The sequence below is a fragment of the Herbaspirillum lusitanum genome (assembly GCF_026127345.1).
Taxonomy (GTDB): Bacteria; Pseudomonadota; Gammaproteobacteria; order Burkholderiales; family Burkholderiaceae_D; genus Herbaspirillum; species Herbaspirillum lusitanum.
This window is the reverse complement of the sequence record NZ_QXFG01000008.1, coordinates 57,672-115,342: the sequence shown is the minus strand read 5'-3', so window position 1 is coordinate 115,342 and position 57,671 is coordinate 57,672. Positions and strand designations below refer to the sequence as shown.

Genomic DNA, 57,671 nt, shown 5'->3' with positions numbered 1-57,671 from the left:
GGCGTGACGGTGCGCAAATTCTTCGAACTGATTGCGGAGAACAAACAGCAGGAGGCGCGCGACATTTACCAGGGCGACATGGCCCGCACCCAAGCCGCCTATTACGTATTGGTCGACAAGATGGTCGACTACCAGGCGCACGAAATGGAAAACGACGTCCTCAACGCAGCCGAACAGGCGCGTAACGCCAAGATCCAGATGGCCATCCTGTCGGCTTGCGCGGTGCTGCTGTCGATCGTCACCGGCGTGTTCATCACCCGCACGATCACGCGACCGATCAACCGCGCCGTCGACCTGGCGGAAGCGGTGGCGCAAGGCAATCTGACGCATCATCTGGAAATCGACAGCAAGGATGAAATCGGCCGCTTGCTTGTGGCCCTCAAATTCATGATCGAAAACCTGCATGGCATTGTCGCCAAAGTGCGCAAAGGCACGGATACCATTGCCGAAGCTTCTCGCGAGGTCGCCAGCGGCAACATGGACCTGTCCACGCGCACCGAGCAACAGGCGAGCTCGCTGGAAGAAACCGCCTCGGCGATGGAACAATTGACCTCCGCGGTCAGGCAGAACGCCGACAATGCACGTCAGGCCAACCAGCTTGCATCCAACGCGTCCGCCGTCGCGATCAAGGGCGGCGATGCCGTCGGCCAGGTGGTCGACACCATGACCGCCATCAACACGTCGTCGCGCAAGATCGTCGATATCATCGGCGTGATCGACGGCATCGCCTTCCAGACCAACATCCTCGCCCTCAACGCCGCAGTGGAAGCCGCGCGCGCCGGGGAACACGGCCGCGGCTTCGCCGTGGTCGCCAGCGAAGTGCGCAACCTGGCGCAGCGCAGCGCCGTCGCCGCCAAGGAAATCAAGACGCTGATCGATCACTCCGTCAACCAGGTCGGCAACGGCAGCAAGATGGTCGAACAAGCCGGTCAAACCATCCAGGACGTCGTCAACAGCATCCGTCACGTCACGGACATCGTTGCAGAAATCAGTTCTTCCAGCCAGGAACAGAGCGACGGCATCGAACAGATCAATCAGGCCATTACGCAAATGGATCAAGTCACCCAGGAAAATGCTGCACTGGTCGAACAAAGCGCGGCCGCAGCGCAAGCGTTGCAAGACCAGACCGGCCAACTGACCGACATGGTCAGCACCTTCACGCTCCACGGCGACCAGCTGCCGGCTACGGCAACCGCGCCCGGCGGCGGATCGCGCCGCTCCGTCGATATCACGGCGAAGCCGTCGCGGCTGGGCGCCGTCAAAACGCCGGAGCTCGCGTTCACCGCATCAACGTAAGGAAACCGCCTCAACAGGAAGAAGCAAACGGGGCGCAGCCACATGGACAGTTTGCGACTGCAATTGAAATGGCAGTCGCAGCTGCAGCGCTCCAGCGATCAAGCTGCTTGCCGCAAAATGCCGCGCGTTGGCCCGCCTCATGCCGAAAACCACGAGGCACGGTCGCGACGGTTGGAATGGAGCAGCAATTTCCCCAACAATATTTCTCCTAGCCCCGACCATGTCAAACAACTATCCTGAACACCTCGCGCTGGAACGTTTCTCCTTCCTCCCCGACCGCGAACCTGCGGCTGCCGATGCCGCCGCGCTGTCGTCGTGGTACATCGCACAGTTCATCGAGGCGCACCGCAACCTCGGCCATCGCATGGCTCGTCTCGACCCACTCGCCATCGCCGCACCCGACGTTACGCCGACACCACGGGAACTGACGCCGGAATTCTACGGCCTCGCCCCGGCCATGGCGCGCCCGTCGGGCAGCACGGTATTTCCGGCGGCTTCGACGGTGCAACAACTCGACCGTCAATTGAAAGAAGTCTACTGCGGCGCCTTTGCACTGGACTGCAGCGGCATACGCGACGAATCGCGGCGAGCCTGGCTGTTCTCCCGGATGGAAGCCTCTTCGTCGACCCTGCCTTCCGCCGCGCAGCGCCAGACGATTTTGCGCCGACTGCTCACGGCGGAAGTGTGGGAGCGCCACCTTGCCGCCACCGCGCCGCATGCCAAACGTTTCTCGATGGAAGGCTGCGAAAGCCTGTTGCCGCTGATGGACATGCTGATCGAGAACGCCGCGCAACATGGCGTACAGCAAATGTTCCTCGGGCTGCCTCATCGCGGCAGGTTGAACATGCTGGTCAATCTGATGGATTTCCCGGTGCAGCATATCCTCGCCTGCCTCAACCACGATTCTCCCGAGGCGATCAGCCAGAACGACCTTCCCTTCCATCTCGGCGGGAGCGCCTTGAAACAGACCAGCAAGGGCGAGGTCAGCGTTTTCCTGGCGCACAACCCTTCACACCTGCAAAGCGTCTATCCGGTCGTCAGCGGCATGGCGCGCGCCTTCCAGGACGACAATCCGGAATCCGGATGCGTGCCGGTCATGGTGCATGGCGACGCCGCGTTCGCCGGTCAGGGCATCGTCATGGAAACCCTGAACCTGACCCGCGCCCAAGGCTATACGCTGGGCGGCACAGTCCATATCATCGTCAACAACCAAATCGCCTTCACCACGTCCAACGCCATGGATGTGGCTGGCAATCTCTACTGCACCGATATCGGCCGCCTGGTCGATGCGCCGGTGATCCGCGTCAATGCCGATCATCCCGACGACCTTGTCCGCGCTGCCGCCATCGCCTTTGAATACCGCATGAAGTATGGCGCCGACGTCATCATCGACCTGATCGGCTATCGCCGCCTCGGACATTCCGAACATGACATCCCGGCCCTTACCCATCCGCGTCTGCAGGCAGCGATCGCACGCCATCCGCCGGTCACCGAGCTCTACCATGCGTGCCTGGCCCGCGAAGCCGCAAGGACGAGCACATCAATCTCTCTCGACAGCTTGCGCACCGACATATTGCGGAGCGTGCTGACGAGTTCGCCGCACGGCAAGGCTGCCATGCAGATGCTACCGGCGATCGACGACAACGCCGCAAGTCTCTTTTCCCAACCGCCGTCGCTTGAGCGCTTGCAAACACTGGCGGCAATCATCACCACGCCGCCGGAAGACTTCAAGGCGCACAACGTCATTCGGCAACTGATCCAGAAATGGCAAGCCGGCGCTGCCGACGCGCGCAATCCGGTCGACTGGTGCTTCGCGGAAAACCTCGCCTGCGCCTCGCTGCTGGGCGACGGCGTCGACATACGCCTGTCCGGCCTCGACGTCGGCCACGGCACCTTCATGCATCGCCATGCCCGCTGGTTTGCGCAGGACGATATCGGCCACCACGCGGGCGAGGCGTTCATCCCGCTCGACCATATCGGCGCCGGCCAGGGCCGTTTCGATATTGTCAATTCGCCGCTGACCGAAGAAGCCGTGCTCGGATTCGAATATGGCTACAGCGTTCAGGCGCAACGCCGGCTGACCATCTGGGAGGCGCAGTTCGGCGACTTCGTCAATGGCGCCCAGGTGATCGTCGACCAGTACATCGCGCCCGGTGAACACAAATGGGGATATCGCTCGGGCCTGACCATGCTGCTGCCGCATGGCCAGGAAGGCGCGGGGCCGGAACATTCGACCGCTTACCTGGGACGCTTCCTGCAACTCTGCGCAGACCGCAACATGCGCATCGCGTTTCCGTCGACCTCGGCGCAGTGGTTCCATCTGCTGCGCCAGCAAGCCGTGGCGGAGGACCCCAAACCCTTGGTCGTGATGTCGCCCAAGTCGCACCTCTATGGCAACCCGCGGTCCCATTCGTCGCTGCAAGAAATGACCGAAGGCGGATTCAAGCCGCTGCTGGCCGATCGTGACGTCACCGACTCCACTGCAGTGGAACGCGTCATTCTGTGCAGCGGCAAGTTCTTCTACGACATCGACGCGGCCCGAAACGAAGCGCACGACGCCCGCACCGCGGTCATCCGTATCGAACAGCTGTACCCGTTCCCGCAGGACGCGCTGGCCGAGGCGCTGGCAGCTTTTCCTCATTTGTCCGAAGTGGTCTGGGCGCAAGAAGAAGACAAAAATCAGGGAGCGTGGCGCTTCGTGCGCGATGCCCTGGAAGAAAGTCTGCCAACGGGCATCGCCTTGCGCAACGTGTGCCGTACCGCTACGGCTGCGGGAGCGCACTCGTCATTGAGGCGCCACCAGCAAGAACAGCGCCGGCTGGTGGCCGAAGCGCTGGGAGGGAAGCAACAGGCCTAGAAGAAACGGCAGCGACGGCCGGATATCAGGCCATCGCTGCGGCAACTGACATGCAGATCAGAACTGTTCCCAGTCGTCGTCGGAAGTCGGCGAAAGCTTGGGCGCAGTCTTCGGTGTCGCGGGCTTGGCCAACGCCGGACGGACGCCGACGGAAGGTGCCGGCGCTGGCGCGGCCGCGCCAACCGCTGCAGTTTTCTTCACAGTCGTCAATTTTTCTGCCGCTCGCTGCGTCGGCACGGCGGATCCATGCAGCGGCCCGGCCGCCGTGTGGGCTTCCATCCGGAAAATACTGACCGCCTCGGCCAGCGTCACCGCCTGCGTCTGCAGCGACTGCGCCGCAGCGGCGGCTTCTTCCACCAGCGCGGCATTCTGCTGCGTCACTTCATCCATCTGCGCAATGGCGCGGTTGACCTGTGCAATACCGTCGCTCTGTTCACGGCTGGCCGAACTGATCTCGCCGACAATGTCGGTGACGCGCCGCACGCTGCCGACGACTTCGCCCATCGTTAAGCCGGCTTGCTCGACCAGGCGGCTGCCCGATTCCACCTTGTCGACCGAATCGGTAATCAGTTGCTTGATCTCTTTCGCCGCCGCGGCCGAACGTTGCGCCAGGCTGCGTACTTCCGATGCCACCACGGCAAAGCCACGGCCCTGCTCACCGGCGCGGGCTGCCTCCACTGCGGCGTTCAGGGCAAGGATGTTGGTCTGGAACGCGATACCGTCGATCACGCTGATGATGTCGACGATCTTCTTGGACGAGTCGTTGATCGCGGTCATGGTGTCGACCACCTGCGCCACTACCTCACCGCCCTTGACTGCCGTCTCGGACGCCGAATGCGCCAGCTGGTTGGCCTGCTGGGCGTTCTCCGCATTCTGCTTGACGGTGCCCGTCAATTGCTCCATCGACGCGGCGGTCTCTTCGAGCGAGCTGGCCTGGGTCTCGGTACGCGACGACAGGTCGAGATTGCCGGCGGCGATTTCCTGCGCGCCGGTATTGATGATGTCGGTGCTGCTGCGCACACGCGCCACAGTGCTCAGCAGACCTTGCTGCATGCTGCGGATGGAAGCGAACAGGCGGCCGATTTCATTACGGCCCGGTTCGCTGATCTTCATCGTCAGGTCGCCGCCGGCAACCTGGTCGAGCAAAGCCACCGCGCGGTTGAGCGGCGTCAGCACGATGCCGCGCAACAGGAAGTGCACCCCCAGAACAAGGATCAGCGCCGCAACCAGGCCGGCAGCCACCAGCCACACCACCATGTGGTATTCCCGGTCGCGCTGGGCGACGATGTCTTCGGAGATATCCTTGGTCAGCTTCTGGAATTTCTCCAGCTGCGTTGAAAAGTTGGCGCCTCGCGACGTGATGTCGCGGCTGTTGATCTCGACATAAGCGTTGGTGTCATTGGCGCGCAAGGCGTCGGCGGCCTTGTTGAGCACGTCCGAAAGCTGCCTGCCGGCATTGACCAGATCCGCCTTGAGCTTGTCGTCCTGGCCCTTGAACGGCGCCGCCTTGTCGAACTCGTCGAGCAACTTGAGGGTGCGATCGTAGCTGGCCTGCGCACTCTTCAACGCGGAATTCTTGACCTCCTGGTCGTTCTGCTCCTTCAACGCGCTATAGCCGCGCGTCAGTGCGGCACGGGTGCGCGTGGTGTCCTTGTAGGCGTCGTTGATGGTCAGCGCGCGCGAGGCGACGTCGTGCACCGTCACGGTAGATTCATTGGCGCGGCCCAGCGCAAACACGCCGACGGCGGCGCCGAACACGATCATGGCGGCAAACAGCGCCAGTGCGCTCATCAGACTGAAACGAACGGTGATGTTCCGCATTCTTCACTCCCATTGATATTCTAGTTTTCGATGCACGCAGACGTGCCCTGCGCAATCTTAGAGCAAGGACAAACGCCGGAGTCGATTTATGCACGTTTTTTTGAGCAACATCAAAATGCGACATTGCCGGATCGACAATTTTCCTGCGCCAATGCAAAATCCCCCGCTCGGCATGACCGGCGAGGGATTTCCCAAAGTGAAGCGCAGCGTCTCAAGGCAACGCGATGATTTCCACCCAATTCGGATTGCTGCCCAAGCCATAGTGCCGCAAAGGCGTCAGCGCCCCGGTTTTCGGGTTGATGGCATAGCTGGTCAGGCCGTTCGATTTTTGTCCCGCCGCGAGCAGGTACTTGCCTTGCGGATCGATGTTGAATCCGCGCGGCTGGGTCTCGGTGGCGAAGTTGCCGATGGTGGTCAGTTCGCCGGTGCCGGCGTTGACACGGTAAGCAGTCAATGTACTGGACGTGCGTTCGGAGGCATAAAGGAAGCGGCCGTCCGGCGTCAGGTGGATATCGGCAGCAGCTGGCGCACCGCCCTTGAATCCCGGCGGCACGGCCGAGACGCTGCCCTTCAGCTTCAGCGTACCTTGCGCGGCATCATAGGAATAGGTGCTTACCGTGCCGTCGAGCTCGTTGGTGGCAAACACATAGCGCAGGTTCGGATGAAACACAAAGTGACGCGGACCGGCGCCGGCTTTCGTCGCGACGGATGGCGGCGTATTGGGCGTCAGCTTGCCGGTCGCAGCGTCGAATTTGAATTGCAGGATGACGTCGCTGCCGAGGTTGGAGGCGAAGACGAATCTGTTCTTCGGATCGCTGCCGACGGCGTGGGCATTCTTGCCCGTGTTGATGACGGTGGCCGGCTCCTGCACCAGGCCGGCGGAGCTGATCGGATTGACCGAAATCTTGTGTCCGGTATAGGACGCGGCAAACAGGAAACGACCGGTCTTGTCGGTCGCCAGGTTCGCCATGTTGTCGGCCAGCGGCGCCGTGGACAACGCCTTCAGTTTTCCGCTCTGCTGATCGACCGCAAAGGTGGTGACCGAATACGGCTGCGAGCGCAAAGAGGCGTACAGGCGACGATGATCGGGACTGAACGCCAGCGGCATCACCGTGCCGCCGGCCGGTACTTGTTCAACCAGGTCCAGGCTGCCATCCTTGTTCAGTTGCAAGACCGAGATGTCCTTGCTGTCGGCATTGGACACGTACACCATCGTTGCTGCGTTGGCGCCGATGCCTAGCGCACAGCCCAGCATGACTGCGCCGGCCCTTCGTGCATATGTTGCAAATTCCATAACTTCCTCCCGTTGATGAAAAATGCTCCCGCTATCGAAGACGCGGGAGCTTGTAGTTTTTTGTGTTTGCCGTTCGAAGAAAGCCGAATGAATCAGGTGATCGGCGCCGGGTTGAACAGCGTCAGCGCGTTGTGCAGCTTCCACTTCTCGGCCCAGGTCTGCTTGCGGCCGCTGGCGACATCCAGCATCAGCTGGAACAGCTCCCAGCCGACGTCGGCAATCGTCGCTTCGCCGCTGGCGATGCGGCCGGCGTTGACGTCCATCAGGTCGTGCCAGCGGCGCGCCAGGTCATTGCGCGTGGCGACCTTGATCACCGGCACGGCGGCCAGGCCATATGGCGTGCCGCGGCCGGTGGTGAAGATGTGCAGGTTCATGCCGGCCGCCAGTTGCAAGGTGCCGCAGACGAAATCGCTGGCCGGCGTGGCGGCGTAGATCAAACCCTTCTGCTTCAACTTGTCGCCGGGAGCCAGCACACCCGAGATCGGGCTGCTGCCGGACTTGACGATAGAGCCCATGGCCTTCTCGACGATATTGGCGAGGCCGCCCTTCTTGTTGCCCGGCGTGGTGTTGGCGCTGCGGTCGACGCCGCCTTTCTGCAGGTAATTGTCGTACCAGTCCATCTCGCGGATCATGGCCTGCGCGACCTCTTCGTTGACGGCGCGCGAGGTCAGCTGATCGATGCCGTCGCGTACTTCGGTGACTTCCGAAAACATCACCGCGGCGCCCGCGCGCACCAGCAGGTCGGTGGCAAAACCGACTACCGGATTGGCTGTCACGCCCGAGAACGCATCGCTGCCGCCGCACTGGACGCCGACCACCAGATCGGAGGCCGGGCACGTCACGCGACGACGCTTGTCGAGTTCCTGCAGGCGCGCTTCGGCCATCTTCAGGATGGAATCGATCATCGAGTTGAAGCCGACGTGCTCCGCATCCTGCAGGCAAACCACGTAAGCTTCGCCTTCCTTGTGGATGGGGATGATGCTTTCCGGCAGCAGGCGATTCGGCTGCAGTTTTTCGCAACCAAGGCTGACCACCATGGCCTGGCCGCCGAAGTTCGGATTGAGGCTGATGTTGCGCAATGTGCGGATCGGGATGTCGGCGTTGGGCGCATCGATGGCGACGCCGCAGCCGTAGGTGTGTTCCAGCGCCACCACGTCTTCGACATTGGGATACTTCGGCAGCAGCTCCTGGCGGATGCGCCTGACCGCATGCTCGACCACGCCGGCAACGCATTGCACGGTGGTGGTGATCGCCAGCAGGTTGCGCGTGCCGACCGAACCGTCGGCGTTGCGATAGCCCTCGAAGGTATAGCCTTCCAGCGGCACCGATGCCAGCGCGGGCGCCTTGCGCGTGGCGATCGGCAGGTTGTCGAGCTCGCGTGCCGGGGGCAGCGTCACCACCGACTCTTCGATCCAGCTGCCCCTGGCGATATCGCGCGCGGCGTAGCCGATGGCGACGTCGTAGCGGATGATCGCCGCGCCCTGCGGAATATCGCGCAGGGCGATCTTGTGGCCTTGCGGCACCTGGCTGATCAGCGTGAGGCCATCCGGGAACACGGTGCCGGCCGGCAGGCCGCGGTCGTTGACGACGATGGCGACGTTGTCGTTCTCGTGCATCAGGATGTAGCGTGGAATATTGGTGTTGCTGGCTTGGGTGGCTGTTTCGGCGCTCATGGCGAATCCATTGACAACATGCTGCGGGTTAAACAACGCTGCCGGGACGCAGAGGGTCCCGGCAGCGTGGGTTTTGTCGATCTCAGAGAGGCTTCAGTTCGACGCGCTTGATTTCCTTGACGATCACCAGGTAGCTGATCACCGTCACCAGCGCATTGGCGCCGACGAAAATCAGGGCGCCGCTGAACGAACCGGTTTCCTTCAGGATATAGCCGATCACGATCGGCGTGGTGATGCCGGCGATATTGCCGAAGGTGTTGAACAGGCCGCCCGACAGGCCGACGATTTCCTTCGGTGCGGTATCGGCCACCACGGCCCAGCCCAGTGCGCCGACACCCTTGCCGAAGAAGGCCACGGCCATGATGCCCACCACCATCCACTGCGCATCGACGTAGTTGCACAGGATCATCGTGGTCGACAGCAGCATGCCGCCGACAATCGGAATCTTGCGCGACATGGTGACGCTGTTGCCGCGCTTGATCAGGCGATCCGAAATCAGGCCGCCGACGACGCCGCCGATGAAGCCGCACACCGCCGGAATCGAAGCCACGAAACCCGCCTTCAGAATCGACATGCCGCGCTCCTGCACCAGGTACACCGGGAACCAGGTCAGGAAGAAATACGTGATCGTGTTGATGCAGTACTGGCCGATGTACACGCCCAGCAGCATGCGATTGCTCAGCAGTTGCTTGATGTAACCCCACTTGGCCTTGCCGGCATCACCGCTTGCGGCAGCGCCTGCGGTCGCTTTCGTCGTCTTTGCCTGATCCATGTCCACCAGTCCGCCGCCCTGCTCGATGTGCTGCAGCTCGGCCTGGTTGATCATCGGATGATCTTTCGGGCTGTGGATGACGCGGATCCAGAGGAAGGTCAGCAGGATACCGAATGCGCCCATCACCGTGAACACATGGTGCCAACCGTAAACGTGCGTGATCCAGCCCATCAGCGGCGTGAACAGCACGGCGGCGAAATACTGCGCCGAGTTGAAAATCGCCGACGCCGTACCGCGCTCCGCAGTCGGGAACCACGACGCCACGATGCGGCCGTTGGCCGGGAACGACGGCGCTTCCGCCAGGCCGACCATGAAGCGCAGCAGGAACAGCAGCACCACCGCAGCGGCCGTGCCGAACCAGGTGACGCCGCCTTGCAGCAGCGTGAAGAAGGACCACAGGAAAATGCTCAGCGCATAGATCTTCTTGGAACCGAAACGGTCCAGCAGCCAGCCGCCCGGCAACTGCGCAAGCACGTAAGCCCAACTGAACGCGGAGAAAATGTAGCCCATCATCACCGGATCGAGACCGAGTTCGGACTTCATCGAGGTGCCGGCGATCGACAGCGTGGCGCGATCGGCGTAATTGACCGTCGTCACGATGAACAGCATGAACAGAATCAGATAGCGAACATGACTCGGCTTGATATTTTCTTTGGCGCTTGCGCTGATGGCTGCGCCCACTTGATTGACACTCACTGATTGTCTCCTGACCGGAATTGCGCCGAGGCCCGGAGGAAACAGCAAATGATGAAGCGGGATGCGGCGAAAGCGCGATCTCCTGCTCATATTTGACGTTGTCCGACGAAGCGGCAGCGGCAGTGTTTATTATTGAAAGAGCTGCAAGAGGACTTTGTTATCAGTCATCATACAACATAAAGTAAAGTATAAACACGCGCTTTTGGTTTGGCAATGGAATTATTATCGCCCTCCTGAAAACCTCTGCAATCCGCTACGGTATTGAACTTATTCGATTACACCAGTCGCGTAAAAGTCTAAAAACCTCTGATCGCAGTGCCGCCTCCTCCCCGATTTCTGTCCCGCCACCGCTCTCTCCAGCCGCGAAATCAGCATAGTTGTATGACAATTTACCGGAAGACAAAACCATGCGCCCACAAAAAAGCCACCCTTGTAAAAGGATGGCTTCCGGAGCAGGAAAAGAATCCGGCTCGCAATCGGCAGCGTCTTATTTCGGCAGCAGCTGACCGCGGATTTCACCGCCCGGATGTGCAGCGGTATGGACGTTCACGTACAGTCCGCCGGCCAGATAGGCGGCATATTGCTCGTCGGTGAATTTGGCGCCGGCCGGAACGGTCCAGCCGTTATCGCCGTCCCTGGTCAGGCCGACCAGCACCGGACCGTTGGCGCCGGCGGCGCCGGTATGGATGTGCGCCATCTTGCCTTCGATGCCGCTGGTGGTGATCTTGCCGCTCACGCTCTTGTCGGCGGCAACGCTGATGCTGCCGGTGCCGCTGGCGGTGGAAGTATTGGCGGGGACTTCGCTGGCTCCCTTGAGGTCGACGCTGACGGTTTGTGCGATGGCGGCGCTGCTGAACGACAGAACTGCAACCAATGCAAGGGCGATGCGGCTGGCGGTGACGTTGATCATGCTTGATTCTCCTTGGTGTTATGGACTTTGTGAGGAAACAGCTCGCGCAGTGTAGAACACAAACGTGAGCATTGCAGCGCCACCGCCGTTTTTCAAACCTTCTGCAACGCCGCCTTTACCCGCTCCGGCGTGAACGGCACCGTGCGCAAGCGGATGCCGGCCGCATCCCACACCGCATTGGCCAGCGCCGCCGTTACCGGCGACGCCGCCGCTTCCCCGCCGCCCAATGGCGGCATGGTGGGACGGTCGATCAGCTCGATGCGCAACTCCGGCACCGCCGGGAACACCAGGATGGGATAGCTGGCCCAGTCGACGTTCTGCACCCGGCGCGTGTCGAAGCGGATCTCTTCATACAGGCTGCGCGAAATGGTTTGCAGGATGCTGCCCTCGATCTGCGCGCGCAAGCCGTCGGGGTTGATGATCAGTCCGCAATCATGCGCGCAGGCCACACGCAGCACGCGGATCTCGCCGCTGGCGCGGTCGACCTCGACCTCCATCGCCATGGCGACATAGGTTTCGTTGTGCTTGTAATGCGAATAGGCGATGCCGCGTCCGCGCTTGTTGGTCTTGTTGCCGAGGCCGGCACTGGCTGCGCGCGCTTGCCAGCCGAACAGCGCCGCCGTGCGTTTCAGCACTTCCGCGCCGCGTGCATCCTTGAGCGATTGCAGGCGGAACGCCAGCGGATCCATGCCCGCCTGCGCCGCCAGCTCGTCGGTGAAACATTCCACCGCATAGATGTTGGCAATCTTGCCCGGCGCGCGGATGTTGGCCGGACGCAGCGGCGCGCTGTCGTGCCAGTGCACGCCGACCGCGACGTTGGCGACCTCGTACGGCGGATCGCCGTTCTGTGAAATCAAGCCGGTTGAAATTCCCTTCGGCTGCGGCATGCCTGCCGTCTGCGGCGCCAGCAAGGGCACCGTCGGCAGGCTGGCGGTGGCGCGCGGCAGCCACATCTCGGTGCGCCACGCGGCGATCGACTTGTCGGGGTTCAGGGCGCCTTCCAGCGTCAACGCCTGCGGCGGCCCCTTCGGATCGAAGCCGTGTTCATCCTGGCGCGACCATTGCACCCGCACCGGCTTGCCCAGCGCCTTCGACATCAGCGCCGCATCGGCGGCGGCGTCGTCGTGGCCGTTCATGCCGTAGCAGCCGGCGCCGTCGACGTACACCAGGCGCACCGCGTCATTGGGCATGCCCAGCATCTGTGCGTAAGCAGGACGATAACGATGCGTTCCCTGCGAGGCGGTGTAGATGGTTGCCTGCTTTGCGCCCACGTCGGCCACCGCGCACGAGGGGCCGATCGAGCCGTGCGTCTGTATCGGCCAGTAATAACTCGCGCTGATTTTTTCCCCTGCGCCTTGCAAGGCGGCGACCGCATCGCCCTTCCTGACCAGCGTTTCTTCGGCGTCGAAGGGACCGTTGCGCAGCCATTGCTCGACCTTGTCGTGGCCCATCAGTTTGTCGCTGTCGCTCCAGACTACCTTCAGCGCAGCGGCTGCCTGGATCGCATCCCATTCGTCGGGCGCGGCGACGGCGAGGAAATCTCCCAGCCGCACCACCTTCACACCGGGGAATTGCCTTACCGACGACTGATCGACCGAGACGATATTCGCCCCCTCGGCGGCGGGACGGATCACGCGTCCGTGCAGCATGCCCGGCAGCTTCACGTCATGCACATAGGTATGCGTGCCGGTCACCTTGGCAGGCACGTCAGGACGCAGCAAAGGCTTGCCGACCACACGGTAGCTTTGCGGATTGTTCAGCGGCGCCTTGGCATCGACCTTGAGATCGAAACGCTTGCCGCCGACCAGCTCGGCGAAACTCAATCCCGTACCTGCTGCGCCGGCTTTCGGTCGCACCATCCCGTCCTGCACCATCAGCTCGGCGGCAGGCTTCTGCAAACGTGCCGCCGCCATGGCGATCAGCGCCTCGCGCGCGGTCGCCGCCGCCTGACGGATCTGTACGCCGCCGCGCATGACGCCGCTGCTGCCGGCGGTCGGTCCCTGGTCGGGCGTGAGTGCGGTGTCGCCTTCGATCATGTCTATCTTGTCGACGCCGATGCCGAGTTCTTCCGCCGCCATTTGCCGGATAGCGATGCGCAGTCCCTGGCCGAGATCGACCTTGCCCGAGAACAAGGTCACCGTGCCGTCCTGGTGGATGGCGATGTAGCCGTCCACCGCGCCGGCGTCGAGCGTCTTTTCGAGCGTCTTGTCGAGCAGCGCATGAGCCTGCGCATTGCCGGCCTTGTCGCGCAAGACCTGCTCGGTAGCGAGCCCCGTCACGGGAGCAGCCAGCGTCACCACCAGCGCGCCGCCGGCTTTGAGCAGCGCGCGCCGGCTCATTTGAATGTCGAAAGAGGCGAGGGGAATAAAAGGTGCGTTCATGCCGGCGTCCTCCCCGAAGCACGCATCACCGCGCGCAGGATGCGCACGTGGGTGCCGCAGCGACACAGGTTGGCCGACAGCGCATCCTTGATTTCGGCTTCGCTCGGCTTGGGGTTCGATGCCAGCAAAGCGGCGCTGGTCATCACCATGCCGTTGGCGCAGTAGCCGCATTGCGCTGCCTGTTCAGCGATGAAGGCGGCCTGCACCGGATGCGGTTTATCGGGCGTACCGAGGCCTTCGATGGTGGTGATGGATTTGCCCGCCACCGCCGACAACGGCGTCACGCAACTGCGCAGCGGGGTCTGGTCGAGCAGCACGGTACAGGCGCCGCATTGACCCAGTCCGCAGCCGAACTTCGGACCTGTCAGGCCGATGTTGTTGCGCAGCGCGTAAAGCAGGGGTTGGTCGGGATCGCGGACATCCACGGAACGGGCCGTGCCGTTGACGGTGAAGTTGATGGTAGGCATGACGCTCTCCGGGTCATTGAAGCTGGCTATTAAAAATCTACGAGGATTTCCAAATCACTTGCAACCGAGGTATCGAGGCATGGTGCGCGATGGATTCTAGCATGGCGACATTCGCAGCAGAATGGGCTTTTCCGGCGATTTGGGATTCCCTGCCAGGGCAAGCGGCTGGAAGACAGTACGTCCGCTTCGGCAAGACCGCCAAGGCGCCGATGCTGTGGATCTACATCGAGAACGACCAATACTTCAACCCGGCCCACAGCAAGGCATGGCACGCCGCCTTCGTGAAGGCAGGGGGTTTTCATGAAGACATTGCAACCATTCCCTGTGCTCGTGGGGCTGCTGCTGGCAAGCTGCGCAGCGCTTCCGCTGCACGCGCAAACTCAGCCTGCCGCCGACGGCGCGACTCACTGGGGACATCAAGCGGAACCACGCCGGTCGCAACCGGCGGCTGAGATCAGGAGATCACCGGTTCCGTCCGCTCGGCGCCAACTGCCGATTCGGCCGACGCAACGCTGCGCGTGTGACGGATCTCCGCGCGGATCTGCTGCGGATGCTTGAGCAGGTTGAGGATGGGGCATGTCTTTTCCACCGCCTCGAACAAGGCGTCCACGTCTTCCTTCGCAGCCGGCGACACCAGGTGCACGGTGTAGCCGATGTCGTGCGGATAGATCGGAATGTCTTCGTAACCCGGGCGACCGCCGCGCGGATCGATCTTGCCGCTCACCTCCACCGCCAGCGATTCAACCGGCACCTGACGATGCGCCGCCTGAATCAAAAAGATATGCGTCACGCAAGAACCCAGTACGCCCAGTTGCAACTCGGGCGAACTGGGGCCGAGGTTGTAGCCGGCGAAATCCGGCGGGCTGTCGCTGATCACCTGATGGTCGCGGATGCGGATGCGGCGCACCCCGCTGCGGCCTTCGGCGCTGACCGTGGCTTGCAGCGCAACGGGTGCGGCCGTGCCGGCATCGATAAGCGCTTCGCGCGCCAGCACGGCGCTGCGTTTTTCGGAGAGATAATGGTTGAGCGTGGTCATGGCGGTTTCTTTCCTGGGTTAGTGTGAGGGATCAAAATACGGAACCAAGTTTCCGTCCGCCATTTGCCCGCGACAACGAAGCATTCCGCATATTCATATGCGCCCGCAAGGCGCTCCGCATCTGCGATAGCAACGCATCCCGCGGCAAAGTCCGCAGCCTCCGCCAAGCCTGCATCCGCCCTGTCCGATCGGCGTTGCTTCAAGCGCCCAACGTATAAATAAACGCATTCTTATTCTTTGGGCGCACCGCCCGTCCTCATTAGTATTTGCCTGTTTTGTCAGCGGCTCGTCAGCGCCAGGGTCTTGTCTTGCCCGCGCCGAACTTTTACACGCAGCCCGCTCCGGTCAACCCAGTGGAGTCCCAACAATGAAGAAAAATATCCTCTCGCCAGATGCTCTTTCCGTTCCATCCTGGTCGCGCCGCGACGTGCTGCGTGCCGGTGCTGCTGCTGCCGTGGTCGGCGCGGGTGCCGCCATCGCCACGCCCAACGCCTGGTCGGCGCCGCCACGCAAACTGACCTTCGCCTGGAGCGCGATCTCATTCTGCCTGTCGCCGGTGGTGGTGGCGCAGGAACGCGGCTACTTCGAAAAGAACGGTCTCGATGTCGAGCTGCTGAACTGGGGCGGCTCCACCGATCAACTGCTGGAAGCGCTGGCGACCGGCAAGGCCGACGTCGGCGTCGGTCTGATCCACCGCTGGCTCAAGCCGCTGGAAGCGGGCTTCGACGTCAAGATCATCGGCAGCGCGCACGGCGGCTGCCTGCGCCTGGTCGGCGCCAATCAGGCCGGCGTGAAGGACATCAACAGCCTCAAGGGCAAGGTCATCGGCGTGTCCGACCAGAACAGCCCGGCCAAGAATTTCTTCGCCATCCATCTCGCCAAGAAAGGTTTCAACGTCGAGAAGGACGTCGAATGGCGCGTCTATCCGGCCGACCTGCTCGACGTCGCGGTCAAGAAGGGCGAGATCCAGGCGATTGCCGACGGCGACCCGAACATCTTCCTGATCGAGAAACGAAACAAGGGCGTATTCACCGAAATCGGCAACAGCGCCGTCGGCGAATACAAGGACAAGATCTGCTGCATCCTGGGCGCGCGCGGCGACCTGGTGCGCAACGACAAGCCGGCGGCGGCGGCCGTGGTGCGTTCAATTGTGCAGGCCTCGGAATACGTCGCAGAAAACCCCAACGAAGCCGCCAAGATCTACGCCAAGTATTCGCCCAAGGTGCCGGTCGAAGACCTGCGCGCGCTGCTGAGCAGCCTGACCTATCACCATCATCCGACCGGCAAATCGCTGCGCGATGAAGTGGAATACTTCGCACGCGATTTCCACACCGCCGGCGTGCTGAAGAAATCCACCGATCCGGTACGCCTGGCCAATCACGTCACGCTCGACGTGCTCGGCTGATCCATCGTCGTTCCCCTTACCGGAGATCACCATGACCACCACCACGACCAACGATGTCCTGCTCAGGGCCGGCCAGGCCGGTCTGTTCGAGGGCGTGCGCGCCGTCGGCATCTGGCGCACCGGCCTGCTGGCGGCCGTCGCCTGGCTGCTGCTGGGCGCGATTACGCTGCGCTGGCCCAACAAGGAAGTCGGTTTCAGCGACTGGGCTTTCACTGATGAATTCGGCTACGCCACCATCGCGGTGGGCGTGGTGCTGGCGGTGCTGGCGCTGGCCGGCGACCGCGCCGGCCGTATTGTCCATCTGCTGCGTCCGGCCGGCCAATGGCTGGTGGCGGCGCCGCTGTTGCTGGGCGTGTGGGAAATCCTGACCGCCAAGCTGGGCGTGCTGCCGTCCCCCTTCTTCGCGCCGCCGCAAAGCCTGATCGAGGTGTATAGCGAAGACTGGAGCCGCCTCGGCATCAGCACCGCCTATTCGCTGCGCTTGCTGGTGCACGGCTTCGCCGCCGGCGGCCTGGTCGGATTTCTGGTGGGCGCGACGATAGGCTGGTCGCGCGTGGCCGGTTACTGGGTGCATCCGGTGCTGCGCTTCCTCGGTCCGGTGCCGGCGTCCGCGCTGCTGCCGCTGGCGTTCTTCTTCGCGCCGTCGAGCTACGCCGCTGCGGTGTTCCTGATCGCGCTGGCGACGGCCTTCCCGGTGGCGGTGCTGACCTGGTCGGGCGTGGCCTCGGTCAACAAGAGTTACTACGACGTGGCGCGCACGCTGGGCGCGTCCGAATGGTTCCTGATCCTGCGCGTGGCGATCCCGGCGGCGCTGCCGCAAGTGTTCGTCGGCCTGTTCATGGGATTGGGCGCCGCGTTCTCGGTGCTGGTCACGGCCGAAATGATGGGCGTCAAGGCCGGCCTCGGCTGGTACCTGCAATGGTCGCAAGGATGGGCCGCCTACAGCAATATGTACGCTGCACTGATCCTCATGGCGATCCTGTGCTCCAGCCTGATCACGCTGCTCTTCAAGGTGCGCGACCGCGCGCTGTCGTGGCAGAAAGGAACCGTCAAATGGTAAACGCCGCCATCGAGCAGCATTCACAAACAGATGCACCTGCAAAAACCGGCGCGCACATCGATATCCAGCACGTCAGCCACTGGTTCAAGTTGCCCAATGGCGTGCTGCAGGTGCTCGACGATATTTCACTGACTGTCGCTCCCGGCGAATTCGTCGCCCTGCTCGGCCCGAGCGGCTGCGGCAAGTCCACCTTGCTGCGCCTGGTCGCGGGACTGGAGCCGGCCACCACCGGCCAGGTGACGCAGGATGACACGAAGATCACGCGTCCCGATCCCTCGCGCATCGTGGTGTTCCAGGATCCGACACTGTACCCGTGGCGCAAGGTGTGGGACAACGTCGCGCTCGGTTTGCAGGCGCGCGGCCTGCTCAAGGAGCAACGCTACCGCGTCGACGACGCCCTCGCGCTGGTGGGCCTGACCGAGTTCGCCGACGCCTTCCCGCATCAGCTGTCGGGCGGCATGGCGCAACGTGTGGCGCTGGCGCGCGCACTGGTCAACGATCCGCAGTTGCTGGTGCTGGACGAGCCGCTGGGCAAGCTCGACTCGCTCACGCGCCTGCAGATGCAGAGCGAGCTGGTGTCGCTGTGGCAGCGCAACGGCTTCTCGGCGCTGCTGGTCACGCATGATGTCGAAGAAGCCTTGTTCCTGGCCAATCGGGTCATCATCTTCAGCGACCGTCCGGCGCGCATCCGCGCCGAGATCAAGGTCGACCTGCCCTACCCGCGCCATCGCGGCGATGCGCGGCTGGCCGAGTTGCGCCACGAAGCACTGCGCCACCTGGGACTGGATGCCAGCTGGTGAATCTGTTGTCCTTGTCCGACTGGATCAACCTGCTGCTCGGCGCGATCCAGGTATTGCAAGACGGTTTCCTGCACGCGCTGGCGGCGCTCGGGCTGGCGCAAACCAGCCACGGCCAGCCGGCCTGGCCGTTCGCCGAACGCCTCAGCGGCGACGTCCTGCTGATCGATCGCAGCATCGCCCGGCAGTTGCTGAGCGCGCTTGGCTTCTCTTTCGCGGCATTGCTGGCGCTGGTAATTGCGCTGGCGTGGCGACGCGGCCGCGTGGTGATGCTGCTGGCGACGGTCGCCCTCGTCTTCTTCACGCCGTGGCCCGATCGCCATCTGCTGCTGGCGCCGGCCGAACCGACCAGTTTCCATACTTCTCCCACCGGTTTCAGCGCCGCCGCCATCGTCCATGGCCGGCAAGTGTATGAACAGCGCTGCGCCAGTTGCCACGCCATCGACGGCAAGGGCGACACGCCGCTGGCGCTGTCCTTGCCGGTGTCGCCGCCCAATCTTGCCAGCGGCTTGCTGTGGCGCCGCGCCGACGGCGAACTGTTCTGGAAGATCGCCTACGGCGCACGCGACCGCCACGGCGCCGCGACCATGCCGGGCTTCACGCGCCAGCTCACCGACAACGACGTCTGGGCATTGATCGATTTCATGAAAGCCAACGCCGCCGGCGCCAGCATCCGCGCCATCGGTGCATGGGACCAGCCGGTCGCGTTGCCGGCAGGAGCCGCCGATTGCGGCAAGCAAGCCACGCAAACAGGCGGGCAACGCGTGCGCGTCATCCTGGCCTCGGCGCAACAATCCGCAGCGCTACCGTTCGACGACCCACGCCTGCGCAGCGTGGTCCTCGCCGACGGTGCGTTGAAGCTGCCTGCGCCGCAAGCAGGTGCACCTGCCATCGACTGTCTGAGCCGCTCAAAGGACGCCTGGCAGGCGCTGTCCATCATCACCGGCATCGACAGCGACCAGCTCGCCGGCACGCAATTGCTGACCGACCGCGACGGCTGGCTGCGCGCACGCAAGCTGCCGGCCGACAGCAACGGCGCCTGGTCCGAATCCGATATCTTGTGCCGCGCCCCGGCCGAAATGGCGGCAGGAAAATCCAACAAACCCGGCGGTCTTGACAGCCTGATCGCGGCGATGGACGCAGAACCGGTGCGCTTCGTCAAAGGTGGTTTCGTGCATGCGACACCCTGACTGACCAAAGAAGAAAACTGCATATCGTCGTGAGAAATGCGTCGTTCGCAATTGCAGAGGCGGTTGCTACACTTTCCGCCGATTCTCCTACCGACCAGAAAGCACGCCGTGTTCCCATCCAGCCTGACCAAGAAAATCCTTTTCACCGCTGCGCTCGCCTTCAGCGCCAACGTCTTCGCCGCCGATGCGCCCTTGCGTGTGGGCGCCTCGCCCGGCCCGTTCAGCGACTTCTTGCAGGAAGCCGCCAAGATCGCCAACGCGCAAGGTTTTCCGGTCAAGGTGATCGAGTTCACCGAACCGACCCAGATCAACGAAGCGACCCAGGCCGGCGATATCGATCTGAACAATTTCCAGCACGTGCCGTACATGCAAAAGCAGAATGAATCGCGCGGCTACAAGATCGTCTCGATCAAGCCGACCTATGTCGCCCCGGCCGGCATTTACTCGGCCAGGCACAAGTCGCTGGCGACCTTCCCCCAGGGCGCCAAGATCGGTATCCCGAACGATCCGGCCAATGAAGCACGCGCCCTGTTCCTGCTGCAAAAGGCCGGCCTGATCAAACTGAAGGCCGACGCCAACACCAACGCCGGCGTCGCCGACATCGCGGAAAATCCGAAGAAGCTCAATATCGTGCTGCTGGACGAAGTGCAATTGCCGCGCGTGCTGGTCGACATCGATGCCGGCGTCATCACGCTCAACAAAGGCGTGCTGGCCGGACTGAATCCAAAGGACGCACTGCTGCTGGAAGACAAAACCTCGCAATGGGCCATCATCTGGGCCGCCCGCGCCGACCGCAAGGACGACCCGCGCATCGCCCGTTTCATCAAGATCTTCGAATCAGAGCAGATCAAGCAATTCATCATCAAGAAATTCAACGGCACGGTGATTCCGGCCTGGTGAGGTGAAACGAACGTTCCTGGCGTTCACAGGCAATCCGATTTCAGCCAGAGAAATGCCATTGTTGAGATCGACGCCGCTAGAGTACTTCCTCGCTCCGCTGCCTGGCTTCTTCTCTCGCATCTTCCATTTGCCGCCGAGCGTCAACCCTCGCTCGCAGATGCGCCACATATGCCTGGTGACTGATCGGGGCGATCGTCATCAACTCTTTCAGATTGGCCGTACTTTCATCATGTCGCTGATGCATGGTTACTCCTGATCAAAGGTTTAGTCTTTTTACCATACATGAATGACTATGTGTCCACGCGTCCACACTCTCTGTCCAGGTGGCCTAAGAGATCACGAAGTCTCAACATCGCCCGCCAGGATCGCACGAAGCTGCTCTTCAAATACGTCCGGGGGCTGGCCGCCCGAGATCAGGTAGCGATCATTTACGATGACCGCCGGTACGCTGCTGATGCCGCGCTGGGTCCAAAACGTTTCCTCTTCCTTCACTTCCTGCGCAAACCGGTCCGATGCCAGTATTTCGCTTGCCTCAACGGTATCCAGGCCGGCTTGACTGGCGAGTTCTGCCAACACATTCCGGTCGGCGATGTTCTTGCCGTCGGTGAAGTAAGCTTCGAGCAGGATCAGTTTCAGCGCTGCTTGTGCATTCTTCTCCTTTGCCCAGGCAAGCAGGCGATGGGCGTCGAAGGTGTTGTAGACGCGGCTGGTGTCATCGCGGTTCATGGTGAAACCGACCGAGGCCGCTCTGGCCCGGATTTGTTCACGGTTGGTGCGGGCCTGGTCGGCGCTGATGCCGTATTTTTCGGTGATGTGTTCAAGTTGCTCCTGCCCGGCTGCGGGCATGCCGGGATTAAGCTCGAAGGGGTGGACGGTGAAGTCGACGTGCGTCTCCGGCCCGAGGCGTTCGAGCGCGGTATTGAGACCCGCCAGCCCGATCGCGCACCAGGGACATACGACGTCGGAAACGAAATCGATCTTCAAAGCCTTGTTCATGGGAATACCTCATGGCATGGCACCTGTGGCCAGGTGGCGTTAATGGATGGAAATATTGTAAGCCGGATGCGCAAACGACACCTGGTGAGGTCCAAATGCAGCCAATGCGGATATTGACAGTATTGAGCAGACCGCCCGCACGGCTTTGACGGGGGTCGAGAGCTCAGGGAGGCAACGGGGCATGATGGGCATCGAAATGTCCGACTCCAGACTGATGCGCGTCCGGACCGAACATCGCATCGAACGACGCAATGCACTGACTGGCGATGGCGCCGGATCTGTCGAGCATGGCGCGCTCGGACGCTTGCACGGCCAGGCGCCAGTCAGCAGCATGAATCAGATTTTCCGCCAGTTCGGCGGCATCGAGCATCGCAAGGTTTACTCCGGTCCCCAGCGGCGGCATCACATGTGCCGCATCGCCGACCAGGGTCAAGCCGGATTGATGCTGCCAACGGCATTGCGCGGGCAGCGTCACGATGGGACGAATGGCGGCAATGTGGTCCGCGTCCCGCAATAACGACGTCAGCGACGGCGCCCACCCGGAAAAGCGCGCGAGCAGTTCATCCTTGCCGAGATTGGTGAGGGTCTTGTCGGGCCGGTCGCCGTCTTCCGCCCGTGTGCGGAAGGCGGCGTAGACGCGCAACCGCCCCTTGCCATTGCGCTGCCCGATGATGCCGGCCTGGTCGCGCAATGCGAACATCGTGCCATGGCCGACCAGCTCCGCCGCCGCGGGGCGCGCCTGGTCGACATCGTCAAACCACAGTTCGACGAAAGTGACGCCGGTGTAAGCCGGGAAGATATCCGTCAATACCGTCCGGACTTTGGACCATGCGCCATCCGCACCGATCACCAGATCGAACGGTCCGACGGAACCACTCTCCAGCTGCAGCGTCACGCGGCCGTCAGGCAACACGGTCAAGGCGCGAATCTGCGCCGCCCAATGAACGACATTGCCGCCCAACGGTTCGAGAAGAAGCTGACGAAGCACATCCCGGTCGATTTCCGGACGATCGCCCTCCCCCTCTGCCGGAGCGAATTCACGCATGACCGCGCCGCTCGCGCCGTCAATGATGCGCAACCCCTGGTCTTCATGGCGCGCTACCGCCATGAACTGCGCAAACAGCCCCGCTTTCTTCAGTGCAAGCTGACCGTCTTCAGGATGCAGATCCAACGACCCGCCCTGGTCGCGCGAGGCGGCTGAGGCGTCGGACTCAAACACCTCGCATTGCCAACCATGGCGATGAAAGACGTTGGCCGCAGTCAAACCCGCCGGGCCGGCGCCGATGATGGCGATGGAAGGCTGTTGTCGCATCTTCAAAGCTCCCGTATATTGATAGGAGCCTATTTATATTGTAAATAGGCTCCTATGTAAAGGTGTTTCATGAACAGACCGAAAGCCTGGCATCCGCATGAGATGCCTACCTTGCTGATCAATCGATTGTCCCGCGCATTGCTGAAACCGGTCGACGACCGGTTGCGGGAAGTCGGCATCAGCACCTCCCAGCTACCTGTGCTGGTGGCGCTCAAGGATGGCAGCAAACGCACGCAGAAGGAGTTGGCCGAGCTGGCAGGTGTGGAGCAGCCCAGCATGGCGCAATTGTTGGGACGCATGGAGCGCGACAACCTGATCGTGCGCGAAGCGTCTCCGACCGACCGACGCAGCAGCCTCGTTTCTCTTACTGAGCACGCACACCAGTTGCTCGAACCGGGACGTGTAGTGCTGAGGGAGATTGATCAGGATGTCTGCGCGGTCCTGAGCAGGGAAGAAAAGGAACTACTGGTCGGCTTGCTGCAACGCCTGATCAAAAACCTTGCCGCCGAAGGCAACACGTTGGCCTGACCACCGGCCTATGCCGCTCTGGCAAACCAGCCGTGAATCAACCCGCATTGATAAAACTGCACGGGCGTGTCGAATCCGCCGGATGCAATTATCCCGGCGACGATTTCCGGCGCCAGAATGGCAACGCCGCGACGGTATGCCGCTCGCATCTGCTCCAGCTTTTCCTGACCGAGATCGGCGCCGGCCATGGTGCGCATCCAGACTTCCAGCAGCGCGCCGTAGTGCGGCGCATCCGTATCGGAAGTCAGATCCGAATTGATCAGGATGCCGTTCGAACATAGCCGCTGGCGGATGCCGCGGAAGAATCCGGCGCGCTCATCCTGTTGCAGAATGAAGTGCGACACCAGCAGCGAGGTGGCGGCGTCGAAGGGTTCGCCCTGCGGCAATGAATCCAGGTAGCCCTCGTGAAACGTACAGCGGGAAGCAATGCCCTGCTCCTGCTCCTGCTCCTGCTCCTGCGCCTTGCGACGAAAAACCTCGAGCATCGGTCCCGACGGTTCGACGGCGGTGAAGCGCCAGGCCGGGAATTTTTCCGCCAACGCCAGTATCTCCGCGCCGGTGCCGGCGCCCACGCAAAGAATGCGGGCATCCGCAGGCAACTCCGCCAGGATTGCGGTCGCCAGCAAATGCAGTGCAACGCGGAACGGCGCCAGCCTGGCCCACTGGCTGTCATAGGCCGAGGCCGCCTGCTGGTTGAAGGTGGCCTGGAGTTTTTCGTCATTCATGGCTTGCCCGCTTTCTTTCGCTTCTTCTCGAATCGTTGATGGAAATCCGCGCTCAGCATTGCCAGGGTCACTTCGCCGAAACGCGACACCAGCAGTTCCTCGGCTTCTTCAAAGGTCTTGTTCAAGGCGGTGTTGACCGCCTGTTCCACAAGACAGGCCGGCGCTTCGCTCCTGCTGCCGATGGCCAGCAACGAGGGACTTCCGAGCGCGACATAGACGTCGCGCAAGGTGATTTGCGCCAGGTCGCAAGTCAGCGTCCAACCGCCGCCGTGGCCCTTTTCCGAGCTGACATAGCCTTGTTCCCGCAAGCCGGCCATGATGCGCCGGATAACCACCGGATTGGTGTCCATCGCCTTTGCCAGCGATTCTGAAGTCATGGGGGTCGGATGTTCGGCGAGGTGCAGCAGCACGTGCAGCACGCCGGATAATCGGCTGTCTTTTTTCATGTAACTTAATTTATTACATGAAATGACGAACGTCAATACTTTTCAGGGAAGATGGCTCGCCCTCTTACTCCGCCGGATAACGCCGTGGCCGCAGGCCTGCCTGGAACCAGTTCACCAGCGACACCGTGTCGTAGATCGGAATGCCGAAGGTCTGCTGGATATCGGCCGTGAACGGCGCGAGGTTGGTGCACTCGGACACGATCGCGCCGATGGAGGGATTCTCGCGCAGCATGCGCGCGACCAGGTCGAGCACTTCCTGGCGCAGCACTGCATACGGAACGCCGTCGTCGCCTTCTCGGATCGAGCGCACGAACTCGGAGTTCTGCGGCATGCCGTACACCGGCGTGTCGGCGGCGATGCCGACCGCTTCCAGGTATCTGCCGTTGAGCACGTCGCCGTTGTAGGTGAGGATGCCGACTTTCTTGTTGGATGGAATGATCCGCTGCACCATCGGCACTTGCAACAGACTGCTGGTGGCAACCGGCACGCCGCAGAAGTCGACCAGTTCCTGCTGGTAGATCGACAGGAAGCCGCAGGTCGTGGTGATGCCGTCGACGCCGGCATCGACCAGTTCCTTCGCGGCCTTCTTGAACGGCTCCAGCAGGCTGACGTTGTGCAGGTCGGTCATCCTGGACGGGACGGCGTCTTCGACGATGCGGTATTGCACCGGAAAATTCCAGGTGCCGGCATGGCCGATGTCGCCGAGGTAGCGGCGGAAATGCGTCTTCACCATCAGGATGCCGACGCTGACGCCGTAATAGGTTTTCTTGGGGGCGCTCATGTGTTTTCTCCGTTTTTCTTTATTGCGCCGGGTCCTGCAGGTAGTCGTCCATGTCGACTTCGAGCAGACTGTTGAAGATGTTGGTCGCTACCATGGTGCCGCCGAAACCGATCAGGTTGACGATGGCGCTGTCGTCGTAGCGCTGCTTCAGGCGCGTCCAGATGGCGTCGTCGAGTTGCTTGGCGCGGCCGCCGATGCGGCTGCCGAGATCGATCAGCAACTGCTCGTCGTCGGTCGGGTTGAAGTCTTTCGGCGAGATCCCTTCAGCTGCCAGCGCCTTGCGGAAAAAGGTCGAGCACAGCAGGCAATCCGACGCTGACGAGATGGCGTGTGCATAGACGTTGAAGGCGCGCTTGCCGAGCAGCTTGATCAGCTCGGCCTTGATCAGGTAGGAGCCGTGATAAGCCTGGTGCGCCGCCAGCGAATGCAGGATGGTGCCCTTCATGTTGGTGACCTGGCCGACACGCGCGATTTCGTCGTCATAGGATTGCTGGCGTTGCGGGTCGAGCGCATCGCGCTGCACGAGGTTGATTCTTGCCATGGAGTGTCCTTGTGGATGAGGCATCAGAAAAGTCAGGAAAAGAAGCGTTGCGGCCGGAAGCTTGCCAGCTCGGGCCGCACGGTGTTGTTGAGGATTTCCTCGGCGACTGCTTCACCCAGGAAAGGCGCCAGCGTCACGCCGCTGTGCGTGACCACGCTGTAATATCCCTTGGTGCCGGGCGACGGTCCGACCGCAGGAAATTGGTCCGCCGGAATCGCACGCACGCCCACGCGTAAGGCTTCGGCATCGACGTGGCGCAGCAGCGGCAATACCTCGCGCGCTGCGGCGAGCAACCCGGTCACTTCCGGCGAACAGCGATCGAGTTCAGCGTCGGCCGTCACCTCAAGATCGTTGCGGCAGATCAGCAGGCGCCCGGCGCCGTCGGGACGGATATGCACGCGCGGCGAAAAGATCACGCGCTGCACGCCATGCGCCAGCGGCGGTGTGAACAGCATCAGGCCCGCCGACGGCGCCAGCGGAATGCGCAAGTCAAGCGGCAACGCCGACTGGTCGGCCCAGCGGCCGGTGGCGTTGACGACCACGTCGGCATCGTGCGTCGCGCCATCGGCGGTAGCGACGCCGGTTACGCGACTGCCTTGGCGACGAATTGCCGTCACCGCAAGATGTTGAAATACTTGTGCGCCAAGACGCTTCGCTTCGGTCAATAGCGCGTGGCTGTAGACGACCGGATCGACCCATCCGTCGTCGGGGAAAAAAGCCACCGGCGCATCGCCGACGGCGCCAAGGTTGATGTCCGGCTCCAGCGCATGCAGGGCGGCGTGATCGAGCCACTCGGCGGTGTAGCGCCACGATTGCAGCAGCGCCACCTTGGCGCGGTAGGCCTCGGGCGCGATGCTTTCCCATTCGACGGTGCCGCCGCCGTGCCACCACGGCGCGTCGCCGAAGCATTCGCGCAAGGCGGCATGCGCACGCATGCCGGCGACGTTGAGATCGTGATAGGCGCGCGGCGCCTTGTTGTGAGAATTGACCCACGCGAAACTGCTGCCGCTGGTGCCGCCGCCGATGCGGCCGGCGTCGATGACGGTGACGGGCGCACCTGCGCGCGCCAGATGATAAGCGACGGAAGCGCCGATCACGCCGGCGCCGATGACGATATGCATAGTTGGATTGGACGGTCGTCGGGAACTGCAATTGCCTGGACTATGCGCAATGTACCCGGTGGATTTCCCGATGATGAAAACAAGGTTTCCACTATAGCGCCAGCCCAGCCGGCGCCCAACAATCAATAGCGAGTTTGCAAATTACAAAACCGCATGTGCAACGTGCATTGCTTATTGCGTTATTTATGGATGGCTATTGCATTGCAGATTCGGAAGCATCAGGGTGCGACTTGGCACGGCGGGCCTTGCGGCGTTCGCCATGCTTCAGAACCGCGGCGCGTTCTTCGTTGGTGAGTTCAAGCATGTCGAGATACACGCGTTCGACCGCCTGCTCATACGACAGCGTGGTGTCGAGCGCCATCTTTTCGGTCAGCAGCGCGCTGGATTTTGTGAGGTTGCCGTCGCAGACGTCGCGGATGAAATTGAGCTTGCGCTGGAAGTCCGACACCGGCACTTCTTCACGCAGTTTGTGACCGTAGCGCAGCCAGAGGATGACCGCGCCGAACAAACCCGCGCCTGTACCGACCAAAAGGGATGTCATGTAATTCTCCAGCCGAGTAGTTAATCGTTGTTATGACTCGTCACGCAAAACACCCGCAACCATGAGCATTGCCGGAATTCATTTTTGCGGTTTTGCTTGGATTCCCCCCAAGACTTTTTGTCCGCCGCGATGTTGCGATGATTATTTTTTGCGTCGGACAGCCGACATTAAGCGACATTTTTGAGCGCTTCACAACAAATCTTTACAACATACCAAGGCATATTTCGACAGTGTTTCCGCAGTGAATTTTTTGTCAGTTTTCTGTCAGCGGAGCGAGCTCTTTTTCGAGTCCCAGGCGCGCAATCAGACGCCTCGCATCGAACGGTGCCTTGACCTTGATATCGTTATCGAAATAACAATAAACATCCCGGCTCTTACGCGCTTTCGGCTGGCTCGCGGAGGCGCATTGTGCGTCCTTCGGCTGCCCTCCTTTGCTCCAGGCCTCAATGCGCCGGGCCCAGCGCTCCAGCGCCGGCTTGGTGTAGCCGCTGGCGTACAATTCCTTGTCGCCGTGCAGGCGCAGGTACATGAAATCGGCGGTGACGTCTTCCAGATAAGGCCACTTGCCGGCGGTGTCGGCCACCACCAGCGCGACGTTATATTTGCGCAGCAGCGCGATGAAACCTTCGTCAATAAAACTCTCGTGGCGAATCTCCATGGCGTGGCGCATTGTGCGCTTCTTATCGATCTCGAGCAGGCTGCGTTCCTTCATGCGCGGTTCACACTGCTGCGCCAGTTCCAGCGCTGCCTCCGTGTCGTGCGGCAGCAGGCTGAGGAAGTGCTCCACCAGTTCGGCATCGTAACGAAAACTCGGCGGGAATTGCCACAGGAACGGGCCCAGTTTTTCCTTGAGGTTGAACACGCCGGAGGCGAACACATTGGCAAGCGGCCCCTCGATGTCGCGCAGGCGCTGGATGTGGGTGATGAAACGGTTTCCCTTGATGCTGAACATGAAGCCCGGCGGCGTCGCGTCATACCAGGCGGCGTAGCTCTGCGGCCGCTGCAAGGCGTAGAAGGAGCCGTTGAGTTCGATCGACGGCAAGACGCGCGATGCGAATTGCAGTTCGTCGGCCTGCGCCAGGTCTTCAGGATAAAAGCCGCCGCGCCACGGCGCATAGCGCCAGCCGGAAATGCCGATACGGATCTTTGCCATGTCTGCCGCTCCACGATGAAAAGGAATGACCTGTCAGTGCAGACATGTGCGGGATTTCAGAGTTCACCCGATGCGCGTTTATGAGATATCGTCTGACGGCGGCAAACCGCACGTCGAGGATCAAGGTTGAGGTCTTCAAAGGCGAGATGGCGGATGACGAGACATTGCATAATGATCTTTCCGGAGATGAAGAATATGATGCTCGGGTGAGCATATGACACAAGGCGCCCTGGCACAGGACCAGAAGCACCGGCAGCGTCAGGCCGAAGTGATGGTCATCGGCAGCAAGTCAGCAAGTCAGCAATCGCGAGCGCTGAGGCCGGCGCTGAAACGACCGAACGAAAAAACAAGCAAGCAAAACCCGATCAAACAAGGAGACACATCCATGACCTATCATGCATCCAATACCCGTTACGAAACCATGCAATACCGCCAGTGCGGCCGCAGCGGCCTCAAATTGCCGCTGCTGTCGCTGGGCATGTGGCACAACTTCGGCGACACCACGCCGCTGGCGACGCAGCGCGAAATGCTGCGCACCGCCTTCGATCTGGGCATCACGCATTTCGACCTGGCCAACAATTACGGGCCGCCGTACGGCAGTGCGGAAGCCAATTTCGGCCATCTCTTCAAACAGGATTTCCAGCCCTATCGCGATGAACTGATCATCTCGACCAAGGCTGGCTGGGACATGTGGCCCGGTCCCTACGGCCAGGGCGGCGGCTCGCGCAAATACGTGCTGGCCAGCCTGGACCAGAGCTTGAAGCGCATGAACCTGGACTACGTCGATATCTTCTACTCGCACCGCTTCGACCCCGAGACGCCGCTGGAAGAGACCATGGGCGCGCTGGCGACTGCCGTGCAACAAGGCAAGGCGCTGTATGTCGGCGTATCATCGTATTCGCCCGAGAAAACCAGGGAAACCGCCGAACTGCTCAAGCAATGGAAGGTGCCCTGCCTGATCCATCAACCGTCGTACAACATGTTCAACCGCTGGATCGAGCAAGGCCTGCTCGATGAACTGGAACGCCAAGGCATGGGCTGCATCACCTTCACGGCGCTGGCGCAGGGCCTGCTGAGCGACAAGTACCTCAACGGCATTCCGGACGATGCGCGCATCAACCGCGCCGGCGGCGGTTCGCTCAAGAGCGATCACCTGAGCGAAGAAAACCTGCAGCGCGTGCGTGCGCTCAATGACATCGCCAAGGCGCGCGGCCAAACGCTGGCGCAGATGGCGCTGGCCTGGGTGCTGCGCGATCCGCGCGTGACGACCACACTGATCGGCGCCAGCAGCAGCAAGCAGATCCGCGAGAATGTCGCAGCGCTGGACAAGCTGAGCTTCAGCGCCGGCGAACTGGCCGCCATCGACAAGCAGGCGCAGGACGGTCACCTCAATTTGTGGGAAGTGTCGTCGCGCCACAAGTAATCTTCCGCACTGATTTTTGTGCAGGTAAAAAGAGTCCCTCGCTATTCCGCATGGCGAGGGGCCCTTTTCATTTCACGGCAAGAAAGTGAATCAGCCTTTGTTCAAGGCAGTCTCGACCGATGCCGACAAAGACGTGGTCGGACGGCCGATCAGCGCCGACAACTGCCGGCCATCGTCGAACAAGGCGCCCTTCGCTGCCGCCGCATCCGAGTCCGACAGCAGGACGGCGATCACTTCCGGCAAACCGAAGCCGAGCAGCGCAGTCTTGTAGTCGGCTTCCGGGATGTTGCGATATTCCACCGGTTTGCCCGACTGGCGCGCTGCTTCCGCCGCCAGCTCGCTCAGCGTGTAGGCGCCATCGCCGGCCAGCTCATACGTCTTGCCTGCATGACCGCTGCCGCTCAACACGGCCGCTGCTGCTTCGGCATAGTCGCTGCGCGCAGCCGAGGAGATGCGGCCGTCGCCGGCGCTGCCGACGATGGCGCCGTTGGCCACTGCCGTGGGCAGGCCGGCGGTGTAGTTCTCGTGGTACCAGCCGTTGCGCAGGATGGTCGCCGGCACGCCGCTATCCTTGATAGCCTGTTCGGTTTGCTTGTGTTCGGCAGCCAGGCCGAGCGTGGAGCTGTCGGCGCGCAGCACGCTGGTGTAGGCCAGCAACTTGACGTTGGCGCGCTTGGCGGCGTCGATGACGGCGCGATGCTGCGCCAGGCGCGAACCTATTTCGCTGGAAGAAATCAGCAGGACTTTTTCTGCGCCCTGCAGCGCGGCGTCGAGACTGGCCGCGTCGGTGTAGTCAGCGCGGCGCACTTGCACGCCGAGCGCGGCCAGGTCGGCGGCTTTTTCCGGGCTGCGCACGGCGGCGACGATATTGGCTGCGGGGACGGTTTTCAACAACGCTGCAATGACGAGACGGCCCAATTGGCCGGTGGCTCCGGTGACGACGATCATGACAATTTCCTGTGAGGTGAAGTGAAGAAATTGCAGCTTATCGGACACACTAACTTTTAGTAAGTACGCACAAAAAGGTTAGTGTAAAATAGTCGCCATGAATGCACGAGACCCCCTCACCGGCCACGTATCGCTGAAGGACCGCATGCAGCGCGGCGAGTTGTTTGCCGCCGATTGTCCGTCGCGCAGCGTATTGAAGCACCTCACCAGCCGCTGGGGCGTGCTGTTGCTGGTCGCCCTGCTGGGCGGCACGCATCGCTTCAGCGACCTGCGCCGCAAGGTCGGCGGCGTCAGCGAAAAGATGCTGGCGCAGACGCTGCAGGAACTGGAAGGCGACGGCCTGGTGATTCGCAAGTCGTATGACGTGGTGCCGCCGCACGTCGACTACACGCTGTCGCCGCTGGGGCAGGAAGCGGCGCAGCGCATCGAAACGCTGACCGACTGGATCGAGATGAGTTTGCCGCGCTTCATGGCGGCGAGGCAGGAAAAAGAAGAGGAAGCAACAAAACGAGCGGGAAAGTAAGGGATGAGAACTTAAGAATAAGAACCGTCCGGAAAATAAAAAAGGCCCAGCTGAATGCGGGCCTTGCTTATTTATTTTATTACTTTTGCTGCTGTTCAAACTGGGGTGGCTGACGGGGCTCGAACCCGCGACAACAGGAATCACAATCCTGGACTCTACCAACTGAGCTACAGCCACCACTGCATGACCAAGACCTGAATTACTGCCTTGAGTCAGTGAAGCAAAAGATTATACAAAACTGTACGGCTTCTGGCAAATGAAATAGTCACCGCCATGCAATTTGCCGGAATCCCCGGGCGGCGGTGCTAATTCGTCGCGATCTGGCGTACTTCTGCTTCCATCTTCAACAGATTCGCCAGCGCCGTCGATAAGGTGCTTACGCCGGCGGTGGTGTAAGCCAGCAGATTGCCGCCATCAGTGTGGCGCATCAGCGCCTTCGCCTGCAGCAAGCGGCTCAATTGCCGCGTCACCGCTTCGCCGGTATCGATGATGACCGGCGCGGCGCATCCGCCATGCCGTGCCGCCGACTCGATCAGCTCGCGCGCGAACGGATAATGCGTGCAGCCCAGCACCAGCGTATCGGCACCCTGTGCAATCAGCGGCATGACATAGCGATCCACCAGCGCCGCAGTGGCCGGCGATTGCAACTCGCCCTTCTCGATCTGATCGACCAGGCCGACGCAGGCTTGCGAAATGAACTGCACCTTGCCGACGGTGGCGATCTGCTCGCGCAAGGCGATGAAGCGCGCGCTCGCCAAGGTGCTGCGCGTGGCCAGTACGCCGACCACGCCGCTCTTGCTGTGCAAGGCTGCCGGCTTGAGGCCGGGCTCGATGCCGACCACGGTCAGTTCAGGCCACTGCACACGGATCGCCTGGATGGCCGCCGCGGTCGCGGTATTGCACGCCACCACCAAGGCCTTGATGCCCTGCCCGATCAGGAAGCCGGCAATCGCCAGCGAGCGCTCGACGATCTGCTGCTCGTCCTTGTCGCCGTAGGGCGCGTAACCGGAGTCGGCAAAGTACAGCAGATGCTCCTGCGGCAAGGCCGCGCGCACGTGGCGCAGCACCGACAAGCCGCCGATGCCGGAATCGAAAATGCCGATGGGCGCGTCACAATGCGTGTGAAGGTCCATCGGCATCGGCATCGGTGTTGCCGGTGAAGCTGCAGCGGTCATCGGCGAGCGACTCCCGCTTGCGGCTTCGGGGCACGCATCATCATGCAGTCGTGACCGCAATCTTGCTCAGCGCAGTGTTGGTCGCGATCTTTTCCTTCCACTCGGCAGGACCGGTGTTGTGCACCGAGATACCGTTGGAATCGACCGCCACCGTCACCGGCATGTCCTTGACGTCGAACTCGTAGATCGCTTCCATGCCCAGGTCGGCAAAACCCAGCACCTTGGCCGACTTGATCGCCTTCGACACCAGGTAGGCCGAACCGCCGACCGCCATCAGGTAGGCCGACTTGTGCTTCTTGATCGCCTCGATGGCGGCCGGGCCGCGTTCCGACTTGCCGATCATGGAGATCAGGCCGGTCTGCTCCAGCATCATGTCGGTGAACTTGTCCATGCGCGTTGCGGTAGTCGGACCGGCAGGACCAACCACTTCGTCGCGCACGGGATCGACCGGACCGACGTAATAGATCACGCGGTTGGTGAAGTCGACCGGCAGCTTCTCGCCCTTGGCCAGCATTTCCTGGATGCGCTTGTGCGCGGCATCGCGGCCGGTCAGCATCTTGCCGTTCAGCAGCAGGGTCTGGCCCGGCTTCCACGAGGCGACTTCTTCCTTGGTCAAGGTGTCGAGGTTGACGCTCTTCGACTTTTCGGTGTCCGGCACCCAGTGCACTTCAGGCCATTCGGACAGCGACGGCGGATCCATGTAGGCCGGGCCGGAACCGTCCAGCACGAAGTGGCCGTGGCGGGTTGCCGCGCAGTTCGGAATCATCGCGACCGGCTTGGACGCGGCGTGGGTCGGATACATCGCGATCTTGACGTCGAGCACGGTGGTCAGGCCGCCCAGGCCTTGTGCGCCGATACCGAGCGCGTTGACCTTGTCGCACAGTTCGATGCGCAGTTCTTCGGTCTTGTTTTGCGGACCGCGTTGCTTCAGTTCGTACATGTCGATGTCGTCCATCAGCACTTCCTTGGCCATCAGCATGGCCTTCTCGGCGGTACCGCCGATGCCGATGCCGAGCATGCCCGGCGGACACCAGCCGGCGCCCATGGTCGGCACGGTCTTGAGGACCCAGTCCACCAGCGAGTCGGAAGGGTTCAGCATGACGAACTTGGTCTTGTTCTCGGAACCGCCGCCCTTGGCGGCGATGCGCACGTCAACGGTGTTGCCCGGCACCAGTTCCATGTGGATCACGGCCGGGGTGTTGTCCTTGGTGTTCTTGCGATCGAATTGCGGGTCGGCCACGATGGACGCGCGCAGCACGTTGTCCGGATGGCCGTAACCCTGGCGCACGCCTTCGTTGACGGCGTCGGCAATGGAGCCGCTGCCGAAGCCTTCAAAGCGTACGCCCATGCCGATCCTCAGGAATACGTTGACGATGCCGGTGTCCTGGCAGATCGGGCGCTTGCCTTCGGCGCACATGCGCGAGTTGGTCAGAATCTGGGCGATGGAATCCTTGGCGGCCGGGTTTTGCTCCAGCTCATAGGCGCGCGCCAGATGCTGGATGTAATCCACCGGATGGTAATAGCTGATGTATTGCAGCGCGGCGGCCACGGATTCGATGAGATCGTCTTGCTTGATGATGGTCATGGCTGGTTCTCTCGGGGTTGAATGAAAAATGCGGAAAGATTGCGGTCAGTGCGGTTCCGGCGGCTCCGATGGAATCGCGGGATGGCTCATGAGCCGGTCGCAATAGGCGATCGCCATGGCCGACAACAGGAAAGTGATATGAATGCCGGTCTGCGCCAGCAAGGTCTTGACGTCGTACAGGTTGGCGTTGATGAAGGTCTTGAGCAGATGGATCGACGAGATGCCGATGATCGCCGTCGCCAGCTTGACCTTCAGCACCGAGGCGTTCACGTGCGACAGCCACTCGGGCTGGTCGGGATGGCTTTCCAGGTTCATGCGCGAGACGAAGGTTTCGTAGCCGCCCACGATCACCATGATCAGCAGGTTCGAAATCATCACCACGTCGATCAGCGCCAGCACCACCAGCATGATGGTCTGCTCGTTGAGCTTGTCGGGACGCAGCGCGCCCTCGATGGCGACCGCGTCGAGGATGTGTTCCAGCGACGCCGCATTGCCCAGCGCGGCGCCGATCAGGTCGCTCAACTCGACCCAGAAATGATAGACGTAGACGCACTGCGCCAGGATCAGGCCGAGGTACAAAGGCAGCTGCAGCCACCGGCTCATGAAAATCAGATTGGGCAGGATGCCGATCTTTTTACCGGAAGGCGTGGAGCGAGTGTCTTTCATTGGCGCGGATCTCAGAATAAAACAGTGATGTGAGCAGGCTGTCGGCCTTGCGTCACGGCGGCTTGCGTGCATCGCATGCGGATATCGGATGCATTCAGGCGAGCGAATTCAGGGCGCTATTTTACACTCCCTTGCTGCGTTGCTGGCTGCAGGCGCTCTGCTGAGGACGGCCGCAGATGCGATAATGCACTTAGGCAATACCGCTCTGCAAACTTCGCAGCGTCCTTGTGGTCAGACCCTTGGATACAGCGCAAGACCTTGCGCAGCGGCCTTCCCCGCCCCGATCAATTCAGAATGTGTAAGGACTGAGTAAGTGAACACGCCTATGTTTTGCAAAAAGCAAAAATCATTAATCGCAGGAGACTAATCGTGGCAGACATCGAAACCTTCAAGCAAGAAAACCGTGTATTCGCTCCACCGGCCGAGTTCGTCAAGAACGCCGCCGTGTCCGGCATGGACGCCTATAACGCCTTGTGCGCCGAAGCAGAGCGCGACTACGAAGGCTTCTGGGCCCGCCTCGCGCGTGAAAACCTGCAGTGGAACAAACCCTTCACCAAGACCCTGAACGAAGCCGACGCACCGTTCTACAAATGGTTTGAAGACGGCAAGATCAACGTCTCGTACAACTGCCTCGACGTCAACCTCGACAACGGCAACGCCGACAAGACCGCCGTCATCTTCGAATCCGACGACGCCAAGGTCACCCGCGTCACCTATCGCGAACTGCACAAGAAAGTCTGCCACTTCGCCAACGGCCTGAAGTCGCTCGGCGTCAAGAAAGGCGACCGCGTCGTCATCTACATGCCGATGTCGGTCGAAGGCGTCGCCGCCATGCAAGCCTGCGCCCGCATCGGCGCCACGCACTCGGTGGTGTTCGGCGGCTTCTCCGCCAAATCGCTGCAAGAGCGCGTGATCGACGCCGGCGCAGTCGCCGTCATCACCGCCGACTACCAGGTGCGCGGCGGCAAGCAATTGCCGCTCAAATCCATCGTCGACGAAGCACTCGCCATGGGCGGCTGCGACACCATCAGGAACGTGGTCGTCTACAAGCGCGCCGGCGCCGACATCAACTGGGTCGAAGGTCGCGACCTGTGGCTGCACGACGTCGTCGCCAACCAGCCCGACGCCTGCGAACCTGAATGGGTCGACGCCGAACATCCGCTGTTCATCCTCTACACCTCCGGCTCCACCGGCAAACCGAAGGGCGTGCAACACGCGTCCGGCGGCTACCTGCTGTGGGCCGTGCTGACGATGAAGTGGACCTTCGACATCAAGCCCGACGACATCTACTGGTGCACCGCCGACATCGGCTGGATCACCGGCCACACCTACATCGCCTACGGCCCGCTGGCAGTCGGCGCGACGCAGATCGTGTTCGAAGGCGTGCCGACCTATCCGAACGCCGGGCGTTTCTGGGACATGGTCCAGCGTCACAAGGCCACCATTTTCTACACCGCGCCGACCGCGATCCGCTCGCTGATCAAAGCCGCCGAAGCCGACGAAAAAATCCATCCCAAGCAATACGACCTGTCGTCGCTGCGCCTCTTGGGTTCGGTCGGCGAACCGATAAATCCGGAAGCCTGGATGTGGTACTACAAAAACATCGGCCAGGAAAAATGCCCGATCGTCGACACTTTCTGGCAAACCGAAACCGGCGGCCACATGATCTCGCCGCTGCCGGGCGCAACCCCGCAAGTGCCGGGCTCCTGCACGCTGCCGCTGCCGGGCATCACCGCCGCCATCGTCGATGAAACCGGCAACGACCTGCCTAACGGCACCGGCGGCATCCTGGTCGTCAAGCGTCCGTGGCCGTCGATGATCCGCACCATCTGGAACGATCCCGAGCGTTTCAAGAAGAGCTATTTCCCCGAAGAATTCGGCGGCAAGGTCTACCTCGCCGGCGACGGCGCGATCCGCAACAAGGACACCGGCTACTTCACCATCACCGGCCGCATCGACGACGTGCTGAACGTCTCCGGTCACCGCATGGGCACGATGGAAATCGAATCAGCACTGGTCGCCAACCCCATCGTGGCCGAAGCCGCCGTGGTCGGCAAACCGGACGAAACCACCGGCGAATCGATCTGCGCCTTCGTGGTCCTGAAGCGCCCTCGCCCGACCGGCGACGAAGCCAAGGCCATCGCCAAGGAACTGCGCGACTGGGTCGCCAAGGAAATCGGCCCGATCGCCAAGCCCAAGGAAATCCGTTTTGGCGACAACCTGCCCAAGACCCGCTCCGGCAAAATCATGCGTCGCCTGCTGCGCGTGCTGGCCAAGGGCGAAGACATCACGCAGGACATCTCGACCCTGGAAAACCCGGCCATCCTGGACCAGCTCAAGGAAGCGCAATAAGCCGGAAATAGCCGGAACGGCGCTGTATTCCCGGCCGCAAGCCGCATCTGCACCGGGAATGCCGATCTGACAAGAAATGATGGCGATGCCGCAACGCATCGCCATTATTTTATGGGCGACGGTTCAAAACCGCCTCACTTCCCGAAAAATGTTGCTATAATCAGCGGCTTCGCTAAAAACGAAGCCAAATTCCGGAGAGATGGATGAGTGGTTGAAGTCGCACGCCTGGAAAGCGTGTATAGGTTAATAGCCTATCGGGGGTTCGAATCCCCCTCTCTCCGCCAGAATACAAAATGCCCGCTTATGCGGGCATTTTCATTTGTATTTCCAAAGTGAATCGCTTGCCAGCGATTCACGCATCAGGCAAATTCAGGCATGCAAACAGAGATGAGGCAAATATGAATGAACGTGCTTCCAAACCTGAAGAACTGATCGCTCGCCTTCGTCTCCTGCCGCATCCCGAGGGCGGTCACTTCAGGGAGACCTATCGTGGCGCAATGGAAGTCGCGCGAGCAAGCGACGGCCTCATCCGCTCGGCCTCAACGGCGATCTACTATTTGCTGGGTGCTGGAGAAAGATCTGCCTGGCACCGGATCAAGTCGGACGAGATGTGGCATTTCTATGACGGGTCGCCCTTGCACATCTATGTCCTCGAACAAGCCGGCGATCTGACTGTTCTCCACTTGGGGAATCCCGTCATCCATGACGGCGCAGAATTCCAGGCCCTGGTGCCTGCCGGCGCATGGTTCGCTGCAGAATGCGCAGATCCGCAAGGCCATTCCCTCGTCGGTTGCACGGTGGCGCCGGGTTTCGAATTCGAGGAATTCGAACTCGCCGACAAAGCGCTGCTCACGCGGACCTGGCCTCGGCATGCACAGGTGATTGAACGCCTCGCTTAACGGTGCACCGCCAACGCCGTTGCCGGCGACCGTCTATTCAGCCGTCAAGGTAAACAACCGCTCGATGGCCGTATCGTACTGCGTGGACTGATTTGGAAGCGTGCGCAGAATGGCGTACTGTGGCAATACCGTCTCGCGCAGCAGCGGATCCCTGATTGGCAAGCCGTTCTTGTCTCGCACCACGGCCACCAAAGGCGCCGTCGGCGTATTGCCGCGCCGGATCGTCACCGCCGTCTCGCCGCTTTTCAGCAGCACAAAACAGCCGGGTGGATAGATGCCGAATTCCTTGAGCAGCGCCGATGCAATCGGATGTCCGTCGCTGACCAGATAAACCGACTGGGCAGCCTGCCTCGGCGGCATTGATGCCCTGGTCTTGCGAGCGGAATACTTGGCCGTAAAGATATCGGCGAACCGGATCATTTGCGACAATTCGCTGAGTTCGCGTTTGGTCCCATAGGGGTAACCGCGCCCGTCCGGACTTTCGTGATGTTGCTCAACGGCCTGCAACCAGTCCTCATCGGTCACGCCGGCATCCTGCAGCATGCGCACGCTCTCGGCCGGATGCATGCGTATCTGACGCCGTTGCCGATCGGTCGGCGCGCTTGCGCTCCGCGCAAGTTCGCCCTGCAAGGCGATGATGGAAAGATTCATCGTCAACGCCGCGTTAATCACGGTCGCCTTGTTCTTTTTCGACCAACCTAGCCGGGTGGCAAGGATGCTGCAAACGCAGGCAACGTGGATCGAATGGGTGATGCCGTATGAAGCGAAACGCTCCTGGTCGTGGCGGATGACCGAGTAGATCGTCTGGTCGGTATGTTCTTCCGATGCGATGGCGATCATCGATTCCACGTCGCTGATACCTCTCAGGAATTTCCCATCGAGATAATTCGTGAGCAGTTCGGTCAATCTTCTTTCCACCGCATCCCACTGCTGGGCGAATGGCACCGTCGGCCGTTCGCTGGCGCCGAACAGCATTGGCGGCTGTTCCTTCCTGGCGTGAACCTCGTCCGCATCCACGAACACGCCTCGCCGCAAAAGATTGTGCTGCATCTCCATGGTTTCGACCAGATAGCCGCGCGCCAGCAACAACTTCCCTTCCGTGTCCCGGACATTCCAGGGCAAGGGAGCGCCACAATTTATTTGCGCGGAGACTTCGCCAATCGGTATCAGGTTCATGATGAGCAAACGAAAGAGTTGTCTTGGAGGTGACTAGCCATGCTGAGCAACATACTAAGAGCGGCGCAAAAATATATCTGTCGGGAAACTTTGATTCCTTGAGGAAAATAACGATGCCGGACTGGCAAGGTTCGGCACATATCGGAGGCGATCAAAGGAGAAGCCCTACAAATGCCGGTAGAGTTAATTGTCTTGTAATGATTGTTTGATACTATTCACCCCGCTGTTTCCGCCTGCGATCAACAAGAATCCAAAACTGCTCAGGGGGCGTATTGCCAAATACGTTGAGCCGATCCGTAGCGACGCGACAATCACCATTGCGTTCAGAACAGCAATCCCTGAAGCCATTCTTCTTGTAATCACTGATCCTTCATCATGGCGGACTCGGTGACACGGCCGTGGAAGCACCGCCGACACAAAGAGAGTGGATAGCTCCGAGTTCAAACAGAAAGCGTAGTCAACCAAGCGGCCAAGAAACCGACACTTACCTGGTGAGCGGTTGGCCAGAACGACTGATCGAAATCAGTCACATTTTTTTGGGGCGGGGAAATGGATCTGAAAACGTGGCGCGAACTGGCGCCGGAAAAGAAGAAATTCGTCATCGGAATCGCCGTCGCCGTAGCGGTGGTTTATCTGATTTGCATTCTGCTCAGCGTGAATGTTCTGCGCAACAACCGCGTGACGGCCGAGCTCAATCATCAGGCGCGCATGTCCAGCCTCGGCAAGGAACAAGGCGACTCCTCATCGGCGCTCGCCGCTGCCGCAAGCAATGTTCCTACCGTCTCGGTGGGCACCTATGTGGATGGGATTGATACGTTCTCGATCAAGGATTCGAGCTGGAGCGCGACCTTCTACGTCTGGTTCCGCTGGACCGGAGAAAAGTCCCTCGACCCGGGCGCAAAACTCGTCGTCGTCGACGGCAACATCATCAAGAAAGAAGTGCTGGAGGAATACCACAATGACGACGGCACGCATTACCAGCGGCTCCGGGTCTCCGCCAAATTCCTGAAGTTCTTCGACACCATGCGGGTGCCGCTCGAGGACCACATGCTCAACATCTATCTCGAAGACGGCGCGCGCGACAGCACCAAATTACGTTACGTCGCCGACGCAAGCTCCAACGTCAGTTCGCGGGTGCAGATTTCCGGCTACAAGATCACCGGCAAATCCAACGTCGTCAAACCGCACGCCTACCGTTCATCCTATGGCGATCCGCGCGTCGACGCGAAGAGCGAAAAAGTATTCACGCAATACATCGCCGGCATCAACATCGCGCGCTCAAGCGCCGGCGTCTACAACAAGATCTTCCTGTCGCTGTTCGCAGCGCTGGCGTTGGCCCTGTGCAGTTTCTACGTGAAGGCATCCGACGTCGGCCCGCGCTTCTCGCTGCCGTCCGCCGCCTATTTCGGTGCGGTCGCCAACTCCTACGTGGCCAATTCCATCCTGCCGCCGTCGGGCTCGTTCGGCCTGGTCGACTACGTGGCGGCGTTCGGGCTGGCGACGATCGCGCTGTCGCTGATCCTGGCGCTGCTGTCCAATTTCATCATGGTCAAGAAGGAAGATAAAGCGCTTTCCTACGCGCTGGACCGGGTGATGTTCTGGGTGTTGCTGAGTTCTTGCGTGTTGGCGAATATTGCTATTCCTTGGGCTGCGCGGGGGTGACGTAAGCACCTTCCGCAAGTTTCCAGAAGGAAAAAAGCTCCCAAACGGGAGCTTTTTCATTTTCGATCAGCGTGAACTGCCAATCGCTAAAACCAGCAGGATCAGCCTTACCACCGAGGTTCAAGCATCAAGCCGCCACCCGCTCGTCCCCGCGCGACTCCCCCAAAAACTCCCCCATCAACCCATCCCACTCCCGGTCCGCCTTATCCATCGCCGCCAGCTTGACGTGCCCGTACCCGCGCACCTGCTCCGGCAACTGCGCCAGCTTCAACGCCGCGCCCTTGTTGCCGGCATTCAGTTGATCCGCCAGCACAAGCGCAAAACCCAGGTACCGATCCCGCAACGCCCGCTCACGGCGACGCTCTTCGGTATAACCGAACACATCCAACGGCGTCCCGCGCAGCGACCTGAAGCGCGACAGCACCGCAAACCCCGACATCATCCACGCGCCGAAACGCATCTTGGCCGGCACGTCTGAGCCCGGCTTCTTGCGCGCCAGCATCGGCGGCGCCAGGTGGAAGGCCAGCTTGTAGTCGCCGTCGAACTGCGCGGCGATCTGTTCGCGAAATACCGGGTCGGCGTGCAGGCGCGCGACTTCGTATTCGTCCTTGTAGGCCATCAGCTTGAACAGGTTGCGCGCGACCATCTTGCTGATCGGGCGCCTGGAGGCATTGCCTTCCAAGCTGGCTTCGGCGCGTTCGACGGCGGCGACGGCTTCTTCGTAGCGGCGGGCGTAGGCGCGGTTCTGGTATTTGGTCAGGAAGTCGATGCGGAAGGCGACGGTGTCAGCCAGCGACTTCGGTGCGGCGAACTGGATGACCTGCTGCTTCGGCTTGCCGAGCTTGTCCAGCGCGGCCGCATCGGCGGCGGCCAGGCGGCCGAGGGTGAAGGCGCGTTTGTTCATGTCGATGGCGACGCCATTGAGCTCGATGGCGCGCATCAGCGCCGGCAGGCCGACCGGCACCAAGCCCTGTTGCCAGGCGTAACCCATCAGCAGGATGTTGCCGCCGATCGGGTCGCCGAGGAAACGCAATGCCGTGTCCTGCGCATCGATCTGCACGACGTTGTCGGCGCCGGCCGAGGCGGCCAGCTTCTCCAGCAGGCCGTCCTTGTTGATCGACGCATCCGGATCGCGCGTGAAATCGGCGGTCGGTATTTCGCGGTCGTTGGCGATCACCTTGGTGTGGCCGCGGCGCATGACCGAGAGGCCTTCCGGCATGGCCGAGACCACCAGGTCGCAGGCGAACACGGCGTCGGCCTGTTGCAGGTCGATGCGGACCTGGTTGAGCGCCGCCGGCGATGCGGCGATGCGCACGTGAGACAGGACCGCGCCGCCCTTCTGCGCGAAGCCCATGAAGTCGAGCGTGGACGCGCCCTTGCCCTCCAGGTGTGCGGCCATGGTGATCAGCGCGCCGACGGTGACGACGCCGGTGCCGCCAACGCCGGCCACGAGGATTTCAAACGGTTTGGCTAAGCGATGCGGCGCCGGGGTCGGATACGCGGCCAGCGTGGCTTCGAGATCGGCCAGGGTGAGCTTGACACTTTCCGGCTTCTTCAGCGTGCCGCCCAGCACCGAGACGAAGCTGGGACAGAAGCCCTCCACGCAGGAGTAATCCTTGTTGCAGGAGGATTGCTCGATCTGGCGCTTGCGGCCGAGTTCGGTTTCCAGCGGCAGGATCGACAAGCAGTTGGATTGCACGCCGCAGTCGCCGCAGCCTTCGCATACCGCCGGGTTGATCATCATGCGGCGCGCCGGATCGGGGAAGGCGAAGTGGCCGGGCTTGTTCTTCTTGCGGCGGCGGCGCTTCTCGGCGGCGCAGGTCTGGTCGTAGACCAGCACGGTCACGCCGGGGATGTCGCGCAGCATGCGCTGGATGACGTCGAGTTCGGTGCGGTGATGCACCGTGACGCCGGCAGGCAGCTTGACCAGCGCGTAGTTCTCGGGCGCGTCGGTAACGACCACGACCTTCTTCGCGCCTTCGCTGGTGACCTGCTGCACGATCTGCGGCACCGACAGCGAGCCGTCGACCGGTTGGCCGCCGGTCATGGCGACGGCGTCGTTGTAGAGGATCTTGTAGGTGATGTTGGTGCGCGCGGCGATGGCCTGGCGGATCGCCAGCGAACCCGAGTGGTAATAGGTGCCGTCGCCCAGATTCTGGAACACGTGCTTCTCTTCGACGAAGCGCGAGGAGCCGACCCAGTTAATGCCTTCGCCACCCATCTGCGCGAGGTAGTTGGTGTCGCGCTTCATCCAGGTCGCCATGAAGTGGCAGCCGATGCCGGCCATGGCGCGACTGCCTTCCGGCACCCGGGTGGAGGTGTTGTGCGGGCAGCCGGAGCAGAAATACGGCGTACGCTTGACACTGTCGGCCCCATTCGACAACAACTCGGCGGCGCAGAAATCGGGCAGGAAGCGTTGCAGGTTCAGCGTCGGGAAGCGAGGTCCGAACCAGCGCACCAGCGCCGGCGCGATGCGCGAGGGACGCAGCTCGCCCAGCGCCGACAGCAGCGCTTCGCCGTGGGCGTCGGTCTTGCCGATCACCGACGGGCGGCGCTCTTGCGGCAGGTTGTAGAACAGGTTCTTGAGCTGCTGCTCGATGACGGCGCCCTTCTCTTCAACCACCAGGATTTCATCGAGGCCTTGGGCGAAGGCCGACAGGCGCGTACGTTCCAACGGATAGGTCAGGCCCGGCTTGTACAGGCGCACGCCGAGGTCTTCCAATTGCTGTTGCGACAGGCCGAGGCGCTCCAGCGCTTCCAGCAGGTCGAGGTAAGCCTTGCCGGCGCTGATGATGCCGATGCGCGCACCCGGCGCCGGCACGATCAGCTTGTCGATGGAATTGACGCCGGCAAATGCCTGCACCGCCTTGAGCTTGTCGTCGACGCGCTGCTCCAGCGCCAGGCCGGGCAAGTCGGGCCAGCGGTTGTGCAGGCCGTCGGCCGGCGGCGTGTAATCCGTCGGCACGGTGTAGCTCGGCAGCGATGGTAATTCCACCACGGCGCCGCCTTCGACGGTTTCCGAAATCGCCTTGAAGCCGACCCACGCGCCCGAGAAGCGCGACAGCGCCCAGCCGTACAGGCCGAACTCCATGTATTCCTGGATGTTGGCGGGATTGACCACCGGCATGCCCCAGGCAATCAGCGCCTGTTCGCTCTGGTGCGGCATCGACGACGACACGCAGCCGTGGTCGTCGCCGAGGATCGCCAGCACGCCGCCATGCGGCGAAGAGCCGTAGGCGTTGCCGTGCTTGAGCGCATCGCCGGAGCGATCGACGCCTGGACCCTTGCCGTACCACATGGCGAACACGCCCTGCACCTTGCGCGTCGGGTCGGCTTCGACCTGTTGCGAGCCGAGCACGGCGGTGGCGCCGAGTTCTTCGTTGATGGCCGGCAGGAACTCGACGTTATGTGCACTCAGCAGCTTCGAGGCCCGCCACAGTTCCTGGTCGACCGCACCCAGCGGCGAACCGCGATAGCCGCTGATGAAGCCGCCGGTATTGAGGCCGTTGGCGGCGTCGGCGATCTTCTGCATGCACAGCAGGCGCACCAGCGCCTGGGTGCCGGTCAGGAAGACGCGGCCGCTGCTGCGGGTGAGATTGTCTTCGAGTGCATAGTCAGGATCTGCCAGCGCGGAAACCAGCGATGCAGTCGTTTCAATTGGCGTGACCGGCAGGGTTTCAGGCTGAACCGGCGCCGCAGCGGCCGATCGGAAGGGGGGAATTGTCACCGAGTTCATCGTTATCGTTGTCGTCTCAATAGGGGGCGAAAGGCTGCCGGACCACCCGTCAAAAACAGGTGTTATTGAAAGAAAGGATATGACTTGGAATCGGAAAAATTATTTCTATTTATGCCTTGATAGTCGATAAAATGAGAATTATTTTTCCAAATGTTACTTAAAAAATGAAAAACTCACCTCTCGATTCCGCATCGCAAAAGATCCTCGCCGAGCTGCAGAAAAACGCCCGGATTTCCTCGAATGAACTGGCGGAAAAAGTCGGCATGTCGGCCAGTCCGTGCTGGCGCCGGCAGAAGGAATTGGAAGACAACGGTTACATCGTCCGCTACACCGCCGTGGTCGACCGGCGCAAGCTGGGACTGTCGGTGTGCTGCCTGGCGCACATCTCCTTGCTGCGCCATGCCGAAGGCGTGGTGGAGAAGTTCGAGGAAACCATGCGCATGCGTCCCGAAGTGATCGAATGCTACGAAACCACCGGCACCGCCGACTACATGGTCAAGGTCATCGTGCCCGACATGGATGCGTATCACGACTTCCTGCACAACGTGCTGGTCAAGCTCAATGGCGTCTCGCAGGTCAACACCAGCGTGGCGCTGCGCGAAGTGAAATACGAAACGGCGCTGCCGATCTGAAGCAGCGCCGAAGTTTTTAACCCTTGTAGATCCCGCAGCCGATCACCAGCCCGTTGACCTCTTCGATGTAGGTGGTCTTTTCTTCCAGCACGGCGGTGACCGGGTTCGGCCAGCGGTAGTCGATCCAGCCTTTGCCGCCGCCCTTGGCGGTATCGACGAATTGCTTGATGAACAGCTTGCCGTCGGCGTCCTTCAGGTCGATCAGGTTGCGCCCGATCAGCTTGGCGTTTTCGCCATGGGCGAGCGTGTTGCCGCTGAGGTCGATGACGTTGATGTAGAGGTCGCGCTGCTTGAATGCCGGCGTGGGTCGGCTGAAGTCGGCCAGCGCCGCGTCCTTGCCCTGCTGCTTCACGTGCTGTACTGCGCGCCTGACCAGGGCCACCGCGTCTTCGGTATGGTTCTCAAGGCGGAAGGCGCTGACCGATTGCGCCAGCGAGGTCGCCAGTTCCTGCATCTTGACCGCCGACGAGGCGGCCTGCTCGACCATCGCGGCGTTCTGCTGCGTCATGCGGTCCATCTGCGTGATGGCCTGGTTGATCTCGCCGATGCCGCTGCTCTGCTCGCGGCCGGCCTGGGTGATTTCGGAGATGATGCGTTCGACGTGCCGGACCGAGTCGACGATTTCCTTCATGGTGCCGCCGGCCTGCCCGGCCAAGGCATTGCCGCTCTGTACCTTCTGCACCGAGTCGTCGATCAGGGTCTTGATTTCCTTGGCGGCGACTGCCGAGCGTTGCGCCAGGTTGCGTACTTCGGAGGCAACCACGGCGAAACCCCTGCCCTGCTCGCCGGCGCGCGCCGCTTCGACCGAGGCGTTCAGTGCGAGGATATTGGTCTGGAAGGCGATGCCGTCGATCACGCTGATGATATCGACGATCTTGCGCGAACTCTCGTTGATCGAACCCATGGTATCGAGCACCTGGCTCACCACCTGGCCGCCCTTGACGGCGAAGCCGGACGCCGCCTCGACGATCTGGTTGGCGCGCACGGCGTGGTCGGCGTTCTGGGTAACGGTGGCGGTCAGTTGCTACATTGAGGAAGCGGTCTGCTCCAGCGAACTGGCCTGCGCTTCGGTGCGCGCCGACAACTCGCTGTTGCCGCTGGCGATCTGGCCGGAGGCGTCCGAAATCACTTGCGTGCCGGAGCGCACTTCACCGACGATCTTGAGCAGGCTCTGGTTCATGGCCTGCAAGGCGCCCAGCAGATCGCTGACTTCGTCGCGCCCTTCCACGACGACTTTGGAAGACAGGTCGCCGGTCGCCACACGCCGCGCAATCGACACCGCCGCCTGCAACGGCCGCGTGATGCTGCGGCTCAGGCGCCATGCGATCAGGGCGCACGCCAGCATCAGCGCGACGCCGGCGCCGGCAGCGAATTTCAGCAGCACGCCGCGCGACGCATCGGCATCGTTCAGCGCCGCAGCGATGGCGCTCTTCTGCGCCGCTGGCACGGTCGCGCCGATTTGCATGAGTTGCTGCGATAAACCGTCTTGCAGCGACGCCGCCTGGACGGCGATCGCCGCGCCGAGCGCGACCAGCAGCACGAACAGCAGTGCAAAGCCGCCTCCCAGCCGCACACCGATAGAATACCGACGCAGGTTCATTGTCTCCACTCCGTTGTTGTTTTGCGCTCTCCGTCGCTATGCTTTTTGCTCAATTTTTTAATGCTTCGCGAAACCCAGATAGCTCTCGATGATCTGCTTGTTGGCCGCGAGTTCCGAGGCCGCACCTTCCATCACCGGCTCACCCATTTCCAGCACGTAGGCGTAGTCGGCGACCTGCAATGCCGCGCGCGCGTTCTGCTCGATCAGCAGCGTGGCGACGCCGGTCTTGCGCAGCTCGCTGATGATGTGGAAAATTTCCTTGGTGATCAGCGGCGCCAGGCCCAGGCTCGGTTCATCGAGCATCAGCACCTGCGGCTTGGCCATCAGCGCGCGGCCGACCGCCAGCATCTGGCGCTCGCCGCCGGACAAGGTGCCGGCCGCCTGCTTGCGCCGTTCCAGCAGGCGCGGGAACAAGGCGTAGACCGAATCGAGCTGGTCCATGTAATTGGCTTCGCCGTTCTTCTTGCGCTTGTAGGCGCCCAGCTGCAGGTTGTCTTCGACGCTCATGGTGGCGAACAGCTCGCGCTTTTCCGGCACCAGGCAAAGACCGCGCGCGACGCGGTCTTCGACGTCCATGCTGCTCAGTTCCTGGCCGAGGTACTGCACGCTGCCGCTGGCCGAACCGCCGGTCGGCAAGGCGCCCATGATGGCGTTGAGCAGGGTCGACTTGCCGGCGCCGTTGGGGCCGATGACGGTGACGATCTGGCCGGCGCGCACTTGCAGTCCGGCGCCGTGCAGCGCCTCCACCTTGCCGTAGCGCGCGTGCAGGTTGCTGACGTTGAGCAGGACTTCGCCGTTGTTGATGATGGTATTTCCGGTCATTATTCCACTCCTCCGAGATAGGCTTCCAGCACGGCAGGATGGACCTGGATCTGCGCCGGCGTTCCCTCGGCGATCTTGGTGCCGAATTCCATGACCACGATGTGATCGGTCAGTTGCATCACGAAGTCCATGTCGTGCTCGACCAGCAGCACGGCCATGCCTTCGGCGCGCAGCTTCCTGAGCAGTTCGGACAGCGCCTCTTTTTCCTTGTAGCGCAAACCGGCGGCCGGTTCATCCAGCAACAGCAAGGCCGGATCGCAGCACAGCGCGCGGGCGATTTCGAGGATGCGTTGCTGGCCCAGCGCCAGGCTGCCGGCCGGACGGTACAGCATGTCGCCGAGGCCGACGCGTTCCAGCTGGCGTTTGGCTTCGAGCAAAATCTTGTCCTCTTCCTTGCGGTTCAGACGCAGGACGCTGGCCAGTGCGCCGCCTTGCGCTGCACGGTCGCCGCGCAGGTAGGCGCCCATGGCGGCGTTCTCGAGCACGCTCATGCCAGGCACCAGGCGCACGTGCTGGAAGGTGCGAGCGATGCCGCGGCTGGCGATCTGGCGCGACGACAAACCGGCGATGGAGCGACCGCGATAATTGACTTCGCCGCTGGTGATCGGCAGCACGCCGGTGACCAGGTTGAAGGTGGTCGACTTGCCGGCGCCGTTGGGGCCGATCAGGCCGACCACTTCGCCGGCCTTGACCGAGAAGCTGACGTCGTTGACCGCCACCAGGCCGCCGAACTGTTTGCGCGCAGCCTTGACGTCGAGGATGACGTCGCCGGCGGCGGGCTTGTCCTTGTGCGCCAGCGCAGGCGCCTCCTCCGGCGCCCTGGCCGACGGCCGGCCCGGGAAGCGCGCCTGGATGAACGGCCACAGGCCTTCGTTGGCGTATTGCAGGAACAGCACCAGCGCAATGCCGAACACGATGGCTTCGAAGTTGCCGCCGGTGCCGAGCACGGCCGGCAGCCACTCTTGCAGGAAGTTGCCGAGCAAGGTGATCAGGCCGGCGCCGAGCAGCGCGCCCCAGACGTAGCCGGCACCGCCCACCACCACCATGAGCAGGTAATCGATGCCGTACTTGAGGCCGAACGGGGTCGGATTGACTGCGTGCTGCAGATGCGCATACAGCCAGCCGGACACGCCGGCCAGCATGGCGGCATAGACGAAGATGACGATCTTGAGCCAGACCGTATTGACGCCCATCGCTTCCGGCATGACGTAACCGAACTTGAGTGCGCGCACGGCGCGGCCGGTGCGCGAGTTGAGGAAGTTCTTGACCGACACCAGCGCCAGGATCACCACCACCCAGATCAGCACGTACATCGACTTGCCGCTGCTGAACTCGAAGTTGAACAGCGAAATCGACGGGATGCCGCCGATGCCGTCGTACTTGCCCAGGCTCTCCAGATTGCCGAACAGGAAGTACAGCGACAAACCCCAGGCAATGGTCGACAGCGGCAGGAAGTGACCGGAGATGCGCATCGTGACCGCGCCGATCAGCAGCGCCGAAACGCCGGTGATGAGCACGCCCGCCAGCAGGCCGATCCACGGCGACAGGCCGAATTGCGTGGTGACGTAAGCGGTGGTGTACGCGCCGATGCCGACGAATGCAGCCTGGCCGAACGAGGTCAGGCCGGCGACGCCGGTCAGCATCACGAGACCCAGCGCGACGATGCTGTAGAGGCCCACATACGACAACAGCGTGATCCAGAACGGCGGCACCGACAGGAACGGCAAGGCCAACACCACCAACAGGACAATGACCGGGGCAATGGCCGAGAGAACGAGTTTGTTTTTCATGTATTCCACCTCAGGCTTCTTCATCGACGTGATTGCTGGTGAGCGAGCGCCACAGCAAGACGGGGATGATCACCGTGAAGACGATGAGGTCCTTGAACGAGCTTGCCCAGAACGAGGAGAAGCTCTCGATCAGGCCGACGCCGACCGCGCCGGCGGCGGCGATCGGATAACTGGCCAGGCCGCCGAAGATGGCGCCGACGAACCCCTTGAGCGCGATCAGGAAGCCCGATTCGTAGTTGATGATCGTGAACGGCGCGATCAGGATGCCGCACAGAGCACCGATGCCGGCGCTCAGCGTGAACGACAGCTTGCCGGCCTGGTTGGTGCCGATGCCGACCAGGCGTGCGCCGAGGCGATTGACGGCAGTGGCGCGCAGGGCTTTGCCCGACAGCGTGCGTTCAAAGTAGAAATAGATGCCGACGATCAGCGCGACCACGGTGCCGATCACGATCAGGCTCTGGCCCGAAACGGTCATCTCGCCGATGGCGAATTGCGCATCGGTGAAAGGCAAGGTGTTGGAGCCTTCCGGACCGAACATCAGTAGGCCCAGGCCGACCATCGCCAGATGCACGCCGAGCGAGACGATCAGCAGCACCAGGATGCTGGCGTGCGCCAGCGGCTGATAGGCCAGGCGATACACCATCGGCCCCATCGGCACGACGATGGCCAAGGCCAGCGCGATCTGCAGCAGCATCGGCAAGTCCCTGAGCGGGACGTAGAGCGTGACGGCGTAGATGGCGATCGGGAACAGCAGGTATTTGCCGGCCAGCAGCGGCAATTGACCGAGCAGCTTGCCGCGGCGGTCGGCGCGGCGCAGGCTGCCGGCCAGTTCGCACAGGATGGTCGCCACGCCCAGCACCACCATCAGCAGCGCGCTCTGCGGTGCATGGCCGGCTTGAATTGCCGCCAGGGTCAGTGCGCCGAAGGCGACGAATTCGCCTTGCGGCAACAAGATGACTCGCGTCACCGAAAAAACCAGTACCAATGCCAGCGACAGCAAGGCGTAAATTGCGCCCGTCGTAATGCCGTCTTGCACCAGGACCGCAAAGATACTTGCGTCCACGTCCATCCTCCCTTGGTTGCATGGCGGCAGGCGCGCGCCGTGCAGATTGAAATAGTGTGTCGAAGGCGAGCCTTCCGCCCTGCGTGCGCGTTCCCGGAAAACCGGGAGCGCTGCCGCAGGCTTTTTGTTATTGGATATTGCCGGGTATTGCCGGATATTGCCGGGTATTACCGGTATTAATTCTTCTTGGCGACCAGCGTCAGGATGTCGTACGAGGCCACCAGTTCACCGTCCTGGTTGGTCACTTCGACGTCCCATGCGACCACGCCCTGGCCGACGCCGTTGACGTCTTTCTTGTTGCGGTCGATCTTGCGCTTGCAGGTCAGGCGTGCGCGGATGGTGTCGCCGATGCCGACCGGCTTGACGAAGCGCAGCGTGTCCAGGCCGTAGTTGGCCAGCACCGGCCCCGGGGCCGGCGAGACGAACAGCCCGGCGGCGGCCGACAGCACGAAGTAGCCGTGCGCGATGCGCTTGCCGAACGGCGACTCCTTGGCGGCGATCTCGTCGAAGTGCATGTAGAAATAGTCGCCCGACAGGCCGCCGAAGTTGACGATGTCGGCTTCGCTGACGGTACGGCGATGGGTCAGCAGCGAGTCGCCGATCTGCAGGTCTTCGAAGTGATGGCGGAACGGATGGATGTCGGACTCGCGCACGGCAGCGCCGCGCACGTGTTCGCCGGTAACGGCGGCCAGCATGGTCGGCGAACCTTGCACCGCGGCGCGTTGCAGGTAGTGCTTTACGGCGCGCGCGCCGCCCAGCTCCTCACCGCCGCCGGCACGACCGGGGCCGCCGTGCTTGAGTTGCGGCAACGGTGAACCGTGGCCGGTGGATTCCACCGCCGCTTCGCGGTCGAGGATCAGCAAACGTCCATGCCATGCGGCGGCAATCGGGATCGCTTTGGCGGCGACCTTGGGGTCGTGCGTCACGAGGCTGCCGACCAGGCTGCCGCGACCGCGTGCAGCCAGGTCCAGCGCGCCGTCGAAATCGTCATAGGCGATCAGCGTGCTGACCGGGCCGAAGGCCTCGACGTCATGCACCGCCGGATTGGCGACGCCGTCGCGGCACAGCAGCAGCGTCGGCGCGAAGAAAGCGCCGTCGCCGACCGCATCGCCGACCGGATTGAAGCCGTCGCCAGCGCCGAAGATCTGTTCATTGCCGGCCTTGAGCAAGGCCAGGCGTTCTGCAACGTCATGCTGTTGCGCCTTGGAGGCCAGCGGCCCCATGCGCACCTGTTCCAGCGACGGATCGCCGACCACGGTCTTGGCCAGGCGTGCGCGCAAGCGTTCGGCGACGGCGTCGATGTGTTGGCGCGGCACGATGGCGCGACGGATCGCGGTGCACTTCTGGCCGGCCTTGGTGGTCATTTCGCGCGCCACTTCCTTGACGAACAGATCAAACTCTTCGTCATCCGGCGTGACGTCGGGGCCGAGGATGGCGCAGTTGAGCGAATCGGCTTCGGCGTTGAACGGAACGGAATTGCGGATCAGGTTCGGATGCACGCGCAGCTTGGCGGCGGTGTCGGCCGAACCGGTGAAGGTGACCACGTCCTGGCCCAGCATGCGCTCCAGCAGGTCGCCGGTGCCGCCGATGATCAGTTGCAGGCTGCCGGCCGGCAGCAGGCCGGAGGCGTTGATCAGGCGTACCGCGGCTTCGGTCAGGTAGCTGGTGGCGGTAGCCGGCTTGATCAGACACGGCATGCCGGCGAGGAAGGTCGGCGCGAATTTTTCGAGCATGCCCCAGACCGGGAAATTGAAGGCGTTGATGTGCACGGCGACGCCGCCGCGCGGCACCAGGATGTGCGTGCCGGCGAACTTGCCCTGCTTGCCCAGCGGGATGGCCGGACCTTCGTGCACCAGGTTGCCGGACGGGAATTCGTTGCCGCCCACGCTGGCGTAGGCGAACAAGGTGCCGGAACCGCCCTCGATGTCGATCCAGCTGTCGGCGCGCGTGGCGCCGGTATGCGCGGAGACGGCGTAGAGCTGTTCCTTGTGTTCGTTGAGGTATTTGGCGAGCGCGCGCAGGATGCCCGCGCGCTGCTGGAAATCGAGCTTCAGCAATGCCGGCAATCCCTGCTTGCGCGCATAGGTCACGGCTTCGTCGAAGTCGATGCTTTCGGCATGCGTGGAGGCGATGAGACGGCCGTTGACGGCGCTGTTGAGCGGCGTCGCGGCGGTGGTACCGATCCAGCGGCCGCCGATGTAGCTTTGCAAGAGTGTGGATTGTGCTGTCATTGCTGTTTCCGTTATCTTCGAAAATGCTGGGCTGCTGATACTGCAGATACTGCAGCGATGGCAAAAACGGCAGGGCGCCGATGTAAGCCGCACCTCAGCCGCCCTGCCCGTTTCATGTCATCGCATTACCGATGGAGATGTTGCGCTTATGGTTGGTACTTCCATGCGCCGTTGACGATCTTCACCATCACCGAGGCGCGTTGATCCAGGCCGAGGTGGTCGGTGGCCGACATGTTGTAGACGCCGTGCACGCCGTTGACATTTTTGGAGGCTTCCAGCGCGTCGCGCAGCGCGGCACGGAATTCCGGCGTACCGGGCTTGCCCTTCTTCAGCGCTTCCGGCGCGGCGGCTTGCAGCAGCAGGCCGGCGTCCCAGGCATAGCCGCCGAACAGCGAGACGCTATCCTTGCCGTGTATCGCCTCGTACTTGGCGGTGTAGCCCAGGGCCACCTTGCGGATCGGGTTGTCGGCCGGCAGTTGCGCCGCCACCAGCACGGGGCCGGCCGGCAGCAGGGTGTTGTCCAGCAGCTTGCCGCCCACGCGCAGGAAGTCGGAATTGGCTACGCCGTGGGTCTGGTAGATCAGGCCCTTGTAGCCGCGTTCGGCCAAGGCGCGCTGCGGCACCACGGCCGGCGTGCCGGAACCGGCGATCAGGATCGCATCGGGCTTGGCCGACATCAGCTTCAAGGCTTGCGCGGTGGCCGAGGTATCGTTGCGTGCAAAACGTTCGTTGGCCACGACTTCAACCTTCTTCAAGGCCGCGGCCTTGCTGAATTCGCTATACCAGCCTTCGCCGTAGGCATCCGCAAAACCGACGAAGCCGACACGCTTGATGCCGCGCGCAACCATGTCCTGCACGATCGCCAGCGACATCATGATGTCGTTCTGCGGAGTCTTGAAGACCCATTTCTTTTTCGCGTCCATCGGTTCGACGATGCGTGCCGAGGCGGCTAGCGAAATCATCGGCGTCTGCGCTTCGGCGACCACTTCGATCATCGACAGCGAGTTCGGCGACACGGTCGAGCCGATGATCAGGTCGACGTTGTTTTCGGAGATGAAGCGGCGGGTGTTCTTGACCGCCTGGGTGGTGTCAGACGCGTCGTCCAGCACGATGTAATTCACTTTTTGGCCGGCGATGGTGGTCGGCAGCAAGGCGATGGTGTTCTTTTCGGGGATGCCCAGCGACGCGGCCGGACCGGTGGTCGAGAGGGTCACGCCGACGTTGATGTCGGCTTGCGCTGCGCCGGCGCAGGCCAGCATTGCCAACGCAACCGACGTGGTCAGGGCGTTGAGTTTTTGGACGAATTTCACTTGCTGTCTCCTTGGTTGATTTTCTGGTCACTTCCTGCTGCCTCACTTGCTTGCAGTGCTTGCAGCGCCCTGCCCGGATGAAACGGCTTGCAGCCGTCCCTCCCCGTCCCTTGCGCAGAAATGAGCAGCCCTCAACCTGGAGCTTTGTTCATTCCTGCCGTATTCTTTCCCCTGCTTCGGCCTGGCCGATGTCTTCCAGTCGCACTGCGCCGATGCCGCCGAACAACAGGTCCGACACCACCATCGCCATGCGCTCATGCGTCAGCCCGCCGTCGGGCTTGAGCCACATGAACATCCAGTTGATCATGCCGAACAACAGCATCGTCAACGGCTTGGCCATCTTGCTGGCATCCAGCTCGGGCCGCACGCCTATCATTGCCTGCGCCATGGCCCCAACCACCTTGCGCTCCCCGGCGAAGATGCGCTGCTGGTCTTCCTCTTTCAGGAAGCGCACATCTTCGGTCAGCACCCGATGCTCGTTCTGGGCATCGGCGTATTCCTCGACGAATCGCTGCACCATCAGGCGCAGGCGCGGTTCCGGCGCCAGGTCCTGCTGCGCCACTTCATCGACCAGAGCGCACAGGCGCTCGATATGGCCTTCGCAGATAAACATCAGCAACTGATATTTGTCCGACATGTAGTGATACAGCGACGCCTTCGACAGACCGCAAGCTTCCGCCACTTCATTCATCGACGTGCCGGGAAAACCATTACGCGCGAACAAGGTTGCCGCTTGCTCGATGATCAGGTCGCGCTGGTTATCAAATCCTGCTGCACGCTTGCGTGGCATGGTTTTATTCCTTTCAACAATTTCCAAGAAGCCGTGATTGTGCCGTAAATCGGGCCCAATTCAGCCTCACCTGCCGCTCTCACCGGCTTGCATTCACTCGTCGCTGCGCAAGTTCGTGCTGGCATTCCGGCATGTCGCGACATGCTGAAAGAACGTCAAACTATCTCCCGACCGTTTTTACAATGGCTCGCTCTTCCGCTCTGGGCGCGGCTTTGGCGCGCACTCCCGCACGCCGTGGACGCAACACAAATAGCGAAAATAGTTCAAAACATTATTGACCGACCGGTCGGTTGAATTTATTATTAACCAAAATCGGATGCCAGGCAAATGTTTTTTACACCGCCCGGCCCCGCAAAAACAAAGCCGGAACACCCATCAAGGAGACGAGCAATGCCGTGTTATTCGATAGAAGGCGTGATCCCGGTGGTGGATCCCAGCGCCTACGTTCATCCGACCGCCGTATTGATCGGCGACGTGATCGTCGGACCGGATTGCTATATAGGACCGGCCGCCTGCCTGCGCGGCGATTTCGGCCGCATCGTCATGCATCGCGGCGCCAACGTGCAGGACACCTGCGTGGTGCATGGCTTCCCCGCGCATGACACGGTGATCGAGGAAAACGGCCACATCGGCCACGGCGCCGTACTGCACAGCTGCATCGTGCGCCGCGACGCGCTGGTCGGCATGAATGCAGTGGTGATGGACGACGCCGAAGTCGGCGAAGAAGCCATTGTCGCCGCCAGCGCCTTCATCCGCGCCGGCATGAAAGTGCCGCCGCGCTCGCTGGCTGCCGGCGTTCCGGCCAAGATCCTGCGCGAACTGACCGAGCAGGAAATCGCCTGGAAACGCGAAGGCACGCATACCTATCAGGACCTGACCAAGCGTTGCCTGGCCAGCATGAAGGAAGTCCAGCCGTTGCAAGAAATCGAAGCCGATCGCCCGAAGTTGAAAGCGCCCGCGGTGGAGCCGCTGATTGCGGCAAAGAGAAACTGAAGCCTCACCCTGTTTAGAAACAAGCAGTCGCGCCGCAGCGAATCACAGATCAACTCGCAGATCAACTCGCAGATCGGATCATCGATCACCGCTCGCGGCACTATCACCTCAGTGGAGATGAACATCATGTATGCACAACTGGTAGAAACCGGACTCAAGAACGTGCGCTCGGCCGACGAAATGAGCGAGGAAGAACGCGCCTTCCAGGCGCGCATCGACGACGGCGTCAAGATCGAGCCGAAAGACTGGATGCCGGACGCCTATCGCAAGACGCTGATCCGCCAGGTGTCGCAACACGCGCACTCGGAGATCGTCGGCCAATTGCCGGAGGCGAACTGGGTCACGCGCGCCCCGACGCTGGAGCGCAAGGCCGTGCTGCTGGCCAAGATCCAGGATGAAGCCGGTCATGGCCTGTATCTGTACAGCGCCGCCGAAACCCTCGGCGTGACGCGCGATCAGTTGCTGGCCGACCTGCATTCGGGCAAGGCCAAGTATTCCAGCATCTTCAATTACCCGACGCTGTCGTGGGCCGACATGGGCGCCATCGGCTGGCTCGTCGACGGCTCCGCGATCATCAACCAGATCCCGCTGTGCCGCTGCTCCTACGGTCCGTATGCGCGCGCCATGGTGCGCGTCTGCAAGGAAGAATCCTTCCATGCGCGCCAGGGCTACGACATCATGATGTCGCTGTGCAAGGGCACGCCGGAACAGAAACAGATGGCGCAGGATGCGCTCAACCGCTGGTGGTGGCCGTCGCTGATGATGTTCGGCCCGTCCGACGCCGCCTCGGTCAACAGCGCGCAGTCCGCGCAATGGCGCATCAAGCTGTTCTCCAACGATGAACTGCGCCAGCGCATGGTCGACCAGACCGTGCCGCAAGCCGAATACCTCGGCCTGACCGTCCCCGATCCGGACCTCAAATGGAACGAGGAAACCGGCCGCTACGATTTCGGCGCGATCGACTGGGAAGAATTCCACAACGTCCTGCGCGGCAACGGCCCTTGCAATCGCGAGCGCCTGCAGACGCGCAAGAAGGCCTACGACGACGGCGCATGGTTCCGCGATGCGCTGGTCGCCCACGCCGACAAAAAACAGACGGCACAAGCCGCCGCATAAGTACCTATCCAATACAACACAGCCATGACCGGCCACCTGTTTGCAGTGCGGCCGGTCCAGTCCAAAGGAAGAGATGATGAGTAAAGAATGGCCGCTATGGGAAGTTTTCATCCGCAGTCAGCACGGCCTGGCGCACAAGCACGTCGGCAGCCTGCACGCGCCTGACGCCGAGATGGCGATCAACAATGCGCGCGACGTCTACACCCGCCGCAACGAAGGCGTCGGCATCTGGGTGGTGCGCGCCGCCGATATCGTCTCCAGCAGCCCGGGCGACAAGGTCGCGCTGTTCGAGCCGGCCAACAACAAGGTGTATCGCCACCCGACCTTCTTCCCGATGCCGGAAGAAGTGAAGAACCTCTAACCTTGCGCTCAGGAAATCGGCATGTCAGATAAAGCAACTTATGTACGCCGCCTCGGCGACAACGCGCTGATCCTCAGCCAGCGCCTGTCCGAGTGGTGCGGCAAGGGTCCCGCCCTGGA

48 protein-coding genes, 2 tRNA genes and 1 pseudogene (2 of these 51 cut by a window edge) are annotated in these 57,671 nt (G+C 62.0%); 20 read left to right on the top strand and 31 right to left on the bottom strand.

Going from position 1 to position 57,671, the window contains the following annotated elements; translation table 11 throughout:
• Together DXT88_RS08915 and DXT88_RS08910 are read left to right on the top strand one after the other, a co-directional pair.
• On the top strand, positions 1-1,296 hold the 3' portion of the coding sequence (locus DXT88_RS08915; protein WP_265212803.1) for a methyl-accepting chemotaxis protein. It extends 375 nt beyond the left edge of the window; only the last 1,296 of its 1,671 coding nucleotides appear in the window; its start codon lies off the left edge, out of view; the stop codon is at positions 1,294-1,296.
• A gap of 220 nt (positions 1,297-1,516) precedes the next feature.
• A complete protein-coding gene (locus DXT88_RS08910) occupies positions 1,517-4,153 on the top strand; it encodes a 2-oxoglutarate dehydrogenase E1 component (RefSeq protein ID WP_265212801.1) in 2,637 nt (878 codons plus the stop codon).
• A gap of 57 nt (positions 4,154-4,210) precedes the next feature.
• Here DXT88_RS08910 and DXT88_RS08905 read toward each other — a convergent pair whose 3' ends face one another.
• From DXT88_RS08905 to DXT88_RS08875, 7 genes are all read right to left on the bottom strand, one after another.
• Positions 4,211-5,974, bottom strand: a complete 1,764-nt coding sequence (locus tag DXT88_RS08905; RefSeq protein WP_265212799.1) for a methyl-accepting chemotaxis protein — start codon at positions 5,972-5,974, stop codon at positions 4,211-4,213.
• A 211-nt stretch (positions 5,975-6,185) separates the two neighbouring features.
• Entirely contained in the window at positions 6,186-7,229 is a 1,044-nt protein-coding gene (locus tag DXT88_RS08900) for a lactonase family protein (protein WP_265214112.1), read from the bottom strand.
• Positions 7,230-7,360: 131 nt separating this feature from the next.
• Positions 7,361-8,941 carry a galactarate dehydratase gene (gene garD, locus DXT88_RS08895; RefSeq protein WP_265212798.1) on the bottom strand — a complete coding sequence of 527 codons (1,581 nt, stop codon included), beginning with the start codon at positions 8,939-8,941 and terminating at the stop codon, positions 7,361-7,363.
• An 82-nt stretch (positions 8,942-9,023) separates the two neighbouring features.
• The gene (locus DXT88_RS08890) at positions 9,024-10,322 is read right to left on the bottom strand and encodes an MFS transporter (RefSeq protein WP_238534075.1); all 1,299 of its coding nucleotides are present in this window, start codon (positions 10,320-10,322) and stop codon (positions 9,024-9,026) included.
• A gap of 574 nt (positions 10,323-10,896) precedes the next feature.
• Positions 10,897-11,319: a CHRD domain-containing protein gene (locus DXT88_RS08885; protein WP_265212796.1), complete on the bottom strand. Its 423-nt coding sequence runs from the start codon at positions 11,317-11,319 to the stop codon at positions 10,897-10,899.
• Positions 11,320-11,411: 92 nt separating this feature from the next.
• A complete protein-coding gene (locus DXT88_RS08880; protein ID WP_265212794.1) occupies positions 11,412-13,700 on the bottom strand; it encodes a xanthine dehydrogenase family protein molybdopterin-binding subunit in 2,289 nt (762 codons plus the stop codon).
• The gene (locus DXT88_RS08875; RefSeq protein WP_265212792.1) at positions 13,697-14,167 is read right to left on the bottom strand and encodes a (2Fe-2S)-binding protein; all 471 of its coding nucleotides are present in this window, start codon (positions 14,165-14,167) and stop codon (positions 13,697-13,699) included. Before DXT88_RS08875 ends, DXT88_RS08880 begins: the two co-directional genes overlap by 4 nt.
• Positions 14,168-14,268: 101 nt before the next feature.
• On the opposite strand from DXT88_RS08875, the gene DXT88_RS08870 reads away from it, so the two are divergent.
• Entirely contained in the window at positions 14,269-14,619 is a 351-nt protein-coding gene (locus DXT88_RS08870) for a hypothetical protein (protein ID WP_265212790.1), read from the top strand.
• A gap of 2 nt (positions 14,620-14,621) precedes the next feature.
• Here DXT88_RS08870 and DXT88_RS08865 read toward each other — a convergent pair whose 3' ends face one another.
• Entirely contained in the window at positions 14,622-15,203 is a 582-nt protein-coding gene (locus DXT88_RS08865; protein WP_265212788.1) for an OsmC family protein, read from the bottom strand.
• Positions 15,204-15,570: 367 nt separating this feature from the next.
• Here DXT88_RS08865 and DXT88_RS08860 point away from each other — a divergent pair, with 367 nt between their 5' ends.
• The 5 genes from DXT88_RS08860 (at position 15,571) to DXT88_RS08840 (ending at position 20,555) form a co-directional block, all read left to right on the top strand.
• Entirely contained in the window at positions 15,571-16,608 is a 1,038-nt protein-coding gene (locus DXT88_RS08860; protein WP_265212786.1) for an ABC transporter substrate-binding protein, read from the top strand.
• A 31-nt stretch (positions 16,609-16,639) separates the two neighbouring features.
• A complete protein-coding gene (locus tag DXT88_RS08855; RefSeq protein WP_265212784.1) occupies positions 16,640-17,668 on the top strand; it encodes an ABC transporter permease in 1,029 nt (342 codons plus the stop codon).
• Positions 17,662-18,468, top strand: coding sequence for an ABC transporter ATP-binding protein (locus DXT88_RS08850; protein WP_265212782.1), 807 nt, complete (start codon positions 17,662-17,664; stop codon positions 18,466-18,468). Before DXT88_RS08855 ends, DXT88_RS08850 begins: the two co-directional genes overlap by 7 nt.
• Complete coding sequence (locus tag DXT88_RS08845; RefSeq protein ID WP_265212780.1) at positions 18,465-19,655, top strand: c-type cytochrome; 1,191 nt, start codon at positions 18,465-18,467, stop codon at positions 19,653-19,655. The genes DXT88_RS08850 and DXT88_RS08845 overlap by 4 nt, the downstream gene beginning before the upstream one ends.
• A 108-nt stretch (positions 19,656-19,763) precedes the next feature.
• A complete protein-coding gene (locus DXT88_RS08840) occupies positions 19,764-20,555 on the top strand; it encodes a MetQ/NlpA family ABC transporter substrate-binding protein (protein WP_265212778.1) in 792 nt (263 codons plus the stop codon).
• Between the two features lie 336 nt (positions 20,556-20,891).
• Here the strand turns inward: DXT88_RS08840 and DXT88_RS08835 are convergent, their stop codons facing one another.
• Together DXT88_RS08835 and DXT88_RS08830 are read right to left on the bottom strand one after the other, a co-directional pair.
• A complete protein-coding gene (locus DXT88_RS08835; RefSeq protein ID WP_265212776.1) occupies positions 20,892-21,551 on the bottom strand; it encodes a DsbA family oxidoreductase in 660 nt (219 codons plus the stop codon).
• A 163-nt stretch (positions 21,552-21,714) separates the two neighbouring features.
• A complete protein-coding gene (locus tag DXT88_RS08830; protein ID WP_265212774.1) occupies positions 21,715-22,863 on the bottom strand; it encodes an FAD-dependent oxidoreductase in 1,149 nt (382 codons plus the stop codon).
• Between the two features lie 69 nt (positions 22,864-22,932).
• On the opposite strand from DXT88_RS08830, the gene DXT88_RS08825 reads away from it, so the two are divergent.
• Positions 22,933-23,391 carry a MarR family winged helix-turn-helix transcriptional regulator gene (locus tag DXT88_RS08825; RefSeq protein ID WP_265212772.1) on the top strand — a complete coding sequence of 153 codons (459 nt, stop codon included), beginning with the start codon at positions 22,933-22,935 and terminating at the stop codon, positions 23,389-23,391.
• A gap of 8 nt (positions 23,392-23,399) precedes the next feature.
• Here the strand turns inward: DXT88_RS08825 and DXT88_RS08820 are convergent, their stop codons facing one another.
• The 7 genes from DXT88_RS08820 to DXT88_RS08790 all read right to left on the bottom strand — a co-directional run bounded on the left by DXT88_RS08820 (position 23,400) and on the right by DXT88_RS08790 (position 28,699).
• Positions 23,400-24,116 carry a class I SAM-dependent methyltransferase gene (locus DXT88_RS08820; RefSeq protein WP_265212770.1) on the bottom strand — a complete coding sequence of 239 codons (717 nt, stop codon included), beginning with the start codon at positions 24,114-24,116 and terminating at the stop codon, positions 23,400-23,402.
• A complete protein-coding gene (locus DXT88_RS08815) occupies positions 24,113-24,562 on the bottom strand; it encodes an Rrf2 family transcriptional regulator (protein WP_265212768.1) in 450 nt (149 codons plus the stop codon). Before DXT88_RS08815 ends, DXT88_RS08820 begins: the two co-directional genes overlap by 4 nt.
• Positions 24,563-24,626: 64 nt before the next feature.
• Positions 24,627-25,343: an aspartate/glutamate racemase family protein gene (locus tag DXT88_RS08810; protein ID WP_265212766.1), complete on the bottom strand. Its 717-nt coding sequence runs from the start codon at positions 25,341-25,343 to the stop codon at positions 24,627-24,629.
• A 19-nt stretch (positions 25,344-25,362) separates the two neighbouring features.
• A complete protein-coding gene (locus tag DXT88_RS08805; protein WP_265212765.1) occupies positions 25,363-25,884 on the bottom strand; it encodes a carboxymuconolactone decarboxylase family protein in 522 nt (173 codons plus the stop codon).
• A 32-nt stretch (positions 25,885-25,916) separates the two neighbouring features.
• Complete coding sequence (locus DXT88_RS08800; protein ID WP_265212763.1) at positions 25,917-27,005, bottom strand: NAD(P)/FAD-dependent oxidoreductase; 1,089 nt, start codon at positions 27,003-27,005, stop codon at positions 25,917-25,919.
• A gap of 193 nt (positions 27,006-27,198) precedes the next feature.
• Entirely contained in the window at positions 27,199-27,546 is a 348-nt protein-coding gene (locus DXT88_RS08795) for a hypothetical protein (RefSeq protein ID WP_040503847.1), read from the bottom strand.
• Positions 27,547-27,799: 253 nt separating this feature from the next.
• Entirely contained in the window at positions 27,800-28,699 is a 900-nt protein-coding gene (locus DXT88_RS08790; protein ID WP_265212759.1) for a DUF72 domain-containing protein, read from the bottom strand.
• Between the two features lie 385 nt (positions 28,700-29,084).
• Between DXT88_RS08790 and mgrA the strand changes: the two genes are divergently transcribed.
• A complete protein-coding gene (mgrA, locus tag DXT88_RS08785; RefSeq protein ID WP_265212758.1) occupies positions 29,085-30,122 on the top strand; it encodes an L-glyceraldehyde 3-phosphate reductase in 1,038 nt (345 codons plus the stop codon).
• A 90-nt stretch (positions 30,123-30,212) separates the two neighbouring features.
• Here mgrA and DXT88_RS08780 read toward each other — a convergent pair whose 3' ends face one another.
• Positions 30,213-31,070: an SDR family oxidoreductase gene (locus DXT88_RS08780; RefSeq protein WP_265212756.1), complete on the bottom strand. Its 858-nt coding sequence runs from the start codon at positions 31,068-31,070 to the stop codon at positions 30,213-30,215.
• A gap of 97 nt (positions 31,071-31,167) precedes the next feature.
• Here DXT88_RS08780 and DXT88_RS08775 point away from each other — a divergent pair, with 97 nt between their 5' ends.
• Positions 31,168-31,593, top strand: a complete 426-nt coding sequence (locus tag DXT88_RS08775; RefSeq protein ID WP_265212754.1) for a winged helix-turn-helix transcriptional regulator — start codon at positions 31,168-31,170, stop codon at positions 31,591-31,593.
• Between the two features lie 101 nt (positions 31,594-31,694).
• Here DXT88_RS08775 and DXT88_RS08770 read toward each other — a convergent pair.
• The 4 genes from DXT88_RS08770 to DXT88_RS08755 form a co-directional block, all read right to left on the bottom strand.
• Positions 31,695-31,770 (bottom strand) — tRNA-His (locus tag DXT88_RS08770).
• Positions 31,771-31,898: 128 nt separating this feature from the next.
• Positions 31,899-32,768, bottom strand: coding sequence for a glutamate racemase (murI, locus tag DXT88_RS08765; protein ID WP_407649292.1), 870 nt, complete (start codon positions 32,766-32,768; stop codon positions 31,899-31,901).
• Between the two features lie 40 nt (positions 32,769-32,808).
• Positions 32,809-34,353, bottom strand: a complete 1,545-nt coding sequence (locus tag DXT88_RS08760) for a fumarate hydratase (RefSeq protein ID WP_265212752.1) — start codon at positions 34,351-34,353, stop codon at positions 32,809-32,811.
• Between the two features lie 45 nt (positions 34,354-34,398).
• Positions 34,399-35,019 (bottom strand): YqhA family protein, encoded by a 621-nt coding sequence (locus DXT88_RS08755; protein WP_016836335.1) that lies wholly within the window; start codon positions 35,017-35,019, stop codon positions 34,399-34,401.
• 369 nt (positions 35,020-35,388) lie between these two features.
• On the opposite strand from DXT88_RS08755, the gene acs reads away from it, so the two are divergent.
• The 3 genes from acs (at position 35,389) to DXT88_RS08740 (ending at position 38,270) form a co-directional block, all read left to right on the top strand.
• Positions 35,389-37,371, top strand: coding sequence for an acetate--CoA ligase (gene acs / locus DXT88_RS08750; protein WP_265212749.1), 1,983 nt, complete (start codon positions 35,389-35,391; stop codon positions 37,369-37,371).
• A 193-nt stretch (positions 37,372-37,564) separates the two neighbouring features.
• Positions 37,565-37,655, top strand: a tRNA-Ser gene (locus DXT88_RS08745).
• A gap of 114 nt (positions 37,656-37,769) precedes the next feature.
• Positions 37,770-38,270: a cupin domain-containing protein gene (locus DXT88_RS08740; RefSeq protein WP_265214108.1), complete on the top strand. Its 501-nt coding sequence runs from the start codon at positions 37,770-37,772 to the stop codon at positions 38,268-38,270.
• Positions 38,271-38,303: 33 nt separating this feature from the next.
• Here the strand turns inward: DXT88_RS08740 and DXT88_RS08735 are convergent, their stop codons facing one another.
• Positions 38,304-39,359 (bottom strand): HD-GYP domain-containing protein, encoded by a 1,056-nt coding sequence (locus DXT88_RS08735; RefSeq protein WP_265212747.1) that lies wholly within the window; start codon positions 39,357-39,359, stop codon positions 38,304-38,306.
• A gap of 636 nt (positions 39,360-39,995) precedes the next feature.
• Between DXT88_RS08735 and DXT88_RS08730 the strand changes: the two genes are divergently transcribed.
• Positions 39,996-41,108: a hypothetical protein gene (locus DXT88_RS08730; protein WP_265212745.1), complete on the top strand. Its 1,113-nt coding sequence runs from the start codon at positions 39,996-39,998 to the stop codon at positions 41,106-41,108.
• Positions 41,109-41,235: 127 nt separating this feature from the next.
• On the opposite strand, the gene DXT88_RS08725 is transcribed toward DXT88_RS08730, so the two are convergent.
• Positions 41,236-44,844 (bottom strand): indolepyruvate ferredoxin oxidoreductase family protein, encoded by a 3,609-nt coding sequence (locus DXT88_RS08725; protein ID WP_265212744.1) that lies wholly within the window; start codon positions 44,842-44,844, stop codon positions 41,236-41,238.
• Positions 44,845-45,008: 164 nt separating this feature from the next.
• Here DXT88_RS08725 and DXT88_RS08720 point away from each other — a divergent pair, with 164 nt between their 5' ends.
• Positions 45,009-45,476 carry an Lrp/AsnC family transcriptional regulator gene (locus DXT88_RS08720; protein WP_016836349.1) on the top strand — a complete coding sequence of 156 codons (468 nt, stop codon included), beginning with the start codon at positions 45,009-45,011 and terminating at the stop codon, positions 45,474-45,476.
• A gap of 16 nt (positions 45,477-45,492) precedes the next feature.
• On the opposite strand, the pseudogene DXT88_RS08715 reads toward DXT88_RS08720, so the two are convergent.
• The 7 genes and pseudogenes from DXT88_RS08715 to DXT88_RS08685 form a co-directional block, all read right to left on the bottom strand.
• Positions 45,493-46,878: pseudogene (locus DXT88_RS08715) on the bottom strand (methyl-accepting chemotaxis protein); the annotation flags it as partial.
• Positions 46,879-47,133: 255 nt separating this feature from the next.
• On the bottom strand, positions 47,134-47,898 hold the full coding sequence (locus tag DXT88_RS08710) for an ABC transporter ATP-binding protein (protein ID WP_265212742.1): 765 nt from the start codon (positions 47,896-47,898) through the stop codon (positions 47,134-47,136).
• Positions 47,898-49,688, bottom strand: coding sequence for a branched-chain amino acid ABC transporter ATP-binding protein/permease (locus DXT88_RS08705; protein ID WP_040503858.1), 1,791 nt, complete (start codon positions 49,686-49,688; stop codon positions 47,898-47,900). The genes DXT88_RS08710 and DXT88_RS08705 overlap by 1 nt, the downstream gene beginning before the upstream one ends.
• A gap of 10 nt (positions 49,689-49,698) precedes the next feature.
• Complete coding sequence (locus DXT88_RS08700; protein WP_265212740.1) at positions 49,699-50,751, bottom strand: branched-chain amino acid ABC transporter permease; 1,053 nt, start codon at positions 50,749-50,751, stop codon at positions 49,699-49,701.
• 176 nt (positions 50,752-50,927) lie between these two features.
• Positions 50,928-52,982: a phenylacetic acid degradation bifunctional protein PaaZ gene (paaZ, locus tag DXT88_RS08695; RefSeq protein WP_265212738.1), complete on the bottom strand. Its 2,055-nt coding sequence runs from the start codon at positions 52,980-52,982 to the stop codon at positions 50,928-50,930.
• A gap of 146 nt (positions 52,983-53,128) precedes the next feature.
• The gene (locus tag DXT88_RS08690) at positions 53,129-54,241 is read right to left on the bottom strand and encodes an ABC transporter substrate-binding protein (RefSeq protein WP_265214107.1); all 1,113 of its coding nucleotides are present in this window, start codon (positions 54,239-54,241) and stop codon (positions 53,129-53,131) included.
• 199 nt (positions 54,242-54,440) lie between these two features.
• Positions 54,441-55,082 (bottom strand): TetR/AcrR family transcriptional regulator, encoded by a 642-nt coding sequence (locus DXT88_RS08685; protein ID WP_016836356.1) that lies wholly within the window; start codon positions 55,080-55,082, stop codon positions 54,441-54,443.
• 390 nt (positions 55,083-55,472) lie between these two features.
• Here DXT88_RS08685 and paaY point away from each other — a divergent pair, with 390 nt between their 5' ends.
• The 4 genes from paaY to paaC form a co-directional block, all read left to right on the top strand.
• Positions 55,473-56,075, top strand: a complete 603-nt coding sequence (gene paaY / locus DXT88_RS08680) for a phenylacetic acid degradation protein PaaY (protein WP_265212737.1) — start codon at positions 55,473-55,475, stop codon at positions 56,073-56,075.
• A gap of 126 nt (positions 56,076-56,201) precedes the next feature.
• Positions 56,202-57,191 (top strand): 1,2-phenylacetyl-CoA epoxidase subunit PaaA, encoded by a 990-nt coding sequence (gene paaA / locus DXT88_RS08675; protein WP_029363969.1) that lies wholly within the window; start codon positions 56,202-56,204, stop codon positions 57,189-57,191.
• 76 nt (positions 57,192-57,267) lie between these two features.
• Positions 57,268-57,552 (top strand): 1,2-phenylacetyl-CoA epoxidase subunit PaaB, encoded by a 285-nt coding sequence (paaB, locus tag DXT88_RS08670; RefSeq protein WP_016836359.1) that lies wholly within the window; start codon positions 57,268-57,270, stop codon positions 57,550-57,552.
• 21 nt (positions 57,553-57,573) lie between these two features.
• On the top strand, positions 57,574-57,671 hold the 5' portion of the coding sequence (gene paaC / locus DXT88_RS08665; protein ID WP_265212732.1) for a 1,2-phenylacetyl-CoA epoxidase subunit PaaC. Its footprint extends 655 nt past the window's final position; 98 of the gene's 753 nt are visible here — the first part of the coding sequence; its start codon is at positions 57,574-57,576; its stop codon lies beyond the right edge, outside the window.

Bases quoted from the DNA above. Each gene is read 5' to 3' on its own strand.
- DXT88_RS08910 (WP_265212801.1), top strand. From the start codon at position 1,517: ATGTCAAACAACTATCCTGAACACCTCGCGCTGGAACGTTTCTCCTTC.
- DXT88_RS08905 (WP_265212799.1), bottom strand. From the start codon at position 5,974: ATGCGGAACATCACCGTTCGTTTCAGTCTGATGAGCGCACTGGCGCTG.
- DXT88_RS08900 (WP_265214112.1), bottom strand. From the start codon at position 7,229: ATGCTGGGCTGTGCGCTAGGCATCGGCGCCAACGCAGCAACGATGGTG.
- garD (WP_265212798.1), bottom strand. From the start codon at position 8,941: ATGAGCGCCGAAACAGCCACCCAAGCCAGCAACACCAATATTCCACGC.
- DXT88_RS08890 (WP_238534075.1), bottom strand. From the start codon at position 10,322: ATGCTGTTCATCGTGACGACGGTCAATTACGCCGATCGCGCCACGCTG.
- DXT88_RS08885 (WP_265212796.1), bottom strand. From the start codon at position 11,319: ATGATCAACGTCACCGCCAGCCGCATCGCCCTTGCATTGGTTGCAGTT.
- DXT88_RS08880 (WP_265212794.1), bottom strand. From the start codon at position 13,700: ATGAACGCACCTTTTATTCCCCTCGCCTCTTTCGACATTCAAATGAGC.
- DXT88_RS08875 (WP_265212792.1), bottom strand. From the start codon at position 14,167: ATGCCTACCATCAACTTCACCGTCAACGGCACGGCCCGTTCCGTGGAT.
- DXT88_RS08870 (WP_265212790.1), top strand. From the start codon at position 14,269: ATGGCGACATTCGCAGCAGAATGGGCTTTTCCGGCGATTTGGGATTCC.
- DXT88_RS08865 (WP_265212788.1), bottom strand. From the start codon at position 15,203: ATGACCACGCTCAACCATTATCTCTCCGAAAAACGCAGCGCCGTGCTG.
- DXT88_RS08860 (WP_265212786.1), top strand. From the start codon at position 15,571: ATGAAGAAAAATATCCTCTCGCCAGATGCTCTTTCCGTTCCATCCTGG.
- DXT88_RS08855 (WP_265212784.1), top strand. From the start codon at position 16,640: ATGACCACCACCACGACCAACGATGTCCTGCTCAGGGCCGGCCAGGCC.
- DXT88_RS08850 (WP_265212782.1), top strand. From the start codon at position 17,662: ATGGTAAACGCCGCCATCGAGCAGCATTCACAAACAGATGCACCTGCA.
- DXT88_RS08835 (WP_265212776.1), bottom strand. From the start codon at position 21,551: ATGAACAAGGCTTTGAAGATCGATTTCGTTTCCGACGTCGTATGTCCC.
- DXT88_RS08830 (WP_265212774.1), bottom strand. From the start codon at position 22,863: ATGCGACAACAGCCTTCCATCGCCATCATCGGCGCCGGCCCGGCGGGT.
- DXT88_RS08825 (WP_265212772.1), top strand. From the start codon at position 22,933: ATGAACAGACCGAAAGCCTGGCATCCGCATGAGATGCCTACCTTGCTG.
- DXT88_RS08820 (WP_265212770.1), bottom strand. From the start codon at position 24,116: ATGAATGACGAAAAACTCCAGGCCACCTTCAACCAGCAGGCGGCCTCG.
- DXT88_RS08815 (WP_265212768.1), bottom strand. From the start codon at position 24,562: ATGAAAAAAGACAGCCGATTATCCGGCGTGCTGCACGTGCTGCTGCAC.
- DXT88_RS08810 (WP_265212766.1), bottom strand. From the start codon at position 25,343: ATGAGCGCCCCCAAGAAAACCTATTACGGCGTCAGCGTCGGCATCCTG.
- DXT88_RS08805 (WP_265212765.1), bottom strand. From the start codon at position 25,884: ATGGCAAGAATCAACCTCGTGCAGCGCGATGCGCTCGACCCGCAACGC.
- DXT88_RS08800 (WP_265212763.1), bottom strand. From the start codon at position 27,005: ATGCATATCGTCATCGGCGCCGGCGTGATCGGCGCTTCCGTCGCTTAT.
- DXT88_RS08795 (WP_040503847.1), bottom strand. From the start codon at position 27,546: ATGACATCCCTTTTGGTCGGTACAGGCGCGGGTTTGTTCGGCGCGGTC.
- DXT88_RS08790 (WP_265212759.1), bottom strand. From the start codon at position 28,699: ATGGCAAAGATCCGTATCGGCATTTCCGGCTGGCGCTATGCGCCGTGG.
- mgrA (WP_265212758.1), top strand. From the start codon at position 29,085: ATGACCTATCATGCATCCAATACCCGTTACGAAACCATGCAATACCGC.
- DXT88_RS08780 (WP_265212756.1), bottom strand. From the start codon at position 31,070: ATGATCGTCGTCACCGGAGCCACCGGCCAATTGGGCCGTCTCGTCATT.
- DXT88_RS08775 (WP_265212754.1), top strand. From the start codon at position 31,168: ATGAATGCACGAGACCCCCTCACCGGCCACGTATCGCTGAAGGACCGC.
- murI (WP_407649292.1), bottom strand. From the start codon at position 32,768: ATGACCGCTGCAGCTTCACCGGCAACACCGATGCCGATGCCGATGGAC.
- DXT88_RS08760 (WP_265212752.1), bottom strand. From the start codon at position 34,353: ATGACCATCATCAAGCAAGACGATCTCATCGAATCCGTGGCCGCCGCG.
- DXT88_RS08755 (WP_016836335.1), bottom strand. From the start codon at position 35,019: ATGAAAGACACTCGCTCCACGCCTTCCGGTAAAAAGATCGGCATCCTG.
- DXT88_RS08740 (WP_265214108.1), top strand. From the start codon at position 37,770: ATGAATGAACGTGCTTCCAAACCTGAAGAACTGATCGCTCGCCTTCGT.
- DXT88_RS08730 (WP_265212745.1), top strand. From the start codon at position 39,996: ATGGATCTGAAAACGTGGCGCGAACTGGCGCCGGAAAAGAAGAAATTC.
- DXT88_RS08725 (WP_265212744.1), bottom strand. From the start codon at position 44,844: ATGAACTCGGTGACAATTCCCCCCTTCCGATCGGCCGCTGCGGCGCCG.
- DXT88_RS08720 (WP_016836349.1), top strand. From the start codon at position 45,009: ATGAAAAACTCACCTCTCGATTCCGCATCGCAAAAGATCCTCGCCGAG.
- DXT88_RS08710 (WP_265212742.1), bottom strand. From the start codon at position 47,898: ATGACCGGAAATACCATCATCAACAACGGCGAAGTCCTGCTCAACGTC.
- DXT88_RS08705 (WP_040503858.1), bottom strand. From the start codon at position 49,688: ATGAAAAACAAACTCGTTCTCTCGGCCATTGCCCCGGTCATTGTCCTG.
- paaZ (WP_265212738.1), bottom strand. From the start codon at position 52,982: ATGACAGCACAATCCACACTCTTGCAAAGCTACATCGGCGGCCGCTGG.
- DXT88_RS08690 (WP_265214107.1), bottom strand. From the start codon at position 54,241: ATGCTGGCCTGCGCCGGCGCAGCGCAAGCCGACATCAACGTCGGCGTG.
- DXT88_RS08685 (WP_016836356.1), bottom strand. From the start codon at position 55,082: ATGCCACGCAAGCGTGCAGCAGGATTTGATAACCAGCGCGACCTGATC.
- paaY (WP_265212737.1), top strand. From the start codon at position 55,473: ATGCCGTGTTATTCGATAGAAGGCGTGATCCCGGTGGTGGATCCCAGC.
- paaA (WP_029363969.1), top strand. From the start codon at position 56,202: ATGTATGCACAACTGGTAGAAACCGGACTCAAGAACGTGCGCTCGGCC.
- paaB (WP_016836359.1), top strand. From the start codon at position 57,268: ATGAGTAAAGAATGGCCGCTATGGGAAGTTTTCATCCGCAGTCAGCAC.